Below are 56,022 nucleotides of genomic sequence, written 5' to 3'. Positions count from 1 at the left end.
AGCTGCCGCCCCGCGACGGCGCTGCGCTCGATCCGGAGATGGTCGCGTGCGCGCTGGCCGGGATCGACGACACGACGGTCCTGCTCCACGAGCGTCCGGTGGCCGTCGCGGCGTTGTGGCGGCACGTCCTGTCGTCCACCGCCGGCACCCGTCCGGCGAGCCTGACTCTCGTGCACCCCACCTGGTGGCCATCGGGGCGGGTTGCCCGGATCCGGGAGTGGGCGGCTCTGGTGACAGGCGATGTGCAGACGGTGACGCGGTCGGCACTGCTGGGGCGACACCAGGTGGACGCCGTCGAAGTGGTGATCGAGATCGGTGCCGACATGGTGGCGGTATGCCGCGACACCTCCGCGCCCGAGGTGCTTGACGGACCCGCTGACGTGGCCGCCGTCGTCGCCACGGTGGGAGCCATCGGCACCCCGGTGATCGTCGACGCACCAGTTGGCCAGCCGCATTCGCTGGAGCTGGCGTCGTTGATCCTGAAAGAATTGCGGCGCAACAGCATCAGCGCACGCGTGGTTCGCATCGAAGACACTCTCGCGTCGGCCGCACAACAGCCCCGCGGTCCTGTCATCGTGCCCGCCTCGCGGCTACCGGCATGGGCGGCCGCGGCGACGGTGGCCATCGTGATCGGCGCCGTAGGCGTCATTGCCGCGCGTCCTACCGAGCCGGCCACGGCCGATCGGATGGCCACCCTGGTGGAAGGTCGTGTCGTCGTGCGCGTCCCGCCGGACTGGCAGCTGACCCGGATCACCGCAGGGCCGGGGTCGCGCCGGGTGCAGCTCACCTCCCCGGTGAATCCCGCCGACGCGCTGCACATCACCCAGTCCTACGATCCGGAACAGACCTATGACGCCGTCGCGCGATCGGTGGAGCACGCGATGAGCCGTGAGTCACCCGGAGTTTTCGTCGACTTCGACCCCGACGGCCGCACAGCCGACCGTCGGGTGGTGAGCTACCGCGAAGCCCGCATCGGGCGTGAGGTCCGCTGGTTCGTCGTTCTCGACGGCTCCACCCGGATCAGCATCGGATGCCAGAGCGCTGTCGGCCGACCCGAGACGGTCGACTCAGTCTGCGAGGCAGCGGTGGGCTCGGCGCGTGAGATCGGTGGAACCGAATGACGCCAGTGTGCGTCGAATCCATTGTGAGCACAAACAACTCGACAGGTCACTCCCATGACGACACTCAACACTGACTTCGAGGTGATGCGTGCGGCCGCATCTGCCACCGACGCCCGCCATGAGGAGATCCGCGCCCTGTTGCATGGATTCATCGCCCGGATGGAGTCGGTGCCGCAGTCGGTATGGGGAGGTCTCGCCGCTGCCAGGTTCAGAGAGGTTGTCGCGCAATGGAACACAGAGTCCAACCGGCTGACCGGTGCGCTGGCCGCCATCGCCGAGACCATTCGCCACAACGAGCAGACGCTGCGAGAGGCGGCACATCTGCATGCCGCGCGGATCGCCGACGTCGCCGGGCAACAGTAGAAGGAGCAGCTGCCGTGGACCCCATCCTGTCGTATGACTTCGCCCAGATCGAAGCCACCGTGCTCGCCGACATCCAGCAGACCTCTACGCGCCTGGGTGCTGCCCTCGACGATCTGAGCCGTCAGATCGCGCCGCTGCAGCAGGTGTGGACCCGCGACGCGGCGACGGCCTACCAGTCGGAGCAGGCCCGCTGGCAGCACGCCGTAGCCGCCCTGCACGACATTCTGATTCGGCTGGGCAACGCGGTACGCGACGGTGCCACCGACGTTGCCGAAGCTGACCGGCGCGCCGCCCGGCTGTGGGGTTGATGCCGGGGTGCGAACTCTGTGTGGCCTCGACGGAGGAGAGCCGTCGGGGCCACACAGTCACCCTTGTGCAGGGGTGAGGACAGTCCACAAGTGGCTGATGCGCCCGTCTGAGATCAGGGCAGCATCGAACCCGCTCATCGGTGTCTGGCCGCTCCCGGGATCCACCAGCCGCCAAGCCAGATAACCGAAGCCCTCCAGCGCGTGAACCGGACCGACCGCCTCGAACTGCAGACCGCCCAGACCGTTCTGCAGCCCCACACATTTGGCTTCCAGAGCAGCGAGGCCCGTCGTGGTGCCCTCCGCATCGGTCCACCGAACGTCGGCCGCATAGGTCTGCGCCGCTGCCGCGTGCCGTTTGCCGTCTTCGCGCTCGTTGAACACCGCGAGCAAGTTGTCGTGCATCAGTTTTTCTACTGCAGCAGCCATCTGGCCTTCGCTTCCGTCATCGGTCATTGGTCGTTGGTCGTTGGTCGTTGGTCTCGCCGCAACTGTTGGGTGAGCACACTGCGCGGCGCAGTTTTGTAACATGTCAGATAAAATGGTTCGACGATGACGGTATCAGGTGGAAGCTCCGTCCATAATCCCGGCGACGCCGCGGAAGTTCCCGTCCGGCAGGCCGTTTAGACTATCGACAGGAGTGAACCATGACGTACTCGATCATCGGCACCGGCAATATCGGCCAAGCCTTGGCCCGGCAATTCGCCCGGAGCGGCCTAGATGTCGACATGGCGACGGCCAAGGGAGTCTCGGCGGTCGCGCCCCTGGTGGAGCAGATCGGATCGGTGATCACACCAGTCGATGTCGGCGAAGCGCTGAGCGCTGAGATCGTCGTGCTGGCGGTGCCCTTCGATGCGGTTCGCGGACTCGTGCAGCAGGTTGCCGACTGGCGCGGGCGCATCATCGTCGATGCCACCAACGCGATCGACTACACCACCTTCGGCCCGGCCGATCTGGGCGGTCGGGCATCCGCGGATGTGGTCGAGGGGTGGGCGACCAATGCCCGCGTCGTCAAGGCGTTCGGCAGCACCTGGGCCAAAGTGCTGGCACGAGAACCGGGTGATGGCCGCGGCGGGCGCCGGGTGGTCTTCCTCTCCGGCAACGACCCCGACGCCCGCGGCGAGATTGCGGTGCTGATCGGACGACTGGGCTTCGCGCCGATTGACCTGGGGCGCAACGACGAGGGCGGCCTGCTGCAACAGTTCGGCGGACCGTTGACGACACATAGTTTCATCTCGCAGCCGATCGCCGGTGACAGCCCGGCCGACATGGATCTGGCCGAGGGCAGCTGAGCACGCCCGGCGCGCGCTCAGGTCTTGCGTACCGTTCGGCGCCGCGCCTGCGCCGGCCATGCCCGTAGCGCGACGTCGGCCGCGGCGCGGAGGGTCCCGGCGTCCGCCCCGTCGCGGGCCAGTGAGGACATCCCGCGTAAGACGATGTCGATGAAGTCGGCCAGTGCCTCGACATCGGCATCGTCAGACAGGTCACCGTTGCCGACCGCCTGCACCAATCGGTCGCGGATTGCCTGCCGGCCCAGGAGACGTTCGTCCCGCAGCACGGGGTCGGAGATGACGAAGCAGCCGGGGGGATGCTCGGCGCTCCCGTACTCACGAGCGGCGATGTCGAGGATGCGGGCGAAGACGTCACGGGCGCGGCGCTCGCTGAGTGCCGGCGGGATGACGCGCGATGGGGCGCTGGTGTATTCCGCGACCGCCTCGTCGTACAGCTTCTTTTTGTCTCCGAAGGTGTTGTACAGACTCGGTGCCGAGATGCCCATCACGTCGGTGAGGTGTCGAACCGTCGTGCGCTCGTAGCCCTTCTCCCAGAAGAGGTGCAAGGCCCTGACCAACGCTTGAGATCGATCGAACTCCGGCGGTCGTGCCATCGACCCAGTCTAAGGTTCAGGACTTGCAGCTCCCGATATGGCGTATGGTGACCGCACGCGCCCGGCCGGGACGGCTGCGCGAGGAGTGTGATCGCCGATGGGCACATCCAGAATATCCAGCGGGGGGTCGGCCGCTCGGCCCTCTGCGGTGCTGCGTGCGGTCCACGAACTGTTCGTCACCGGGGAGGTCGACGGCTCCTATCTCGAATCCAGCCTGCGCCCGATCGTCGCCAAGAGTTGGCAGCGAAGCCTCGCCAAAGGAGTCGACCCCGACCTCGCTGCCCGGCCCTCCCCGGTGGGGGAGGAACTGGCCCGCTTGCGCGACTCCCACCCGCTGGCGCCGACCCTGCCGGTGATCCGCCGACTGCTCGTCGAGGACGCCGCTGGATCAGGAGTGGTGGTCGCCGTGACCGCGGCCGACGGGACCTTGTTGTGGGTCGAAGGTGACCGCACCGCCTGCCGCCGGGCAGAGGCGATGAACTTCGTGCCGGGCGCGGACTGGAGTGAACGCGGGGCAGGCACCAACGCGCCCGGGACCGCGCTTGCCCTCGACGCCGAACTTCAGATCCGCGGCTCCGAACACTTTGCCCGGATGGTCCAGCCGTGGAACTGCACCGCGGTCCCGGTGCACGACCCCGACACCGGCGCCCAGATCGGGGCGATCGACCTCACCGGTGGGCCGCGGGTGGCCACACCGCAGGCGCTGGCCCTGGTGCGCGCCACCGTCGTCGCCGTCGAGAACCACCTCGCACTGCTCCGGCTGACCGGCGCCCCGCAGCCGAGCACTCCCAGACCGCCACGCCTGGCCGTGCTCGGATGGGACCGTCCGCGATGGACGGTCACCGACGAGGTCGGCCACCTGCGCTCGACCACTCTCACCGGCCGGCATGCCGACATCCTGGTGCTGCTCAGCCGGCACCCCGAAGGTCTGTCCGCCGATCACCTCGCGATGCTGCTCGACGACAAGGACCTCGATGTGGTGACGGTACGCGCCGAGGTGTCGCGCCTGCGCAAGGTCGTCGGGGCCGACGTCATCGAGTCGCGGCCCTACCGGCTGCTGGTGCCGATCGCCACCGACATCGACGAAGTGCACGACGCCATCGAGGTCGGCGAGGTGAGTGTGGCGCTGGACCGTTACCCCGGACCGCTTCTGCCGCAATCGATGTCGCCCGCCGTCGCGCGGTTGCGCCACGAGCTGACGATGACGCTGCGGGCAGCGGTGCTGGCCTGCGCCGACCCTGCCGTCCTGCGCCGCTGGCTGGACAGCCCCGACGGCCGCGACGACCGGGACGGGTGGCGCGTCCTGCACGACGGTGCCCTGCCCGGTTCGGTGCAACAGTCGCAAGCCCGCGGCCGCCTGGCAGGCCTCGATCTCGACCTGAGCTGACGCGCAGGTTCACGTTGCACGTTGCGTGCAACCGTGCTGCAACCCCGTACTGCCTACGTTGAGTGACGACCGACACATTTCGTCGTCCGAACAGGCAGGAGAGTTCCATGACCGTGTACGCGAGGCCCGGTGCCGAAGGTTCCGTGATGTCCTTCCAGTCGCGCTACGAGAACTTCATCGGCGGGCAGTGGGTGCCGCCGGTGGGTGGGCAGTATTTCGAGAACCGCACGCCCGTAACCGGTGAGGTGTTCTGCGAGGTGGCCCGCTCCACCGACGCCGATATCGAGCTGGCGCTGGACGCCGCGCACGCCGCGGCCCCGGCCTGGGGCAAGACCTCACCCGCCGAGCGGGCGCTGATCCTGAACAAGATCGCCGACCGCATCGAGGCGAACCTGGAGTCGATCGCGCTGGCTGAGTCGTGGGACAACGGCAAGCCGATCCGCGAGACCCTCAACGCCGACATTCCCCTGGCTGTCGACCACTTCCGCTACTACGCCGGTGCCATCCGCGCCCAGGAAGGGTCGCTGTCGCAGATCGACGAGGACACCGTGGCGTATCACTTCCACGAGCCCCTCGGTGTGGTCGGGCAGATCATCCCGTGGAATTTCCCGATCCTGATGGCGGTATGGAAGCTCGCACCAGCGTTGGCTGCCGGTAATGCGGTGGTGCTCAAGCCGGCTGAGCAGACCCCGGCCTCGGTGCTGTATCTGGTGTCGTTGATCGCCGACCTGTTGCCGGCCGGGGTGATCAACGTGGTCAACGGGTTTGGGGTCGAAGCCGGCAAGCCGCTGGCCTCGAGCAACCGGATCGCCAAGATCGCGTTCACCGGGGAGACCACCACGGGCCGGTTGATCATGCAGTACGCCTCCCAGAACCTGATCCCCGTGACCCTCGAACTCGGCGGCAAGAGCCCCAACATCTTCTTCTCCGACGTCCTCGCCGCCAACGACGAGTACCAGGACAAGGCGCTGGAGGGCTTCACCATGTTCGCCCTCAACCAGGGCGAAGTCTGCACCTGCCCGTCACGCAGCCTGATTCAGGCCGATATCTACGACGAGTTCCTGGCGATGGCGGCGATTCGCACCAAGGCGGTGCGCCAGGGCGACCCGCTGGACACCGAAACCATGATCGGGGCGCAGGCCTCCAACGATCAGCTCGAGAAGATCCTGTCCTACATCGAGATCGGCAAAAGCGAAGGCGCCCAGGTGCTTACCGGCGGTGAACGCGCCGAACTCGGCGGCGACCTCAACGGCGGCTACTACGTCCAGCCGACGATCTTCACCGGGCATAACGCCATGCGGATCTTCCAAGAGGAGATCTTCGGACCCGTCGTGGCCGTCACGTCGTTCACCGACTACGACGACGCCATCAACATCGCCAACGACACCCTCTACGGCTTGGGTGCGGGGGTGTGGAGCCGTGACGGCAACACCGCCTACCGCGCCGGACGCGATATCAAAGCCGGCCGGGTGTGGACCAACTGCTACCACCAGTACCCGGCGCACGCCGCCTTCGGCGGCTACAAGCAGTCCGGTATCGGCCGCGAGAACCATCTCATGATGCTCGACCACTACCAGCAGACCAAGAACCTGCTCGTCTCCTACAGCAACAAGGCCCAGGGCTTCTTCTGAAGTCCCACCGAAAACGAACGGACACCATCATGACTCAAACACTCGACAACGACATCACTTCCTCGACCGACACGATGCACGCCGCCGTCGTCACCGAATTCGGCGCCCCGCTGAGCGTCGGCGAGGTCGACCTGCCCACCCCCGGGCCCGGCGAGGTGCTGGTGAAGCTGGAGACCTCCGGCGTCTGCCACACCGATCTGCATGCCGCACATGGCGATTGGCCGGTCAAGCCGCAGCCGCCGTTCATCCCCGGGCACGAGGGGTACGGCACCGTCGTCGCGCTCGGCCCCGGCGTCAGCGACCTCGCCCTGGGCGACAAGGTCGGCAACGCGTGGCTCTGGTCGGCGTGCGGCACCTGCGAGTACTGCCGCACCGGCTGGGAAACGCTGTGTGAGAGCCAGCGCAACGGCGGCTACAGCGTCAACGGCAGCTTCGGCAGCTACATGCTGGTCAACTCGGCCTACGCAGCCCGCATCCCCGACAACGTCGACCCCTTGGAGGTGGCGCCGATCTTGTGCGCCGGGGTCACGGTCTATAAGGGCCTCAAGGTCACCGACACCCGACCGGGCCAGTGGGTGGCGATCTCGGGCATCGGCGGGCTCGGCCACATCGCGGTGCAGTACGCCCGCGCGATGGGGCTGCGGGTGGTGGCGGTCGACATCGACGACGCCAAACTGGCTCTGGCGCAACGACTCGGCGCCGAAGTGGCCGTCAACGCCCGCACCTCCGACGTCGTCGCCGAGGTGCAGAAGGCCACCGGTGGCGTCCACGGAGTGCTCGTCACCGCGGTGCACCCGCAAGCGTTCGGCCAGGCCATCGGGCTGACCCGCCGCGGCGGAACGATCGTGTTCAACGGCCTACCACCCGGTGACTTCCCGGCGCCGATCTTCGACATCGTGCTGAAGGGCTTGACGATTCGCGGCTCCATCGTCGGAACCCGCCAGGACATGGCCGAGGCATTGGACTTCTACGCTCGCGGCCTGATCCACCCGACGGTGGAAGCCGCTCGGCTCGAGGACATCAACGAGGTGTTCGGCCGGATGCAACGCGGGCAGATCGACGGCCGCGTGGTCATCGACTATCGCTGAGTCCCCAGCATCTCGCGAACGGGCCCGATCCCGACGAGACGGATGTCGTCGCGTCGGATCGTGGCCCACTGCCCCGACGTCATGGTGAATTCGACTATGGTGTCGGGGCTTTCGCGCCGGTTCTCCCGTGCGGTGGCAGTCTCGGTGTAGGGCAGTGAGCGCGTCACCCCCAGCGAGGCCGCGTTGTCGTGCCAGGCCCGGGTGCGGGCGGCGTCCGCGTCGAATCCCGCGAAGATCAGATGCAGTGCCGCCTGGCGCATCTCCTTCCCGATGCCCCGACCCTGATGCGACCGCCCCAGCCAGGACCCGGTGAGCAGAGTCCGCTGTTGCGGGAAGTCCTCGGCATGCACCGAACACATCCCCACCACCGACGTGCCGACCAGGACCGCCAGGTCGAGGTTCCACCGCTGCACCGTCGTCTCGGTGCGGTTGCGCCAGTAGTGACGCAGACAATTGCGCTCGAGCTCGGGAGACGGCACGTCGGTCCACGGCTCGCTGAACGGCATCGTCGCCGGATCGTGAATCCCGTTGGCGGCCAAGGCAGCCAGCTCGAGTCCCACCTCGTCACTGATGTAGCGCAGCGTCAGTCTCGGGGTCACCACGTCGAGATCGGCCAGCGGCCAGACAACGTTCGCCATGGCGTCCATCGGACCACACGGGGCGCCGGCTCCGAAACCGATTTACCGCGGGTAGCGCAGCCCGTGCCCGAAGCGGAACAACGGATCGGCGGTGTCGAAGGCGACGTCGGTGCGGCTGGCTTCCACCGCCGAATCCGAGCGGGGCAGGTCGAAGGGCAGCGAGCCCGCCGGCCCCGACTCTTCGAACACCACGTCGAGCAGTGCCTGCTCGCTCACCCCGAAGTTCGCCATGACCGCTCCGGCGGCATCGACGAACGGAGTCAGCACCGCCGGCCGATCCAGGTAGACGTCCAGTACCGTCGGAACCTCGGTGCATACGTCGAGCACCCGCTGGACCTCCTGCGCCCCGAATTCCAGCGAGCCGTGGTGGAACAAGGCGGCCATACCTTCCGAACGCGGCTCGAACGGGGCCTTGATCCGCAGGATCGCCACGTCGGCGTCGGCGGGGGAGTGCACCGACTCGGCGTACCCCGACAGCGAGGACAGCTCAGGTGCGAACACCTTGACGCCGCGGCGCAGCGGCAACAGGCCGGTATTCGTCAACAGGGTCATCGAGTCACGCTGGGCGCGTAGTCCCGCATCGCGAAACTCGCTTCGTCCCACGGTGATCGCTGCGTGTTCCTCGTCGATGAACGGATGGTCGAACAGGCCGAGTTCGAACTTCGTCCGCAGCACCCGTCGCACCGACTCGTCGATCCGGGCTTCGCTGACCCTGCCGGCCGCGATCACCGACAGCAGCACGTCGGTGCAGTCCTCGCCGCCGAACTGGTCGACGCCGGCCTCCAGCACCCGCACCACGCGGTCCGCCGCGCTCAGGTGTTCCACACCCCAGGCGCGGGCGACGCCGAGATCGCCCAGATCCGGGTGATCGGTGATCAAACCCCAATCGGTGCAGACGATTCCGTCGAATCCGGGCTCGTTGCGCAGCACGCCGGTGATGACCGACTTGTTGAAACCGAAGCCCACCTCATCCCAGTCCGTGCCGACCGGCATGCCGTAGTAGGGCATCACCTCCGCGGCGCCGGCGTCGAGCGCGGCCAGGAACGGGCGCAGGTGGTAGTCGGCGTTGTCGCCGGGGTAGACCTGTTCACGTCCCCACGCGAAGTGTGGGTCGTTGCCGTCCTTCTGGGGGCCGCCGCCCGGGAAGTGTTTGATCATCGCGGCCACGGAGTTGTTATCGAGTGAATCACCCTGCAGCCCAAGGACATACGCCACACCAAGTTGTGACGCCAGGTCGGCGTCCTCGCCGAACGTGGTGTTGATCCGTGCCCACCGGGGTTCGGTGGCCAAGTCCAGTTGAGGGTGCAGTGCAACGCGGATACCCGCGGCGAGGTACTCCTGCCGGACGATGTCTGCGAACGCCCGTACCCGCTCAGCCGAGCCGATGGCGGCCAGTCCCAGCGTCTCCGGCCACTGCGAGAACGGGCCCGCCATCATTTGTGTCAACGGGTTGTCCCCGAAGTGATGGCGTGGATCGGTGGACAATGTGACCGGAATGCCGAGTGGGTGCTGCAGCGCGGCGCGTTGAACGCTGTTGTGCCATTGCGCGAACGCGCGTCCGTCGGCCAGTGTGCCCAGGATGTTGAAATGCCGCAGTCCCCGGTCGAGAAGTGAACGCAGCGACCGCGGGCCGAACAGCTGCACACTGTCGTCGACGCCGGCCGGCACCGCCATGGTGTGGAACATCAGCCCCACCTTGTCCGCAAGGGTCAGCCTGGCGAGCAGATCCTCGGTCCGCCGGGACACCGACAGCGTGCTGTCCAGGTACGGGTGAGCGGGATCGGACATCGGCCTTCCTCTCGGTCATCTGCAAGGATGCCAGCTGATGAGCACAGCTAACAGACCGCAGAACTACTTCTCCATCGGCTCGGTGCGTCGGACCGAGGGTGGTATCGCGCTCGATCAGCAGCTCACGCCGACGCTGATGGACCACCGCGGTGCGCTAGGCATGCCCGCCTATGCCGTCACCGCGGAGTCGGCCACCAGCGGTGCCTATTGGTATTCATTCACCGAACCGGTGGCCACCGTCCAGTCCTGGCTGTCGCTGACGGCCGGCGCCGCGGTGCACGTCGGTGACCGGCTTTGCGCTACCGCCACGATGGCCCACTACGACGACAGCTACGGCATTCCCACGGTGACCGTGACCAACGGCGACCAGGTCGTGTGCTCGGGGGTGGGCCGGACGGTCCGGGTCAGCCGCAGCACCCCCGAACTGCGGGCACTGGACCCCGCCGGGAATGTCACCGGAAACGAGACACTGCCCGAGCCACCACCGGTGGACACCACGGTGTCGGCCATCGACCCCGGCTGGGACGGCCGGCGGATCCTTGCCGCGTTGCGCAGCGGCGAAATCGCCCGCGGCCCGGTAGGTGAACTGCTGGCCTTGACTGTCATTGCCGACGAGGAGCCCGTCGTCACCGTCGAGCCGCAGCCGTGGATGGCCAACGTGCTCGGTGCCATCCAGGGCGGCGTGATCGCCTCGATCATCGGCGAGGCCTGTTCGCTGGCCGGGCAGGCTCACACCGGCCCCGGCGATACCTACACCCTGGCTGACCTCAGCGTTTACTACTTCCGTTCACCCCCGGTCGACGGCCGTGAACTCGCCATGGCGACCACCACCGAGCGGGTGGGACGGCGGATGGCCACCGTCAGCGCCACGATGTCCGACCACGGCGGCACCGAGTACGTCCGGGCCACCGCCAACATCGCCTACGACCGGGGCTGACGCGTTTTGACCTGCCCGGATCGCCGCAGGTAAGCTGCCACGTTGGCGTGCGGTACGCCGCGGATCTCCGCGGAGTCAGCCGGGGTCTCGGGTCAGTGTTGGTCGCCGAGATGCGAAGCCCGACCGTCACGTCCGACCGGCACCCGGGTCATACCGGGACCTAACACCGGGGTGCGAACCCCTAACGAGAGGTAGTAGCGCTGTGCCTACGTACACGCCGAAGGCAGGTGACACCACGCGTTCGTGGTACGTCATCGATGCCACCGACGTGGTGCTCGGCCGGCTCGCCGTTGCAGCAGCAACTCTGCTGCGCGGCAAGCACAAGCCGACATTCACGCCCAATGTCGACGGTGGCGATTTCGTCATCGTCATCAACGCCGACAAGATCGCCGTCAGTGGCGACAAGCTCCAGAGCAAGATGGCCTACCGCCACTCGGGTTACCCCGGTGGTCTGCGGGCCCGCACGCTCGGCGACGAGCTCGAGAAGCACGCCGACCGCGTGGTCGAGAAGGCCATCGTCGGCATGCTGCCGCACAACAAGCTGAGCCGCCAGATCCAGAAGAAGCTCAAGGTCTACGCCGGCCCGGATCATCCGCACGCTGCCCAGCAGCCGATTCCGTTCGATATCAAGCAGGTGGAGCAGTGAGCGAAACGACAGACGTGACAACCGACGTCGAGGACACCGAGGTGACTGAGGCTGCCGAGGTCACCGAGGCGCCCGAGGCTCCTGAGGTCACCGAGCAGGCCGCGCCGCGCGAACCCGTCATCATCGACCGCCCGATCCAGACCGTCGGCCGCCGCAAGGAGGCTGTCGTGCGGGTCCGGCTGGTTCCCGGCACCGGCCAGTTCCACCTGGACGGCCGCACCCTGGAGGCGTACTTCCCCAACAAGGTGCACCAGCAGCTGATCAAGGCTCCGCTGGTGACCGTCGACCGGGTCGACGCTTTCGACATCTACGCCCACCTCGACGGCGGCGGCCCCTCGGGTCAGGCCGGTGCGCTTCGCCTCGCGATCGCCCGCGCGCTGATCCTGGTGCAGCCGGAGGACCGCCCGGCCCTGAAGAAGGCCGGCTTCCTCACGCGTGACCCGCGTGCCATCGAGCGCAAGAAGTACGGCCTGAAGAAGGCCCGTAAGGCGCCGCAGTACAGCAAGCGCTGATCTGCCGCGCGTTTCGACGCAAAGCTCGCCGGGTGTGTCCGTTCGGATGCACCCGGCGAGTTTTTTGTGCCCTGTGTCACTTGCGATACCTGCAGCTCAGCGGCGTATCGGCAGCCGATCATTAAGTTTTGGTTTGAGTTCGCCGGCCCGCGGCAAGCCTCTTGGAGGCCGACAGCGTTGTCGGCTGCCCGAGGTGGGAGAAAGAGGACCTTTACGGGGGGTCGATGTCCACCTTCGGGGCTGTGTGTTGAACCTCGCGCAGCTCTTGGATCCCTGCCCACAACGCAGAAGAACAAGGAGCGAACATGAACTCGATCACGAAGACGGCCGCAGGCACCCTCCTGGGCGGATCGCTGCTCGTCGCGGGTGGCCTCAGCCTCGCGCACGCAGCACCGCCGGAGGCCCAGTCGGTCGTCGGTGACGGCAAGCTCAACGTCACCCTCAGCGTCGACGGTCAGCGACTCGGCGTCCTGCAGGAAGTGCCGCTGACGGGTGCGCAGTCCCTGGCCGCGGCCGTATGCCCGGCTGACGACCTGTCGCCGCGCCTGGCCGACCTCGACACCAACCTCGTCCAGACCGTTCCGGTCTGCAACAGCGTCACCGGCGGACTCAGCTACACCTTCAGCCAGAACGGCGGGGCAGCGGAGACCGCGCCGCTCGCGCCGGCCGAGAGCCCCGCGCCGATGACTCCGGCCCCGAGCGCCAGCGCGACGCCGACCACACCGTCGGCAGCCCCGACCCGCTAGGCCTTCGCTACGACCCACCGCCTGCACCTCCCCGGGGGTGCGGGCGGTCGTCGTTGACGGGGCTGCGTCTCGCTCGAATGTCGGTTTGGCGGCGACATGGCGGATAACCTCGTCGGTTGTGGATTGAGGCGGTAATTGTGAGAGGTTGTCCGCATGGGTCGACTGTTCGGGACCGACGGTGTCCGGGGTGTGGCCAACCGGGAACTGACGGCTGAGCTGGCACTGGCCCTGGGGGCGGCCGCGGCACGGCGGCTGGCTGCCACCGCGCGGTCGGGACGGCCGGTCGCGGTGATCGGCCGCGATCCGCGGGCCAGCGGCGAGATGCTCGAGGCCGCGGTGATCGCCGGGGTGACCAGTGAGGGTGTCGACGCGCTGCGGGTGGGTGTGCTGCCCACGCCTGCCGTCGCCTACTTGACGGGTGCCTACGACGCCGACTTCGGCGTGATGATCTCGGCGTCACACAACGCGATGCCCGATAACGGCATCAAGATCTTCGGCCCCGGCGGCCATAAGCTCGACGACGCCACCGAGGACCGCATCGAGGAACTCGTCGCCCAAGGTCCCGGTCTGCGGCCGGTTGGCGCCGGCATCGGCCGCGCGCTTGACGCCGCCGACGCACTCGAGCGCTACCTGAGCCATGTCCGTGCCGCGGCTCCGGTGCGGCTGGACGGTCTGACCGTGGTCGTCGACTGTGCCAATGGCGCCGCCTCGGCGGCCGCACCGCGCGCCTATCAGGCCGCCGGTGCCCGCGTGATCGCGATTCACGCCGAGCCCAACGGGCTCAACATCAACGACGGCTGCGGCTCGACGCACCTCGACCAACTTCAGGCCGCCGTCGTCGCCCACGGCGCCGATCTGGGGCTGGCCCACGACGGCGACGCCGACCGCTGCCTCGCGGTAGACGCCGCCGGCCAGATCGTCGACGGTGACGCCATCATGGTGGTCCTCGCGCTGGCCATGCAGGAATCCGGTGAGCTGGCCTCCAACACGCTGGTGGCCACCGTGATGAGCAACCTAGGCCTGCACCTCGCCATGCGTGAGGCCGGTATCACCGTGCGGACCACCGGCGTCGGCGACCGCTACGTGCTCGAAGAGCTGCGGGCCGGCGAGTACTCGCTGGGCGGCGAGCAGTCCGGCCACATCGTGATGCCGGCGCTGGCCACCACCGGCGACGGCATCGTCACAGGTCTGCGGCTGATGTCGCGGATGGCCCACACCCGCACCTCGCTGGCCGGGCTCGCAGCCCCGATGCAGACGCTGCCCCAGGTCCTGATCAACGTCGAGGTGGCCGACAAGGCCACCGTGGCCGAGGCGCCCGCGGTGCGCAGCGCGGTGCGGGCGGCCGAGGCCGAGCTCGGCGACACCGGACGAATTCTGTTGCGCCCCTCCGGAACCGAGCAGATGGTTCGGGTGATGGTCGAGGCCGCCGACGAGGACACCGCCCGGCAGTTGGCCATCCGGGTGGCCGAGTCGGTCAGCGCCGAGGGCTGATTTCCGCCGAAGCGGAACCGTCGCGGGCAGTCCTGCGTCCAATCCGACATGGGCACAACACGCGTGGACACTGCGGCGGCGCATGCTGCCGCGCAACGGTTCACCGCCGCGGCGCAGCTCCTCGAGACCGCCGCGCGCACCGGTGGCCTGAGTTTCAGCGGTTCCACGGCCGGCCGGGCGCATGCCGCCAGCGGCGAGCGGCTGCATGCCGCGCTCGATGAGGTGAGGGTCCAGCTGGCCCAGTGGTCGCGGGCTGCCGAAGAAGTCGCTGCCGCGCTGCGCGCCGGTGCACAGCAGTACGCCGATGCCGAGCTGCGCGCCGCGGCGGTGCTGCGATGACGTTCGACGTCGTGGGTCGGCTCGATCAGGGCCGCCAGGCGGTGGCCGACACCCAGACCTATGTGACGGCGTGCCATCTGCTGGGATATAGCCACCCCGATTTGACCGCCTATGCCGCACAGGTGCTCGAGTGGTACGGCACCGAGGACGGCCTGGACCTCGACGTGCTCGACTCCGACTGCGCGGCCGTGCGCGCCATGGCTGACACCGCCGAGGACGCGCTCCGTATGCAGCACGACGCTCTGCGTGGTATCGCCGAGGCGTGGAATGGTGACTCCGGCTCCGTCGCAGGGCTTTTCGTCGAACGGCACTGCCAGGCGGGTGCCGCCGTCGCAGGTGCCCTGCGCGCCGCGGCGGATAGCTGCGCTCAGCTGCGTGACACCCTCCTGAGGGTGGTCGACGAGAAGGTGCACACCGCGACCGCGATCGACGATCGGGTGGCGGCGCAGCGCCCGGCATGGCTGGCCGCGGCCCGCACCGTGATGAGCGCGGCACCCGATCGGGCTGAGGCCGCCGACGTCGTCGTCCACCAGATCACCCCCTACGTCGACGCCGACATCCGCACCGAGTGGGTCACCGCGATGCGGTCCGCGACATCGGCGGTGGAGTCGGCCTACGCCGATGCGATCCGCCAGGTGACATTCTGCGGCCCAGTGGTTTTCGCGGTTCCCGGTCAGCTGTTCGTGGCGCCACCGCAGCCCGCGCCGCTCACGGCGGCCCCAGCTGCCGCCCCGCTCAGCATGCCCGCCGCCGCCGTGAGCCCCGTGCCACCAGAAGCCGTGAACGCCCGGCCTGCGACGCCCGCACCCTTGGGCCCTGCGCCATCCGCCCCGGAAACAGCTCTGTCGCAGCAACTTCCACCGCCGCAGGCCGGGGATCCGCTCGGCTCCGGTGCCGCAGCGATGCCGGCTCCCGCGATCCCTTCCGTTCCCGACGTGGGCGGCGGCTTGACGGGGCTCGGCGGCCAGCTCGCCGACGCCATCGGCACTCTGCTGGCCAGTGCATCGCACGTCCCGGCCGATACCGCGGTACCCGATACCGCCGCGGCCGACGATCTCGCCGACGCCGAACCGGAAAGCGCTGAGCCACAGACAGATCCGGCGGGCACGGGCACCGAGGATCAGGAAGGCGACCCACCCGACGACACCGGCGCAACAGGGGAGGCGACCACCACCGAGCCCGTCGAGGAATCCGTCGCCGAGCAGACCGCGCCTGCACCGTTACCACCGGCCGACCCGCAACCACCCGTCATCGAACCCGAGCCAGAGATCGAATCCCTGGACGAGAAGTCGCCGTGTGAGATCGCCGCCGACGAACTGGCGCAGGTCGGCCAGTGACCGAGGCAACGCCGCGGCCCGCAGTGCCCGCCGCGCAGCGGCGGCTGTTGCGGCCTGCTGACGAACAGCGTTCCCTCACAACACCTGTGGTCAGGGCAGCAGCTGCTGCAGCTCCTCGACGTACTTGACGTACTCGGCGCCGTCGGCGGTCACCGGCGTCGCCAACAACGTCGTCACCCCGGCCTCGGCGAACGCGGCGATGCGCTCCTTGACAAAGCCGCGCGGCCCGATCAGCGACACCTGACGCACCAGCTCGTCCGGCACTGCGGCAATCGCTTCGGCCTTGCGCCCGGCCAGGAACAGATCCTGAATGTGGTCTGCCACCTCGCCGTAGCCGTACCGGGTGGCCAGCTTGTGGTAGAAGTTCTGACCGCGCGCACCCATGCCACCGATGTAGAGCGCCAGGTGTGGTTTGGCCCAGCCGAGTCGTTCCTCGACATCGTCGCCGACGGCCAGGGACACCCCGACCATCACATCGAGTTCGCCGAGAGCCTTGTCGCGCTTGGCCTTTCCGGCACGAAGCGACTCACCCCAGACGTCGTCGGCCTTCTCCGGAAGGAAGAAGACCGGCTGCCAGCCCTCGGCGATCTCGGCAGTGAGTTCCACATTCTTGGGTCCGAGCGCGGCGATGGTGATCGGGATGTTCTCCCGCACAGGATGATTGATGAGCTGCAACGGCTTGCCCAGCCCGGTGCCGCGGTCGGCGGGCAGCGGGATCTGGTAGCTCTTGCCCTGATGCTGCACCCGCTCGCGCCGCCACACCTGACGGCAGATCTCGACGACCTCCCGGGTCCGGCCCATGGGGGCGTCGAAGGGAACGCCGTGAAAGCCCTCGACGACCTGGGGCCCGGAGGTGCCGATGCCCAGCCGGAAGCGGCCGTCGGACACGTAGTCCAGGCCGGCGGCCGTCATCGCCAGCAGGGACGGGGTCCGGGTATAGATCGGGACCACGCCGGAGCCCAGCTCGATCCGCGATGTCTTGGCCGCCAGATAGCCGAGCTGGCTGATGGCGTCATACGAGTACGCCTCGGCCACCAGGGCGATATCCACGCCCGCCTGTTCCAACACGACGATGTGCTCGACAGCCTCACGGAAGCCGCCTGAATACTCCAGAAAAACACCGGTGCGCATCACGGAGCTATATCACCAACCAGTTGGTTGGGGGTCGTCGGGTTTTCGCCGACCGGCCACCTACGTCGCGAGAATGCGCAGAATGCGTGCCGCAACTGGCCACTCGTCGCTCCGAACCCGGCTACTTGAGTAGCGCGACGATCCGGTCCTCGGGCTTCAGCGGCTCGGCCTCCGGATCGGGCTTGGCCGTCTTGGGCAGCACCGCCTCGGGGTCGGCGAACTCGCGATAGGTCTTGTCGCCGGTGAGCTGGAAGAGCAGAAAGCCGGTCAACAGCGCCCGGACCGCCTTCTGGGTACCGCGATCGGAACCCGGCACGCCCAGCAGTCGGGCGAACCTGCGCTTCTCGGCCAGCCCGGCGGACGTCGCCTTGTTGACGATGTGGAGCACCGCACCGGGCCACGCCTCGGCCAGATCAAGGGCATCGGTCCGCAGCGACTGCGGGTCGTCCGGCGAGCTGAGGACCAGGCCCGGCACCTTCAAGCTGACGGCAGGCTGTTGGGCAGGCGGTTTGGTGACCGACGGGAACAGGGCGGCCACCGCCTTGGGTGCCGACTTGCCCGCCCCGGCCAGGCCTGCCGCGGCGAACACCGCCGCCGAGCCGCCGAAACCGTGGCCGGCCAGGCCCAGCTTGGTCGGTTGCACGCTGATCTGCCCGGGGCCCAGCCGGACCCCGGTGACGATGTCCAGTGTCGTGCCCAGGTCGAACGCCAGGTTCAGCACGGACGGCGCAGGCCCGCGTTCGGTGTTCGGCGCCGCCGCGACGATGCCCCACGACGCCAGATGCTCCAGCGTTTTGACGTAGTGATCGACGGGTGTGAGCCAATCGTGGCCGAACGCCACAGCGGGCAGATTGAAGCCCGAAGCCGGGGTGTAGACGATGCCCGGAAGACCGGCAAACGCCAGGTCACCGCGCAAAACCTGATGTGGACCGCGGCGGGTCAGCGCCGCGAAGAGCTTGCGTGTCCGGGCCACCCCATGACCGTAGCCCACCGTCTTGGCCTCCGGTGCTGCACTACCCTTGGACCCATGTGCGGAATCGTGGCTTACGTCGGGCATCGCCCGGCCCGCGACGTCGTCGTGGACGCGCTGCGCCGCATGGAGTACCGCGGTTACGACTCCTCCGGCCTGGCTCTGCTCGACGGACACGGCGGGCTGACGGTCCGCCGCCGCGCCGGACGGCTCGCCAACCTCGAGGAGGCGCTGGCCGAAACCGACCCCGTCGCCCTGACCGGCACCGCGGGCGTCGGCCACACCCGGTGGGCCACCCACGGCAGGCCCACCGACCGCAACGCCCACCCGCACCGCGACGCCGCCGGCAAGTTCGCCGTCGTGCACAACGGGATCATCGAGAACTTCGCGACGCTGCGCCACGACCTGGAAGCCGAGGGCGTGGAGTTCGCCAGCGACACCGACACCGAGGTGGCTGTGCACCTGGTGTCCCGGGCCTACCACCAGGGCCCCACCGCCGGCGACTTCGTGGCCTCGGTGCTCTCGGTGCTGCGGCAGCTCGAAGGCCACTTCACCCTGATGTTCGCCAACGCCGACAGCCCCGGCACCATCGTGGCGGCCCGCCGGTCGACGCCGTTGGTGGTCGGTATCGGCCAGGACGAGATGTTCCTGGGCTCCGACGTCGCCGCCTTCATCGAGTACACCCGCGAGGCCGTCGAGCTCGGCCAGGACCAGGCTGTGGTGATCACCGCCGACGGCTACCGCATCACCGACTTCGACGGCTGTGACGACGCCGCGAACGCTCGCGAGTTTCACATCGACTGGGACCTGTCGGCCGCCGAGAAGGGCGGCTACGAGTACTTCATGCTCAAGGAGATCGCCGAGCAGCCGACTGCGGTCGCCGACACCCTGCTCGGGCATTTCGTCGACGGCCGGATCGTGCTCGACGAGCAGCGCCTGAGCGATCAGGAACTCCGCGAGGTCGACAAGGTCTTCATCGTCGCCTGCGGCACCGCATTCCATTCCGGGCTGCTGGCCAAGTACGCGATCGAGCACTGGACCCGGCTGCCCGTCGAGGTCGAACTCGCCAGCGAGTTCCGCTACCGCGACCCGGTGCTCGACCGGGGCACGCTGGTCATCGCGATCTCGCAGTCCGGCGAGACGGCCGACACCCTCGAAGCGGTCCGGCACGCCAAGGCGCAGAAGGCCAAGGTGCTGGCCATCTGCAACACCAACGGCAGCCAGATTCCCCGTGAAGCCGACGCCGTCCTCTACACCCGGGCCGGACCGGAGATCGGGGTGGCGGCCACCAAGACCTTCCTGGCCCAGATCGCCGCCAACTACCTGGTCGGTCTGGCTCTGGCGCAGGCGCGCGGCACCAAGTACCCCGACGAGGTCGAACGCGAGTACCGCGAACTGGAGTCGATGCCCGCCCAGGTGGCCCGGGTGCTCGAACACGTCGACTCGATCACCAAGCTCGGCCACGCCTTCGCGGCGTCACCGGCGGTGCTGTTCCTGGGTCGCCATGTCGGCTACCCGGTGGCGCTCGAAGGTGCGCTCAAGCTCAAGGAGCTGGCGTACATGCATGCCGAGGGCTTTGCCGCCGGCGAGCTCAAGCACGGCCCGATCGCCCTGATCGACGAAGACCTCCCGGTGATCGTGGTCATGCCCTCCCCGAAGAACGCCGCGACCTTGCACGCCAAGCTGCTCAGCAATATCCGCGAAGTGCAGGCCCGTGGTGCCGTCACCATCGTCATCGCCGAGGAAGGCGACGACACGGTACGCCCGTACGCGGATCACATCTTCGAAATCCCGGCTGTGTCAACGCTTTTCCAACCGCTGCTGTCCACGGTCCCGCTGCAGGTGTTCGCCGCCGCGGTGGCGAGGGCCCGCGGCTACGACGTGGACAAGCCGCGCAACCTGGCCAAGTCGGTCACCGTCGAATAGTCGCGGTCTGCAGGTCGCACGCCGTCGACTGTGTACCAGCGGCCGTCCGCCACGTAACCTGGGTTGCGATGCGGTACTACTACACCGCCGAGGCGATTCGCGCCGCTGAGGCGCCTCTGCTGGCAACCCTGCCCGACGGTGTCCTGATGCGCCGTGCCGCCTATGGACTGGCGACCGCGATCGCGCGCGAGCTGAGGAGCCGGACCGGTGGCATCGCGGGCCGGCGGATCTGCGCCGTGGTCGGCTCCGGTGACAACGGCGGCGACGCGCTGTGGGCGGCGACCTTCCTGCGCCGGCGCGGCGCAGCGGCATCGGCGGTCCTCCTCAGCCCGGAGCACACCCATGCCAAGGCGCTGGCGGCATTCCGCGCCGCAGGTGGCCGGGTGGTGGCCGACGTCGCACCCGACACCGCTCTGGTGATCGACGGGGTGGTCGGGATCTCCGGCAAGGGACCGCTGCGCCCGGCTGCGGCCGCCGTCTTCGCCGCGGTCGACGCCGCAGGCATCCCGGTGGTGGCCGTGGACATCCCCAGCGGCGTCGACGTGCACACCGGCGCCGTCACCGGCCCAGCCGTGCGCGCCGCCCTCACGGTCACCTTCGGTGGTCTCAAACCCGTGCATGCCCTTGCCGACTGCGGCCGCGTCGAGCTCGTCGACATCGGGCTGGACCTGCCGCCCACCGATGTCCTCGGCTTCGACGCCGCCGACGTCAAGGCCCGCTGGCCGGTGCCGCAACCGCACGACGACAAGTACAGCCAGGGCGTTACCGGAATCCTGGCGGGCTCGTCGACGTATCCGGGCGCGGCGATCCTGTGCACCGGCGCCGCGGTGGCCGCGACCGCTGGCATGAAACGTTATGCGGGCTCGGCGGCCGCCGAAGTGGTGTCGCACTGGCCGGAGGTCGTCGCCGCGCCGAGCGCCGCCGCGGCGGGCCGAGTGCAGTCCTGGATTGTGGGACCCGGCCTGGGCACCGACGAAACCGCTTTCGAGGCGCTGACTTTCGCGCTCAGCAGCGACCTCCCGGTGATCGTCGACGCCGACGCTCTGACGATGCTGGCTGCCCACCCGCACCTGGTGTCCGAGCGCGAGGCGCCGACGGTGCTGACACCGCATGCCGGCGAATTCGCGCGGCTGGCTTCCGGAGCCGGATGGCCGGCGACATCGGACGCAGCTGAACCCGGTGAGGACCGGATCGGCGCCGCCCGTCGCCTGGCCGACCAGCTGGGCGCCACCGTGCTGTTGAAGGGCAACGTGACGGTCATCGCCGGCCCGGCGGGCAGGAGCGAACCGACCCGGGGGTCAGCGGCGGCGGGCAGGAGCGAAGCAACCGGGGGGTCAGCGGCGTCCGGCAGGGTGTACCTCAATCCCGCGGGCGGGGCGTGGGCGGCGACGGCCGGATCCGGTGATGTGTTGTCCGGCATGATCGGTGCGCTGCTGGCGGCGGGCCTGCCACCGGTGGAAGCGGCCGCCGCGGCGGCGTTCGTCCATGCCCGCGCCGCCAACGCCTCGGCGGCCGACCCCGGCCCCGCGCCCGCACCCACGTCGGCGTCACGCATCCTGGCCCACATTCGTTCAGCTGTTGCAGAACTGTAGAGAGAAGGAACCATGCCGCACGTCAAGTATCGCTCCCCGTCGATCGCACCGGCCTACACGGGACGGTTGTCGACCGACCCGGTCCCGTCGCTGCGGTTGCCGGCCGAGGCGATGGAACCGGCTGCGGCATACCGGTTCATCCACGACGAACTGATGCTCGACGGCAGCTCCCGGCTGAACCTCGCGACGTTCGTGACGACGTGGATGGACCCTGAGGCCGAGAAGCTGATGGCCGAGACGTTCGACAAGAACATGATCGACAAGGACGAGTACCCCGCCACCGCGGCCATCGAATCTCGTTGCATATCAATGGTTGCCGATCTTTTCCATGCCGAGAATCTGCGTGATGACGATGCCGCCAGTTCAGTCGGTGCCTCGACCATCGGGTCGTCGGAAGCGGTGATGCTCGGTGGGCTGGCGTTGAAGTGGAAGTGGAAGGAGCGTGTCGGCGACGCCTGGAAGACGCGCACCCCCAACCTGGTGATGGGCGCCAACGTCCAGGTGGTGTGGGAGAAGTTCTGCCGCTATTTCGAAGTCGAGCCGCGCTACATCCCGATGACCGAGGACTGCTACGTCATCACTCCCGAGCAGGTGCTCGAGTACGTCGACGAGGACACCATCGGCGTGGTGGCGATCCTGGGTACCACCTACACCGGCGAACTGGAGCCGATCGCCGAGATCTGCGCCGCCCTGGATAAGTTGGCCAAGGACACCAAGCTCGACATCCCGGTGCACGTCGACGCGGCCAGTGGCGGGTTCGTCGTGCCGTTCCTGCACCCGGACCTCAAGTGGGACTTCCGGCTTCCGCGGGTGGTCTCCATCAACGTCAGCGGCCACAAGTACGGGCTGACCTATCCCGGGGTGGGATTCGTGGTGTGGCGCAACGCCGATCACCTGCCCGAGGATCTGGTGTTCCGGGTCAACTATCTCGGCGGTGACATGCCGACCTTCACGCTGAACTTCTCCCGGCCGGGCAATCAGGTGGTCGGTCAGTACTACAACTTCCTGCGCCTGGGCCGCGCCGGGTACACCCACGTGATGCAGTGCCTGTCGAGCACCGCGCGCTGGTTGTCGGACCGACTGGAAGAATGCCAGCACTTCACGGTGATCTCCGATGGGTCGGCCATCCCGGTGGTGGCGTTCAAGCTGTCCGGCGACTTCGGCTACACCGAGTTCGACGTGTCGGCCGCGCTGCGGTCCTACGGCTGGCAGGTGCCCGCCTACACCATGCCGCAAGGGGCAGAAGACATTTCAGTGCTCAGGGTGGTGGTGCGAGAAGGGTTCTCCGCCGACTTGGCCCGCTCGCTGTGGGAGGACCTCAACGCCGTGCTGGGACATCTGGACGCGATCAAGCCGGCCGGCCATTTCGACCAGGAGCACTTCGCGCACTAGGCGGGGGACTGCGTCGGGGTATAGGAGTCGCCGAGGTCGTCGGCCTGGCATTCGACCACGGTCTCCGACGGGGCGGTGCGCTCCCACAGCACGGCGCCGACGCAGGCCGTGACGACCCAACCGGTGCCGATCACGCCGCACCACGTCAGAAGCGCCATCGCGATCCCGATCGGCCCGAGTTCGGCCCAGCCGTCGAGCACCATCGGGAAGAAGACCCGCCCGCTCAGCGGGATGATCACGCCGTCGATCACCACGCCGGCCAGTCCGGCCAGCGCCAGGTGGACGAGGCTGCGGCCGCCGTTGCGGACCAGCAGTGCCGGGGTCAGCGACCAGAACAACCACACCGGCCCCTGCGCCAACGCGAACATCAATATCCGTGTCCCGCTGCTGTGGTGGTGGCCGAAGGTGATTCGTTCGCGGCAGACGATCATCGTCAGGTACAACGCGAACCACAGGGCACCGCGCAGCACCCGCTGGGTCAGGCCGAACTGTTCGCGTCGCCAGGCCTTGGCGAAGATGGCGGCCACAGTGACCGCCATCGGAATTCCCCAGATCAGGAAGCCGCCGACGCCGATGAACGTCCAACTCGAGCGCAGTCCTGCGGTGGTACCGAACGCGCCGCGCACCCGGTCGCTCGTCGGATGCACCAGGCCGAGCTCGCGGATCCAGATCGTGCCGGCGCTGGCGCTCTGGGCGAAGTTCTCGATATAGCTGAAGCCGAGGATCATCAGCGGGATCACGGTCGTGAACAGCTGAACCGAGACGAGGATGCCCAGGGTGGAACCGTCGATCTCCCGGAACCTGGCCAGGGTCGCCGCCGCCGGCCGCAACCGCCGGGACGCAGCCAGGCGCCGGTAGCGCTCCTCGAGCCGGGCGCGGACCTCGCTCTGGCGGCCGTCCTCGGTCATCGGACTACGTCCTGGAACACCCCGGCACGATCTCATACTTTCCTGGGAGCGTCATCGTGTGGCGCGCCTAGCGGATCCGCTCGTTGGCGGGATCATAGATCGCCTTCAGCGACACAGTGACCGGGTAGATCTCGCCGCCGACATTGACCGAGTAGTTGCCGGCCCGGATCCAGTCCGCGGTGACCACGGAGTCGTCACCGGCGCGCACGTAGGCCAGCCCGACGCAGGCGCCGGTGGTCGCTCCCCATGCCGCCGAGCTCACCTGGCCGGCGACCGCGCCGTCGCGCAGGATCAGCTCGCCGCCCCACAGCATGGGCTCGGGGGAGTCGACGGCGAAGCTCACCAGCCGCCGCCGCGGCCCGTCGGCTTTGGCCTTCTCCACCGCAGCGCGGCCGAGGAAGTCGACGCCGGTCTTGAGCTTGCAGGCGAACAACAGGCCGGCCTCGACCGGGTTGTCGTTGGGGGTCAGCTCGCGGCCGAAGGCGCGGTAGCCCTTCTCCAGGCGCAGCGACTCGATGGCGTAGTACCCGCCGCGGCCGATACCGAACTGTGCGCCGGCACGCAGCAGATCTTCGTAGACCCCGACCGCGAATTCAGTGGGAACATACAGCTCCCAACCCAATTCGCCGACGTAGGTGATGCGGGTCGCCCGGACGGTGGCGTAGCCCAGCGAGATGATCTGGCTGGTGGCGAACGGGAACGCGGCATCGGAGAGGTCGGCGTCGTTGAGGCTGGCCAGCAGGTCGCGTGAGCGGGGGCCCATCACCCCGAACACCGCCATCGACGACGTGACGTCCACCAGCTCGGCCTGAGCCCCGGCCGGCATGTTCCTGGTGATGTGGTCCTTGTCGCGCTCGGTGGTGGCGGCGCTGCTGACGATCAGGAACTCACTGGCCCCGGTGCGGGTGACCGTCACATCCGACTCGTAGGTGCCCCGTTCGTTCAGCATTCCGGTGTACACCGACTTGCCAACCGGCACAGCGACATCGGCGGTGCACAGCCACTGCAGCGCCTGCTCGGCGCCGGGTCCGGTCAGCAGGTACTTGGAGAACGAGGTCTGGTCGAACACCGTTACTGCCGTGCGGGTGTTGACCTGCTCGGCGGCCGACCACGGCAGCCAGTTCTGCTTGCCCCAGGAGTATTCGATCACCGGTTCCTCGCCTGCGGGGGCGAAAAAGTTGGCCCGTTCCCAGCCCATCCGGCTGCCGAAGTTCGCGTTTGCGCCGACGAGGAGGTGGTGGACGGGGGAGCGCCGGAAGGGCCGCGCCGTGGTGAGTTCCCGGTTGGGCCAGGGGATCTCGTAGTGCACACCGAGCACCTCGGCCACCCTGTCGTGCAGCCAGGCCACGTTCCCGTTGAACGGGGCGAAACGACGGATGTCGACGCCGGTGAGGTCGGTGGTCGCCGACCCGTTGACGATCCATTCGGCCAGCGCGCGGCCCGCACCGCCGGCCGAGGCGATGCCGACCGAGTTGAACCCGGCCCCGACGAAGAAGTTCGCGCACTCCGGCGCCTCGCCGAGGATGAACTGGTTGTCCGGGGTGAAGCTCTCCGGCCCGTTGTACAACTTCTTCAGCCCGGTGTGGTCGAGCGCCGGGATGCGCAGCAGCGCGTTCTCCATCAGGATTTCGAAGTGCTCCCAGTCCTCCTCGAGGAGTTGGAACTCGAAGGGGTACGGGATTTTGTCCGGGGCCACCCAGGGCTTGGCTTCGGGTTCGAAGCCGCCGATCACCAGGCCGCCGACCTCTTCCTTGAAATACGTGTAGCCATCGGGGTCGCGCAGGATCGGCAGGTCGGGGTGCACACCGGCGATAGTCTCGGTGACGACGTAGAAGTGTTCGGCCGAGTGCAGCGGCACGTTCACCCCCGCCATCGCGCCGATGGCCTTGGCCCACTGGCCGGCGCAGTTGACGACGATCTCGGCTTCGATATCGCCGGCGTCGGTCCGCACCCCCGTCACCGCGGTGCCGTCGGTGAGTACGTCGAGCACCCGGACGTGCTCGAAGACCTTGGCGCCGCGCTGGCGGGCGCCTTTGGCCAGCGCCATCGTCAGATCGGTGGGGTTGGCCTTGCCGTCGGCCGGCAGCCAGATCGCACCCACCAGGTCGTCGACCCGCATCACGGGGTAGTGCTCGAAAGCCTCCTCCGGACTGAGCAGTTCGCAGTCCAGGTTGTAGGCGGCCGCGTTGGCCGCGGTGCGGCGAAGCTGCGTCATCCGGTCCTCGGTGCGGGCCACCGTCACCCCGCCGCACTGCTTGTAGCCCGCACTCAGCCCGGTCTCGGCCTCCAGTTCCGCGTACAGCTCGGTGGAGTACTGCACCAGCCGGGTCCCGCTTTCCGAAGCGCGCAGCTGACCGACGAGTCCGGCGGCGTGCCAGGTTGTGCCACAGGACAACTGCCCCTGCTCGATCAGCACCACGTCGGCGCGACCGAGTTTGGTCAGGTGGTAGGCGACGCTGGTCCCGATGACCCCGCCGCCGATGATGACGATCTGGGCGCGGGCGGGCAGCTCTTGCGGCGACATGTCTTCCTCACTTAGTCGGTGGCTTGTGCGTCGTCGAGCAGGCGGGTGAAGTCGGGTCCGCGGAATTCGGCGACAGCCGATTCGTAGCGCTCCATCGCCCACTGCCAGAAGTCGAATTCAATTGCGCTGGAAGCATTCTGGATGCACCCCCACAATGTCCAGCCGTACTTGCCGACGACGCCCTGCAGGCGGGCCCGCGCGGTCTTGTGACGCAGCGGGCGCCCGTAGTACAGGCTGACGAGCTCGGCGAGCTGGTCAGTGGACAGCCCACACTCGGCGGCAAGGTTGCCCAGCTCGAAGCAGGGGTCGTTGTTGCCGGAGTACTCGTAGTCGATCAGCCACACCCGCTCGCCGTTGTCGACGAAGTTGCCCGCCAGCAGGTCGTTGTTACACGGCACGGTGGTCTGATCGGTCGCGTCGAGCACCCGCTGGATCTCGGCGAACGCCGGGGCGTAGTCCAGGTAGTCCGACGGAAGTCGGAAGCCGTTGTCCTGCACCACCTTCAGGTAGGACGGCTGGCGTTCGAACATGTCGAAGCGGCTCCGGAAGCGGGGCCCGGAGTGCAGGCCCCGGACTCCGGTGGCGACACGGTTGAGCACACCGGGTCGCTGCATGTCGGCGTTGGTCAGGGTGACACCGTCCAGGAACCCGACCAGCAGGATCCCGAGGTCGGGGCGGTAGTCGATGACCGGTGCTCCGACGCCCGCCTCGGCCGCAGCCCTGCTGTTGTAGTACTCGTTGTCGCGGTCGATGCCGAGCAGGTTCTTGCTGTTGACGCTGCAGCGCGCGACGTAAGCCCCGGTGGGCGTGGTGATCTTCACGTTGCGGTTGGTCAGGCCGCCGGAGAGTTCCTCGAGCTGACGCGGTTGACCGGTCAGCGCCGGCAGTTGCTCGAGCAGCGCATCCAGTTCCGAGTCGGAGAGGAACGGCATGCTTTAAAAGACTAGACTATTGCAGCATGTCTTCGCACTCGGAACCCCGGCAAGCGCACGAACTGCTTGCACAGTGGGCCGAATCCGCCAACCCTGCCGTCATATTCGATTTCAACGGCACGCTGTCCGACGACGAGCCGATCCTGTTCCAGATCTTCGTCGAACTCTTCGGGGAACACCTCGGGTGGGCATTGAGTCAGGACGACTACGACCGGCATCTGCTGGGCCACAGCGACCGCGAGATCGTCGAGAAGGCGATCGAGATCACCGGCGCGCGAGTCGATGTGGACCCGCTGCTGGAGCTGCGCAAGCGGCGCTACCGCGACCTCGTCGCCCAGCGCAATCCCATCACCGCCGACACGGTGGGCCTGGTGCAGATTCTGGCCCGGCACAGCGTGCCGATGGCTGTCGTCACCGGCGCTCAGCGCGACGACGTCCACGCCGTACTGGCGAGCAGCCCGGTCGGTGAGGTCATCGAGATCGTCGTCGCCGAAGAGGACGTCCGGCGCGGCAAGCCCGATCCCGAAGGATTCCTTTCCGGCGCCGCACTTCTCGGCCACCCACCGGCGGAGGTCTTGGTGTTCGAGGACTCGGTGCCCGGCGTGCGTGGCGCGCTGGCCGCAGGCATGCGGTGTATCGCCGTCAGCGCCGCACCGAGCGAGGCCCTGCGGTCCGTGGCCCCCGCCGTGGTGCCCGCGCTGTCAGCCGACCTCGTCAGCCACGTACTGCCGGCCCTGCACGCTAAGCACAGCTGAGCTGGTCAGGACGCCGGCGAGGTCTCGACCCGGGCCTGGGTGTCGCGGTCGACCCAGGACTTCACCCTGATGCGGGTCCGGTCGGACCGGAAGTAGTCGTGCGAGAACTCCACGGGGACCCCGTCGCGGTCATGTGCGGTGCGGGTGACGAGCAGCAGCGGGTCACCCTCGGCGACGCCGAGCAACTCCGCACGCGCCGCCGTGGCGGTTGCCGCCTCGATGTGTTCGTCGGCCGAGAACAGCGGTATGCCGAACTCGTCGGCCATCAACGCGTACACCGACCCGGTGAGGTCCGCGGACAACAGGCCGGGGAACAGCCCCGCCGGCAGGTAGGTCTCCTCGAGGAGCACCGGTGCCCCGTCGGCCGAGCGGATCCGGATGATCTCGTGCACCCGGGCGCCGCGTGAGAGGCCCAGCGCCTCGCGTACCTCCGGTCTCGGGACGCGGGTGGTGGCGCTGACCACCTGCGCCCCGGCAGCCATGTCCAGCCGGCGCAACTGCTCGGTGAAACCCGGCATGCCGGTGTGGTCGAACTCCAGCCGCGAGGTCTCGACGAAGTTTCCGCCGAACCGGCCCCGGCTGCGCCGGATCAGGCCCTTGGCCTCGATGGCCCCCAGCGCCTGGCGCAGCGTCATGCGACTCACGCCCAGCGCCGCGGCGATGTCGACCTCGGCAGGCAGCTTGTCACCCGGTGCCAGCCGGCCCGAGACGATGAGTTTCTCCAGCCACGCGGCGATGCGGGCATGGGCGGGCTGATCGGAAACGATGCTCAGATCGGGGCGTTTGCCCAGCACCGCGTCGTCCATCGACAGCACCCGCACAGGGCCGACTCTACCGCCGTTGGCGGCCTGAATTGTGTGGTCAACGACCGGATGGGCGGTTATCGGGCCGGTTCTGGGACAATTGTCGGCGGTGACATGGATATGCACACGACTTCGTTGACCCCGTCGACGCCGGCTCAGGTGTCCGGCCCGGCTGCTGAGGCGCTCGTCGATCTGGGGGCGATCGCCGACAACGTGCGGGTTCTGCGCGAGCGCGCGGGATCCGCCGAGGTCATGGCTGTCGTCAAGGCCGACGCCTACGGGCATGGCGCTCCGCAGGTGGCCCGCGCCGCGGTGGCCGCCGGGGCGGCCGAACTCGGTGTCGCCACCATCGACGAGGCCATTGCGCTGCGCAGCGCCGGCATCACCGCACCGGTGTTGTCGTGGTTGCACCCGCCGGGCACCGACTTCGCCCCTGCGCTCAATGCCGACGTGCAGGTCGCGGTCTCCTCCGCACGGCAGGTCGGCGAACTGCTCGCTGCCGTCGAACGCACCGGGCGCACCGCACAGGTCACCATCAAGGTCGACACCGGGCTCAACCGCAACGGTGTCAGCCCCGCGGACTATCCCGGCGTGCTCACCGAACTGCAGCGCGCCATCGCGGCCGACGCGGTGCGGGTGCGCGGCATCATGTCCCATCTGGTGAGCGGCGACGCACCCGAAGATCCCCTCAACGACCTTCAGGCACAACGATTTTCCGACATGCTGGCCCAGGCCCGGGCACAGGGAGTCGACTTCGAGGTGGCGCACCTGTCGAACTCCCCGTCGGCGCTGACCCGCCCCGACCTCGGCTTCGACATGGTTCGGCCGGGTATCGCCGTCTACGGTCTGAGCCCCATCCCGGAACTCGGCGACATGGGACTTCGTCCGGCGATGACGCTGAAATGCACTGTGGCGATGGTGAAGTCGGTGAAGGCCGGCGAAGGGGTGTCCTATGGCCACACCTGGATCGCCGACGAGGACACCAACCTCGCGCTGCTGCCGATCGGATACGCCGACGGGGTCTACCGCACCTTGAGCGGTCGCATCGACGCACTGATCAACGGCCGGTTGCGGCGCAACGTCGGCCGGATCTGCATGGACCAACTCGTGGTCAACCTCGGCCCCGGCCGCCCCGATGTGGCCGAGGGTGACGAGGCCATCCTGTTCGGTTCCGGCGCGGCAGGTGAACCGCGGGCCCAGGACTGGGCCGACCTGCTGGGCACCATCCACTACGAGGTGGTCACCAGTCCACGCGGCCGGGTGGTGCGTACCTACCGGGAGGCCGACGCCGGTGGCCGCTGATTCTGAAGGTACGGCGAAGCCCAAGCGTGCCAAGGGTATCGACGAACGTCTGGCGCGCCGTGCCGAGAAGACCGCCGCGCGGTTGGCCCGCAAAGCCGACAACCCCGGGCTGGGTGCGGGCCGCAAGGCAGGCCTGCTGGCCGGGGTTGCCGGACTGAGCGCGGTCGGCACCGCCGCGGGGGTATCGGCAGCGCGGGCGCTGCGTCAGAAGAAGTTCATCGAAGACGCCTACGAGGGTGAGGATTTCGCCCTTCTCGATGCCGACCGCGGCTGTGTGGTGACCACCCAGGACGGCATTCCCCTCGTGGTGCGCGAAGTCGGTCCGATCACTGCACCGCTGACCGTGGTGTTCGCCCACGGCTTCTGCCTGCGGATGGGGTCATTTCACTTCCAGCGCGCGGCGCTGGCGCAACGGTGGGGCGACCAGGTGCGGATGGTGTTCTACGACCAGCGCGGCCACGGACAGTCCGCTGCGGCACCGGTCGACACCTACACCGTGACGCAGCTTGGGCAGGATCTGGAAACCATTCTGCAGGTGATGGTTCCGCGGGGTCCCGTGGTCCTCGTCGGGCACTCGATGGGGGGTATGACAGTGCTGTCGCACGCCCGGCAGTTCCCCGAGCGATACGGTCAGCGCATTGTCGGGGCGGCGCTGATCTCCTCGGCCGCCGAGGGACTGTCGCGCTCGCCGCTCGGTGAGATCCTGCAGAACCCGGCCTTGGAGGCGGTGCGGTTCGCCGCCCGCTACGTACCTCAGCTCGTGCACCGCACCCGCGGTGCGGCCCGGTCGGTCCTGCGCCCGATCCTGCGGACCGCGTCGTTCGGCGGCGAGTCGATGAGCCCCAGTGTCGTGGCCTTCTCCGAGAGCATGATTCACGACACCCCGATCGCCACCCTGGTGGAGTTCCTGCACGCACTCGAGGTGCACGACGAGAGCGCGGCGCTGCCGGTGCTGGCCCGCATCCCCACCATGATCGCCTGCGGCGACCACGACGTGATGACCCCGGTCAAACACTCCGAGGAGATGGCGGCGGTGTTGCCCGACAGCGAGTTGGTGATCGTCCCCGGCGCCGGCCATCTGGTCCAACTCGAAGACCCGGACATCATCAACGACGCGCTGGTGCGCCTCGTGGAACGCGCGACACCGTCGAAACTGGTCGCGTTCGCCCGCCGGTTGAAGAATCGTGCCCATGGCTGAGACCAGAATCGGCAGCGGCACCGCTGAACTGCCGACCCTCGAGGACACCATCGCGTTGGGTATCGGGCTGGGGGAGAAGCTGCGTGCGGGTGACGTGGTCGTGCTGTCCGGTCCGCTCGGCGCGGGAAAGACCGCCCTGACCAAGGGAATCGCGCTGGGCCTGGACGTCGACGGGCCGGTAACCTCGCCGACATTCGTCCTCGCCCGCGTCCACCGGGCCAAGCAGCACGGCCAACCGGCGATGATTCACGTCGACATCTACCGCCTGCTCGACAACGAGGGCGCCGACCTGCTCGCCGAACTGGACTCGCTGGATCTGGACACCGATCTCGAGGACGCTGTGGTGGTCGTCGAGTGGGGCGAGGGCGTGGCCGAACGGCTCTCCGACAATTACCTCGACATCACCCTGGAACGCCGCGCCGACAGTGAGACCCGTACCGCGACATGGCACTGGAACCACCGATGACTCGCACTATCCTGGCCCTCGACACCGCCACCCCGGCCGTCACCGCCGCTATCGTCTCCCGCGGCGACAGCGGGCGATCCGAGGTCCTCGGGCAGCGGGTCAGCATCGACGCCAGGGCCCACGCTGAGCTGCTGACCCCCAACGTCGTCTCCGCGCTGGCGCAGGCCGGGCTGACGATGGGCGACATCGATGCCGTCGTGGTCGGCTGTGGCCCTGGGCCGTTCACCGGGCTACGGGTCGGGATGGCCACCGCCGCCGCCTACGGCCACGCTCTCGGCGTGCCCGTCTACGGGGTGTGCAGCCTCGATGCCATCGGTGTCCTGACGGCCGGCGAGGTCTTGGTGGTCACCGACGCCCGGCGCCGTGAGCTGTACTGGGCCCGCTACCGCGACGGGGTGCGCGTCGACGGACCGGGTGTGGAGGCGGCCGCCGACGTACCCCTCGCCGGGGCGCAGGCGGTCGCCGGCTCACCCGACCATGTCGGCCTGTTCGATCTGCCCGCACTCGAGTTCACCTACCCGACGGCGGTGGGACTCGTTGCCGCAGTGACGGATTGGAGTGACGAACCGGAACCGCTGGTCCCGCTGTACCTGCGCCGGCCGGACGCCAAGACACTCGCCGAACGCGGGGTGTTGCGGTGAACGTCGTCTACGGTCCCTTGCAGAAGACCGACGCCGCCCGCTGCGCCGAACTGGAGATGCAACTGTTCGACGGCGACGACCCGTGGCCGGAGTTCTCGTTCGTCCGTGAACTGGCCGCCGCGCATAACCGCTACGTCGCCGCGCGGGTGGACGACAAGCTCGTCGGCTATGCGGGGATCTCCCGGCTCGGCCGCACCCCGCCCTTCGAATTCGAGATCCACACCATCGGTGTCGACCCGGCCTATCAGGGCAAGGGAATCGGACGGCGGATGATGACCGAACTGCTCGACACTGTCGGCCCCGGCTCGGTGGTCTTCCTTGAAGTCCGCACCGACAACGAGCCGGCGATCGCGCTGTACACCAGCCTGGGCTTCAAGAAGATGGGCGTGCGCAAGCGGTACTACCAGGCCAGCGGGGCCGACGCCTACACGATGCGACGGGACGGGACGCACGATGACAACTAACCCTGAGTCGCTGCGCTCCTGCCCGCCGGCGACAAATCCCCCCGAGTCGCTGCGCTCCTGCCCGCCGGCGACCACCATCCTCGCCATCGAAAGCTCTTGTGACGAAACGGGAGTCGGCATCGCACGCTTGCACGCCGACGGCACCGTGGCACTGCTGGCCGACGAGGTGGCCTCCAGCGTCGACGAGCATGCCCGCTATGGCGGCGTGGTGCCCGAGATCGCCTCCCGGGCTCACCTGGAAGCGCTCGGACCGACCATGCGCCGCGCGTTGGCGACCGCCGAGATCGACAAACCCGACATCGTCGCGGCCACCATCGGACCCGGCCTGGCCGGGGCACTCTTGGTCGGGGTGGCTGCCGCGAAGGCCTACGCCGCGGCATGGGGGGTGCCGTTCTATGCCGTCAACCACCTCGGCGGCCACCTGGCCGCCGACGTCTACGACCACGGCCCGCTGCCCGAAAGCGTGGGACTGCTGGTGTCCGGCGGACACACCCACCTGCTGCACGTGCGCTCGCTGGGCGAGCCGATCGTCGAACTCGGCAGCACTGTCGACGACGCGGCGGGGGAGGCCTACGACAAGGTGGCCCGGCTGCTCGGGCTGGGATACCCCGGCGGCAAGATCCTCGACGACCTGGCCCGCACCGGCGATCCGCAGGCGATTGTGTTTCCGCGCGGCATGACCGGCCCGCGGGACGAGCGGTTCGCGTTCAGCTTCTCTGGCCTCAAGACCGCGGTGGCGCGCTATGTGGAGAGCCACCCCGACTACAACGCCGCCGATGTGGCCGCGGGCTTCCAGGAGGCCGTCGCCGACGTGCTCACGGCCAAGTCGGTGCGTGCCGCCACCGAGCTGGGGGTGTCCACCCTGCTGATCGCCGGCGGTGTCGCGGCCAACTCCCGGCTGCGTGAGCTCGCTGAAGAGCGTTGTGCTGCAGCCGGATTGACGTTACGCATCCCGCGTCCGCGGTTGTGTACCGACAATGGGGCGATGATCGCCTCCTTCGCCGCCCACCTGATCGCCGCGGGCGCCTCGCCGTCCCCGCTTGACGTGCCCAGCGACCCCGGCCTGCCGGTGATCGCGGGGCAGGTGGCATGAGCGCGGCCGACAAGCTGGAGATCGCCGAACTGCTGTACCGCTACGCCGAACTCATCGACGCCGGTGACTTCGACGGCGTCGGGCAGTTGTTGAGCCGCGCCACCTTCGGCGGTGCCAAGACACCGACGGTGTCCGGTGCGGAGAACATCGCCGGCTTGTTCGCGATGACCACCCGCCGCTTCCCCGATGGGGGCACGCCCAAGACTCGGCACCTCGTCCTCAACGCTCTCATCGACCTCGACGGCCACAGTGCTGCTGCCCGGTCGACCTTCCTGGTCGTCCAGGCCACCGACGCCGTGGCGTTCCAGCCGATCGTCGCCGGCCGCTACTACGACCGCTTCGCCCGCGACGGCGACGGCTGGTACTTCACCGAGCGCAAGGCCGATGTCGAGATGGTGGGCGACGTCTCCGATCACCTGCTCATCGATCCCCGCGCGTTCGACAAGCCGGGCGAAGGATGAGCCCGGTGAGGAGAAGCGCAATCCGGCCGCGCGCGTTCGACAAGCCGGGCGAAGGATGAGCCCGGTGAGGAGAAGCGCAATCCGGCCCCGCGCGTTCGACTAGTGATGCACTACGACCTGCGGCTGCGGCCGGCGCAACCGGCCACCCCCGCGCCCGACGCGTTCACGATCCACCGCAGTGAGGTCCCGCCCAGCCCCGGCCGCGACGGGCTGTCGCTGGCCTACGTGCACGAAGGCGTGGGCGGCTACCCGCTTCTGCTGCTGCACGGCTATCCCGAGACCAAGCGCATCTGGTGGCGCAACATCGCCGCCCTGGCCGACGCCGGTTACGAGGTCATCGCGCCGGATCTGCGCGGCTATGGCGATTCCGATCTGTCGGCCGACGACGTCTACGACTTCGCCGCCTACAGCCGCGACGTCTACCACCTGGTGCACGACGTGCTCGGTCACGGGCGCTGCGGTGTGGTCGGCGGCGATGTCGGCGGTGTCGTCGCAATCGACCTGATCCACCGCTTCGACGGGTTCGTCGACAAGTTGGTGTTCTTCGATTCGGTGCCACCGCTGGTCTTCGAGGACTACATCGCCGCGGGCATCGACCCGGCGGCCGTCCTGCGTGACGGGCCGACCGGCGACTACCGCCGGCTTCAGGGGCAGACACCCGACGTGCTGGCCGCCGAACTCGACACCGCCGACAAGCGCCGCCGCTATGTCTCCGGCATGTACGGCCATCGATTGTGGGCTTCGCCGGGCACGTTCGACGACACCGACGTCGACTTCATGACCGAGCCGTTCGCCACCGAGGAGCGGCTGCGGGCGGGCTGGGCGGTCTACCAGATGGCCTATGGCCGGGCGGTCAGCGAGGCGCCCATCATGGACCGCAAGGTCGACGTGCCGACCCTGTTGCTCTACGGGATGGACGATCAGGTCGTCGGCCCCGAGTTCGTGCACACCTGCGAGGTGGCCTTCACCGACCGGACCGGACCCGTCGTGCTGCCCGGGGCCGGGCACTTCCTGCAGTGGGAGCGGGCCGACCTGTTCAATGCCCTGGTAATCGCGTTTTTCGGGGACGTCCGGGTGGCCTACGAGCGGTCCGGGCGGCCTGCGGGCTAAGCCGTGGGCGAATCTGCGCCGGGCCACCCTTGAGTGCTAGCACTCTCATGTATAGAGTGCTAGGTGGCACGCGGCCAACCCCCTGCGCCGGCTCCCGCGACGACGGCGCGAAGGCTTGGACGTATGCCGAACACCTGGTTAAACCGACAGGTCCGGGGAAAAGCCCCGGGCCCGCACCCCTAACAGTGGAGGGCTCCATCGTGGCGAGCGTGAACATCAAGCCACTCGAGGACAAGATCCTCGTACAGGCCAACGAGGCCGAGACGACCACAGCGTCGGGTCTGGTCATTCCGGATACCGCCAAGGAGAAGCCGCAGGAAGGCACCGTCGTCGCCGTCGGCCCCGGCCGGTGGGACGAGGATGGCGAGAAGCGGATCCCGCTCGACGTCGCCGAGGGCGACACCGTCATCTACAGCAAGTACGGCGGCACCGAGATCAAGTACAACGGCGAGGAGTACCTGATCCTGTCGGCACGCGACGTGCTGGCGGTCGTCAACAAGTAGCACCCGTGTACCGCCCCGGCGATCCCCGCACTCGCGGGTGATTTCCGGGGCGGCATGCGTCAACAGGGCAGGAAGAACATATGAGCAAACTGATTCAGTTCGACGAAACCGCGCGCCGCGCAATGGAAGCCGGTGTCGACAAGCTTGCCGATGCCGTGAAGGTGACGCTGGGTCCGCGTGGCCGCCACGTGGTGCTCGCCAAGGCCTTCGGTGGTCCGACCGTCACCAACGACGGTGTGACCATCGCCCGGGAGATCGAGTTGGAGGATCCCTTCGAGAACCTGGGGGCTCAGCTGGTCAAGTCGGTGGCCACCAAGACCAACGACGTCGCCGGCGACGGCACCACCACTGCGACCGTTCTGGCGCAGGCCATCATCAAGCACGGACTGCGCAATGTCGCTGCCGGTGCGAACCCCATCGCGCTGGGATCGGGCATCGGCCGTGCGGCCGACGCCGTGTCCGAGGCGCTGCTGGCCGCGGCCACCCCGGTGGCCGGCAAGACCGGCATCGCCCAGATCGCCACGGTGTCCTCGCGTGACGAAGAGGTCGGCGAACTGGTCGGCGAGGCGATGACCAAGGTCGGCCTCGACGGCGTCGTCAGCGTCGAGGAGTCCTCGACCCTGAACACCGAGCTGGAGATCACCGACGGTGTCGGCTTTGACAAGGGCTTCATCTCGGCCTACTTCGTCACCGACTTCGACTCGCAGGAAGCCGTCCTCGAGGACGCGCTGGTGCTGCTGCACCGCGACAAGATCAGCTCGCTGCCCGATCTGCTGCCCCTTCTGGAGAAGGTGGCCCAGGACGGCAAGCCGCTGCTGATCGTGGCCGAAGACGTCGAAGGGGAGGCGCTGTCGACACTGGTCGTCAACGCCATCCGCAAGACGCTGCGGGCCGTCGCGGTCAAGGCGCCGTTCTTCGGTGACCGCCGCAAGGCGTTCCTCGAGGACCTGGCCATCGTCACCGGTGCGCAGGTGGTCAACCCCGACGTGGGTCTGCTGCTGCGCGAGGCCGGCCTCGAGGTGCTGGGTTCGGCACGACGTGTGGTCGTCAGCAAGGACGCGACGGTGATCGTCGACGGTGGCGGCACGCAGGAAGCCATCGCCGACCGGGTCAAGCAGCTCAAGAGCGAGATCGAGGCCTCGGAGTCCGACTGGGACCGCGAGAAGCTGCAGGAGCGGCTGGCCAAGCTGGCCGGCGGTGTCGCAGTGATCAAGGTCGGTGCGGCCACCGAGACCGCGCTCAAGGAGCGCAAGCATCGCGTCGAGGATGCTGTGTCGGCGGCCAAGGCCGCGGTCGAGGAGGGCATCGTTGCCGGCGGCGGTTCCGCACTGGTGCAGGCGCGCAAGGCGCTCGAGCCGCTGCGGGCGTCGGTGTCCGGTGACGAGGCCCTCGGTGTCGAGGTGTTCGCCTCGGCGCTGTCGGCCCCGCTGTTCTGGATCGCCACCAACGCCGGTTACGACGGTGCCGTCGTGGTCAACACGGTCAGCGAACTGCCTGCCGGGCACGGCTTCAACGCCGCGACGCTGACCTATGGCGACCTGATCGCCGACGGTGTGATCGATCCGGTCAAGGTGACCCGCTCTGCGGTGGTCAACGCCGCATCTGTGGCGCGCATGCTGCTCACCACCGAGACTGCGATCGTGGAGAAGCCGGCAGAGGCTGCCGACGACGGCCACGGCCATCACGGTCACGCCCACTAGATAGTCGCTACGAAACACCCCCGGTCCTGTTGGGCCGGGGGTGTTTTCGTTGTTCGGGGAGGCCGCTGCCGGGTTGCGTCGCGATCGTCGATGGTGCGGTTTCGTTCGCGACTCGCCGCTGACCGCGTATCGCGCTGCACACCCGACAAGGGTCGGCGCCCGCATGGCTGCTCAGCTAATTTTCGGACTTTTGGTCTGATATCGGCAGGAGTCCAATATCTTCATATTGTCCAGTCAGCCCTGTGTATGAAGTTGGAGCCGTCGTGAGTCGAGTAGTTGGCGTGGTAGTCGCATCCGCATTCGCTGCAATCGCCATCGGTGTCGCAGCACCTGCGAGTGCAGAACCGAGCAGGCCATTCAAGAACTGCACGGCAGCCAAGGCGGCAGGGTACTGCGACATCACCACCGACAGCCCCCTGTACACCCCGAGCCAGGACCGCGACAGCGACGGCTACGCCTGCGAGTGCTGACCCCCGGCGTGCACTAGCCCCCACAGTCAGCATTCCTCGCTGGCCAAGGTCGTCACGGCTCACTCGTGGCGAAAGTAAGCTGCTCGTCGTGGCGAAGGTGCTGGGCGGTAACGCGGGTCGCTGGTTGGCGGCCGGGCTGTCCGTCGTCATCTCCGGCGCGATGTTCTACGCCCAGAGCCACGAGACCTCGCACCGGACTGCCGCGCCCGCCGCATCGCCGACGTCGACAGCGCCGCCCGCACCGAACGTGGCCAGCCCGACCGAGGCCGAACTGCTCGCCGCCAGCGCCCCGGTGGCCGACGCGGCGAGTTTCCAGTTCGCGCTGCCGCCCGGCGACGTGGACGAGAAGGGGATGCAGATCCACACCATCTGGGTAGCCCGCGCGATCAGCGTGATGTTCCTGGAAATCAAGACCATGTACGGCTACCGCCAGGATCCGCTGAAGTGGCATCCCAACGGGCTGGCCGTCGACGTGATGATCCCGAACTACCACACCAAAGAGGGCATCGATCTGGGCAACCAGATCGCCGGCTACGCCCTGGCCAACGCCAAGCGGTGGGGAGTGCTGCACGTCATCTGGCGACAGGGCTTCTACCCGGGCATCGGTGCGCCCAGCTGGACAGCAGACTACGGCAACGAGACCGCCAACCACTACGACCACGTCCACATCGCCACCGACGGTGGCGGGTATCCGACCGGCCGGGAGACCTACTACCTCGGATCCATGCAGACCGCTCCGGCCTGATGGCGCCGCACCGCGCTAGCCTCGCTGGATGAGCCGGATGCCTCGAAAGCTGCGCACCACACGATGGCTCGTCGCCGGCGGCATCACCTATGGGGTGGTCCGGCTGGAGAAACGGCGGAAGCCGTGACCGGCGAACCACTGGTGCGACACGACCAAGACGAACGCGGCGTCGTCACCCTGACACTGAACCGGCCACAGTCCTTCAACGCCCTGTCCGAAGCGATGCTCACCGCCCTCGGCGCCGCGCTGGACACTCTCGCCGGTGACGATGCTGTCCGTGCCGTCGTCCTCGGCGCCGCCGGTAAGGCCTTCTGCGCCGGGCACGATCTGAAGGAGATGCGTGCCGAGCCGTCGCTGGACTACTACGAGCAGCTCTTCGCCCAGTGCACCGCGGTCATGCTGTCGATCCAGCGGCTGCCCGTCCCGGTGATCGCCCGGGTGCACGGTCTGGCGACGGCGGCAGGCTGCCAGCTGGTCGCGATGTGTGACCTCGCGGTGGCCAGCCGGGACGCCCGCTTCGCCGTCAGTGGTATCAACGTCGGACTGTTCTGCTCGACGCCCGGAGTCGCCTTGTCCCGCAACGTGCCCCGCAAGGCGGCCTTCGAGATGCTGGTCACCGGCGACTTCGTCGGCGCCGAGGAGGCCCGGGAACTCGGCCTGGTCAACCGGGTCGCCGATCCCGACGCGCTCGACGCGGAGATCGAGACCCTGCTGGCACGTATCGTGGCCAAGCCGCGCGCCGCCCTGGCAGTCGGCAAGGCCCTGTTCTACCGCCAGATCGAATCAGGTATCGAGGCCGCCTACGACGACGCGGGTGCGACGATGGCCGCCAACATGATGGACCCGTGCGCACTCGAGGGTGTCCAGGCCTTCATCGACAAGCGTCCACCGGTATGGCCGGAAACTATTGCGCCACAGTAAATCCGGCATCAAGCGGCCATGAAGTGCCGGTGATGAACCCAGCTGCGTCGGACACCAGCCACGCCACCGCCTCGGCGATCTGCTCCGGCTGCAGCAGCGCGATCGGCAGCGCGTTCTGCTGACTGGCCAGCCAGGCGTCTCCGGCCGCGGCAAGGGCGATGGACGCGTCGTTGATGATCATGTCGGTCGCCACACCGGTGGGGTGGATCGTGTTGACCCGGATCGAATGCGGCGCAAGCTGAACGGCCCAGCCCTGCATCAATGCCACCAGGGCGCGTTTGGACGCACCGTACGCCTGGATCCCTGGCCGGTCCGATCCCGACGCCTTGATGCCCTGCGTGGAGCTGACCAACACGATGGAACCCCCGCGCCCGCCGGCGATCATGGCCGGCATGGCCGCGTCCACGGTGTTCCAGGTGCCGATGAGATTTGTCTCGACGATCTCGCGGAACGTCTGAGCTCGCCTGTCGCTGCCGGTGACCCGGATGATTCCCGCGTTGGCGATAACGATGTCGATCGAGCCGAGGTCGGTGACAGCGTCGGCCACCACCGACTCGAGCGCCGCGGGATCTCGGATGTCGACCTGGCGGGCCAAAACCCGGCGGCCCTGTGCCTCGACCAGAGCCGTTGTGGCCATGAGGTCTTCGACAGTCGAACCGGGGTAGTCGGTGGCCTCGAACTCGGTGCAGGCATCGATCGCGACGATGTCGGCGCCGGCGGTGGCCAGCCTGATGGCATGCGCGCGGCCCATCCCGCGGGCGGCCCCGGAGATGAACGCGACCTTGCCGGTGAGCTCCCCAGCGGCGTCGGACATTCCTGTCCTACTGTCCGGCGGGGAAGTTCACGTTCTTGGTGACCGCTTCCCATTCGTCGATCGATGCCGACAGCGCCGCGATCTTGTCGCGCACTGCTTTGAGGACGTCGCGGCCGAGCAGCAGCCGCAGCGGCGGCTCGTCCAGGGTCGACAGCAGCAGTACCGCTTCGGCGACCTTGCGGGGGTCGCCGGGAAGATGGTTGGCGAACTCCTTGATCAAAGTCTTTCGGCTGCCGACGTTTTCCTCGTAGTCACCGATCGGTGAGTCCGACTCCCACATCGAGCGTGCGGCCCAGTCGGTGCGGAACGCTCCTGGTTCGATGGCGCTCACCTTGATGCCGAACGGTTTGACCTCCTGGGCCAGGGCTTCAGTCAGCGCTTCGAGGGCGAACTTGGTCGACGAATAGTAGGCGTTGGGCGGGTTGGCCACCAGGCCGGTCATCGACGAGATGTTGACGATATATCCGGACTTGTTGGCGCGCATCCCCGGCAGTACGGCCTTGATGGTGTCGACGACGCCGAAGTAGTTGGTGTCGAACAACTTACGAACCTGCTCGTCCTCGCCCTCCTCGACAGCGGACAGGTATCCGTTGCCGGCGTTGTTGACCAGGACGTCGATGCCACCGAAGGCATCGTGAGCGGCCTGAACCGCGGCGGCGATCTGCTCCTTGTCGGTCACGTCGAGTGCCACCGCTACCGCCCGCTCGCCGAACTCGTCGACCAGGTCGCTGACGGTCTCGGTGCGGCGCGCGGTCACTACGACGCAGTGCCCCGATTCCAGTGCCGCGCGGGCGATCTCACGCCCGATTCCGGTGGAGCAGCCCGTGATCAACCAGCGGCCCATATCAGTTCGTCCCTTCTGGCAGCCGGCGCAGATACGCTGCCCGGCGTTCGGCGAGCTCGGTCGCGCGTTCCTGCTCGGACACCCGGCGCAGCCCCGGCACCTGGGCTTCGAGGTCGTCGAGCTTGACGACCCGGCCGCGGGCACCCAGATCCTCGGTGGGCCCGTCGGGCCCGAACTCGGCCATGCGCAGCGTCAGAATCCCTTCGCGCAGACCGTCGGAGTCGATCCAGTTGGCGACCCCGGGATCGGTGGGGGAGATGACGTAGGTGTACGTGCCGTCGTCGTTGGCGACGGACTGGGACTTGTTGAGGCTGCCGGTGCGGTCGACGATGTCGAGCGTCGTGCCCCAGATGTTGCTCAGCGGAACGGTGAAGTATTCGGCCCCGCCGTCGCCGACGTCGACGACGAACGCCTCACCGGGAGCCAGATCGAAGCGGCCCATCACGTAGACCTGGTTTCGCATCGCGCCGACCTTGTCGGCCGACCAGGCGAGGTTGAAGTTGTTGGGCGGCATCTTGTAGACACCGTGGCTGAGCTTGCCGGTGAAGTTGGCGAAATAGGCCATCATGTCGGCCGTTGCCTCGGCCTGCTCGTCGAGCGTGCGCGGCGGGGTGGTCGGCGGGTCGCCCAGCCGCTGCACCGTCAGGTGGTTCGGGTCATCGCGGTCCCAGTTCAGCAGCACGTCGCGAATGTAGAACTCGTGGGCGTCGCCGGTGGTTTGAACATGATTGGGGCGATCACCGGCGGGGTCGGAGTCGACGGTGATGACGAACGACCCGTCGGAGTCGACCGCCATGGTGCGGCCGTTGAGGACGGCGACGGTACCCATGTTGGCATCCCAGAGTGTGAAGTAGTTCTCGGTCATCCGATGCTCGCCGACCCGCCCCCGGATTTCGTAGCGTTCGTCGCCGGAGATCGGGATGACGCGGTACACGCTGTCGGGATTGTCAATGCCCCAACGTGATCCGGGAATGGCGCGCCCGCCTACCGGGTGGCCCAGACGGGTGATACAGGTGACCTTGGGCCGCAGTTTGTCTTGGTTGGACGACCACACCGCCGCGGAGAACATGACTTCGGCGAAGGCGGCGTCGAACACCGCGCGCATGGCGTCGGACGCCTTGGCGCGGCCCAGCCAGGTTTCGGCGACCTTGCTGTAGGCCGCGCGGACCGTGGGGTGCTCCATGAGTTCGAGCGCCGCCAGTTCCTGTTCGTGTTGTGAGGCCGTGGCGACCGGGTGATCTGTGTCAGCGAACATCATTTCTCCTCGAACTGTCTGCAGCGGAACGAAAGCGGGAGTTGTAGGTCGTGAATCGCTCGTCGATCTGGGCCTCGCTGAGGCCGAAATCGGCTGCGGCATAAGGTGGTCGCGCCGGATCGCGCGGCCGTTCGACGAGCCAGCGACGCATCGCCGCCTCGGCCGACGGAGTCAATGGCACGTCGATCGCGTCGTATACGCGCGCTACCTGGCCGATGGGATCGGCCACGGCGTCGGCGAATTCGATGTCGGTGCAGACTGCCGGCTCGTCGGACCAGGACGACCGCACCGCCATCGCACGGTCGTTCGTCCAGCCCATCCTGTCCAGCCACTGCGCGCCGACACGGCTGCGGTCGACGTGGTCGGAGTGCATTGCGTGCAGGGTGGCGTTCAGGCTCGCACCCGAGGCGATGGTGGCCCGGGGATCGCGGTGCATGTGCACGATGTGCAGGTCGGGAAACTGTGCCCGCAGCACGTCGAGGTAGCCCAGGTGGGCGGGGGACTTGAGCACCCAGCGTTGCGCGGTCCGACCACATTGCCGCTTCTGCCACTGCAGGAATTGCAGCATCCGATGGAGGTAGGCGTAGGCGGGGGTGAAGTCCTGGGTATCGATCCACGCCCGGTACCGCGGCACGTGCGCCCCGGATTCGGGAACGTGCGACCGGAACGCGTCGGAGAGGAAGACGATCTCCTCTTCGGGCTCGCGGGCATGCATCGGATGGATGGCGAACAGTTCGGGTGTCATCTCACGCGAGATCGCCTCCCGCTTTTCGCTGATCGCGACGCGCGGGTCCTCCTGAGCTGACCACTGGTGGTCCAGTTTGGGCGCGACCTCCACCACTTCCCAGCCGTAGGCGCAGTGGAACTGGTCGTCGCATGCCAGCAGCCGTTGCAGCAGAGTTGTTCCGCTGCGCATCATGCCGACCACGACGATCGGCGCGACGATGCGCTCGTCCAGGATCTCCGGGTGGCGCCGAATCCATTCCTGGGCGCGCAACCGCATCCGCAGGCTGTGCACGAGGCTCGAGCGCAGGATGTGGACCCCGATGTCGTTGAGTTCGGCTGCGGCATAGCTTTCGGCGAGCACCGTCAGCGGTTCGCGGAAGCTCAGCGAGCCCCAGTCCTGCAGGCGCTCCTTCTCCTGGGCCTGGGCCGTCAGCCCGCTGACTTCGAAGGGTGTCGTCACGGGGGTTTCAGAACTTGAGGTGGTGGCTGGTATCGCCGACCTGGTCGACGAACATGACGCGCGTGTCGAACCACCAGGTGCCGTCGAGGCGCTGGAAGGTGTCCCGGTAGTGGCCGGTGACGATGATCTGCAGCGGCAACTCCGGGGTCGCCTGGGTGACGCAGTAGTACGCCTTGCCGTCTGCCCGGCCGGCCGCTTCGTCGACGTAGATCTGAACGTTGCTCGTGAAGTGGCGGGTCTTGGGGGTGCCGTCGTCGTAGAGGCGGGTGGCCATCTCGTACATCCCGCGCACACCGGCCACCCCTTCGAAGGTCGCCTCGGGGGGCGCGTCCTCCATGGCGGTGATCCGCCCGTGGGTGAACAGCTGGGCGACTCCGTCGAGATCGCCGGCGTCGAGTCGCTCGGCGTAGGTGTAGATCAGGTTCTCGATCTCCCGGGCGCTATCGCTCATGCTATTAGCCCCACTTCATTGTAAAGTTTGTCAATGTGACCAGGATTACTCGATATTTCTCGTAGGTAATCAGCTGGAAGCTGCCGTGTCAACCACTCGCTAGCTATTCTCGCGGCGTGACTTCACACTGGTCGGCCAGCCGACTCGGCAACCTCAGCGGAAAACGGATCATCGTGACGGGGGCGACCAACGGCGTCGGCCTGGGCACGGCTCGTGCCCTGGTGCGGGCGGGCGCCCAAGTGGTGATGGCGGTCCGCAATGTCGAACTGGGCGCGCAACGCGCTGCCGAGATCGGCGGTCACACCCAAGTCGTCAAACTCGACCTCGCCGACCAGGCGTCGGTGCGGGCCTTCCCCGACCTGCTGGACGGTGACGTCGACATCCTGGTGAACAACGCCGGCATCGTCACCCAGGCTCGAAGCGAGACGGTCGACGGCTTCGAGAGCATGCTCGGTACGAACTTCCTCGGTCCGTTCGCGCTGACCAATCTGCTCTTCGGGCGGGTGCGCTCACAGATCATCAACGTCGGATCCGACGGCCACAAGCAGGGGACCATCGACTTCGCCGACCCACACCTGCGGTCGAGCAAGTGGTCGTCGTTCCCGGCCTATGCCCGCTCGAAGCTCGCGGTCATGCTGTGGGGACTCGAACTCGACCGCCGACTGCGCGCTGCCGGGTCACCCGTCATCAGTCATCTCACCCATCCGGGCTGGGTCGCATCCAATCTGACGAATCTGTCGGACAAGCGAGTGATGGCGGTGTTCCACTCCATCGCGCAGTCGGCCGCCAACCGGCTGGGCAACGACATCGACGCCGGCGCCGCGACGACGCTGTACTGCATCGCCGAGCCGATTCCGCCGGGCAGTTACGTGGGCATCGACAGCAGGCTCGGACTCAAGGGCGGTCCTACCCTCAGTGGACGCTCCGCGGTCGCCAGTGATTACGACATCGCCCGGCGGCTGTGGGAGTTCGCCGAAACGGAAACGGGGACAACGCTTCCCGTGTGACGCCAAGAGGCCCACCCCGAACCGGGATGGGCCTCTCGCGATGTTTGCTGCGCTCAGGCGGTGCGGCGGATACCGCGCTTGAGCAAGAGTTCGCGCTCGGACTCGCTCAGGCCGCCCCAAATGCCGTAGGGCTCACCGACTGCCAGTGCGTGTGAACGGCAGTGGGCGATCACCGGGCAACGCCGGCACATTTCTTTGGCGCGCATCTCGCGCTGTGCGCGTGCGCGGCCACGCTCGCCGTCGGGGTGGAAGAACATCGAAGAGTCGACGCCCCGGCAAAGGCCTTGCATCTGCCAATCCCAGATGTCGGCGTTCGGGCCGGGTAGCTGCTGCGGCTGTGGCATTGGAAAACCCCTCTCCCCGCGCATCTTTCGAACGCGTGAGTTGTGGAACCGATCCGAGCCTGTCGCCGATGACTACTCGTGCCCACAAAATTAGGGGTGGCTTGCAAACGGAGTCAATAGTCCCGCCATGTGCTCAATCACATAACTGCAGCTTGAGAATTTACATCACGTTCATCATTGCGACCCACCGTCACCGGCCGAAGTGCTAACTCGCCGAGGTCCGGTGTGACACTTTCGTGATTTACCCAGGATGGCCCGCTTGCGATTTCCTAGCGCTCAATAGGTAGTTGACATGCGCGTAACACTGCGACCACAAACTGTTAACTGACGGGTTTGTTGGTCGTGTTGATAACGTCGGCCCCCAGATGACTTCCACCACGTTAACCGCTGCAGCGTTCGGCGGCGATCCGGAATGCTGGCCGCTTCCCGCCGCGCAGTCGCCCGAAGAGTTGTGGCTGCGCGCCGTCGCGGCGGGCGGTCAAGGGCACTACAGCAGCGCCCGGGCCGACCTGGACGCGCTGCGTCGCCTGCGACCTGCGGGTCCGCTCGCCTCGCTGGCGCTGAGCACCCACGCCTCGTTTCTGCGGCAACTCGGAGGACACCGCCTCGCCCGCGGGTGGGACGGACGCGCGCTCGCGGTGGCGCTCGCCGCGGGCGACTCCCCGAAGACAACCGAAGCCGAAGTCGACGCCCTGGTCGGTCTGGCGGCCGACGCGCTCGGTGGTGGCCGGCTCGCCGCCTCGGCGACCCTCCTCGAGCGCGCCACCGCCGTCGTCGACCGCGCCGACGCGCCACCGCCGCGGCTGGCGATCCGGCTGGCGTGGGTACGCGCCGAACTGGCGATGGCCGCCGGCCGCGGGAGCGATGCCGTGGCGTACGCCGAGCGCAGTGTCGAACTTGCCGGCGCGGCGGCGCCGGCACTGCGCAGGCACCGCGTCAAAAGCGACGTGGTGCTCGCCGCGGCGCTGTGCAGTGCGGGCTTGCCGGACCGCTCCCGTGTAGTCGCCGACGGGGCGCTGGACGACACACTGACCCATGGGCTGGTGCCCCTGCGGTGGGCGCTGGCATGCCTGCTTCTTGATCTCGAAAGCACAACGCTTACGTCACAGGAAGTCTCGGCGATCCGCGACGACAGCGCTGCAGCTATCACGCGGCGCGGTGGGCAGTGGTGCGCCGGCTAACGCCCGATCGCCAGCCTTGGCCGATATTGTCTAGCTCAATGGCTGCCAGGTAGCGCCCGCTTCGTAACGTTGGAGATATCGCCGTCGATGACAATTCCAGGAGAACGTCTCGACGCCGCCGTTGCTGAGGCAGTGGCCGGTAGTCGGGATGCGCTCCGGGAAGTAGTAGAGACCATCCGCCCCATCGTGGTCCGTTACATCCGGGCTCGCCTGGGGACCACGGAGCGGGTTGGCCTCTCAGCCGATGACGTCGCACAGGAGGTTTGCTTGGCCGCCATTCAGGCGTTGCCGCGCTACCAGGATCAGGGTCGCCCCTTCCTGGCCTTCGTGTACGGCATCGCTGCCCACAAGGTCGCCGACGCTCACCGCGCCGCGGCCCGTAACCGGTCCGAACCCACTGAAGTGGTTCCGGAGCGGTACTCGCTGGAGGCGGGTCCCGAGCAGATGGCTCTTCAGGCCGACACCTCGGAGCGGATGAACAAGCTGCTGCAGGTGCTGCCCGAGAAACAGCGCGAGATCCTGATCCTGCGCATCGTGGTCGGGCTGTCGGCGGAGGAGACCGCCGACGCCGTCGGCAGCACTCCTGGGGCAGTGCGGGTGGCCCAGCATCGGGCCCTGGCCAAGCTCAAGTCCGAGATCACCGCGGCCGGGGGTGGCGACTATGCCTGACTTCGGCCGTAGCTCTCGCAACGACGATCCGTCGCTGGACGCCATCGTGCGCAGCGACCAGTTCATCGACGCCCTGGCCACCGGCAACTCGGTGGCCCCGCAGGACCGTGCCGACGCCATGCTGGCCTCCCTGCTCGGTGAATGGCGCGACGAGATGCGCTGGCCGCCGGCCACCGGTCTCATCACCGAACGCGACGCCGTCACGGCGCTGAACGCCGGACTTGTGGAGAAGCGCAAGCAACGCAGCCCCGGCACCGGACGAAGCAGGCGTGGCCTGAGCATCGTCGGTGCGGCAGCAGCCGGTGTGCTGGCCATCGGTGGCTTCGGCGCCGTCGTCTACGGCGCCGGCCCTGGCGATGCGCTCTACGGCCTGCACACGATGCTGTTCGGCGAGCCCACGAATGTCCGCGAGGACCAGGTCGCCCTCGCCTCTGCCGCCGAGCAGCTCAAGCAGGTTCAGCAGCTGGTCGACCAGGGCGACTGGCCCGCGGCTCAGGCCAAGTTGGTCGAGGTCAACAACCAGGTGGCCGGGGTCGCAGACGCGCCGGAGAAGCAGCAGGTGCTCGAGCAGTGGAACGAGCTGGCGGCCAAGGTCGTCAAGCAGGACCCGCAGGCGACGGTGCCGCCGGGCATCACCTTCACGGTGCCGCCGTCGGCGACGGAGCTGGTGCCCGCGGTCGTGACCCCGTCGCAGGGGCCTGAAGTGCCGCCGACCAGCGTGCCGACGCTGCCGTCGATCACGATCTCGACGACGCCGGGGGATCCCGGCGCGGTCGGAAGTGCGGCCCCGAGCCCGTCGGAGACACCGTCGAGCACCCAGCCGACCTCGCAGGTGCAGCAGACCGCACCTACGACGACCACCAGCATCCCCACCACAACCGTCCCGCCGACCACGACCACGTCGTCGGCACCCACCACGTCAACCGCTACGTCTAGCGCGCCCAGCACGTCGTCGGCGCCCTCGACCACGTCGTCGGCACCCACGACGACCCCGGCTACTACGGCGACGAGCACGACTGCCGCGACCACGACGGCCGCTCCGACCACGACGGCCGCGCCGACCACGACGACGACCGGTGCGGCCGCGGCCGCGCAGTCACCGGCGGCTGCGACCACCACGACCGCGCTGGTTCAGCAGTCGGCGGCCACCACGGGGCCGGAGGCGCCGGCACCCACTATCGCCTCGGCTCCGAGCGTGATCGCGACCGCGCCGTCAACGGCTGCTCAGGCGCCCAGGACGCAGCCGCAAATCGTGATTACCACCACTGTGGTGCCCATGCCGCTGCTCCCGGCACTCGGCGGCGGCGGGGCCGCACAAAGCGGTGCGGGCTGATCTAGATCAGCGGAAGCCGTCGTAGTCCGAGGTCGCCTCGTTCAGCGACGCGTCGGCATATCCACGGCAGTAGTCCCACGTGACGTAAGCGTCCGGTTCGGGATCGTAGGCCGGCTCGTGCGGGCGGACGGTGCCGTCGACCAGAAGCTGAAGAAGGTTGGCGCGCAACATATCCCAGTCGTGATAGTGGTCCTGCTGGCATTCGTCACAGCACACCACCAGGCCGCGGACGCCCTTGTGGGCGAGCAGCGCCTCATAGACCGCGAGATCGGCCAGGTCGGCCTCGACCGCGGCGCGCTCCTGGGGATCGAGCGGCTGACCGGGTTCCAGCGCGTCGAGTGCCGCAGACGGATCGCACGGGTCATCGGCGAACGGATCTGGCGGCAGGCCTGGTGGAAGGTGGTCGCGCACGCCTCCACACTAGCCAGCGCGGCGGGTATCGCGCCAGGGAACGCCACCCCGAGCCGATAGGATGGTGCTCTCATTCCGCCAGCTGATGGGGGCCCCACCGATGTCCATTGCCGAAGGCAGCACCGGCCGCATCGACGGCCTCAGCGCGCGTCTGGAGCGCCTTGTCTACGATCCCGTCTTCACCGGGGGTGACGATCCGCACAAGGTCGCGATGCTGGGGCTGACGTTCGACGACGTGCTACTGCTGCCCGCGGCCTCCGACGTGGTGCCCGCCAATGCCGACACCTCCAGCCAGCTGACCAAGAAGATCCGCCTGCGGGTGCCGCTGGTCAGCTCGGCCATGGACACCGTCACCGAGGCCCGGATGGCCATCGCGATGGCGCGCCAGGGCGGTATGGGCGTGCTGCACCGCAATCTGTCGATCACCGAGCAGGCCGGCCAGGTCGAGATGGTCAAGCGCTCCGAGGCGGGGATGGTCACCGATCCGGTCACCTGCTCGCCGAACGACACCTTGGCCGAGGTCGACGCGCTGTGCGCCAGGTTCCGCATCTCCGGCCTTCCGGTCGTCGACGAGAACGGCTCCCTGGTGGGCATCATCACCAACCGCGATATGCGCTTCGAAGTCGACATGGACAAGCCGGTCTCCGAGGTCATGACGAAGTCGCCATTGATCACCGCTCAGGAAGGTGTCAGTGCCGACGCCGCACTGGGCCTGTTGCGGCGCAACAAGATCGAGAAACTGCCGATCGTCGACGGCCACGGCAGGCTTACCGGGCTGATCACCGTCAAGGACTTCGTCAAGACCGAACAGCACCCGCTGGCCACCAAGGACAGTGACGGCCGGCTGCTGGTCGGTGCTGCCGTCGGCGTGGGCGACGACGCGTGGGACCGCGCCATGGCGCTGGCCGACGCCGGCGTCGACGTGCTCGTGGTCGACACCGCGCACGCCCACAACCGGCTGGTGCTCGAGATGGTCGGCAAGGTCAAGGCCGAAGTCGGCGACCGCGTCGAGGTCATCGGCGGCAACGTCGCGACCCGCAGCGCGGCAGCCGCGCTGGTCGCCGCCGGCGCCGACGCCGTCAAGGTCGGGGTGGGCCCCGGATCCATCTGCACCACCCGCGTCGTCGCCGGCGTCGGGGCACCCCAGCTCACGGCGGTGCTGGAAGCCACCGCGGCCTGCGCGCCGCACGGTGTGCCGGTGATCGCCGACGGTGGCCTGCAGTACTCCGGTGACATCGCGAAGGCACTGGCCGCGGGCGCTTCGGCGGCGATGCTCGGCTCGCTGCTGGCCGGCACCTCCGAAGCCCCCGGCGATCTGATCTTCGTCAACGGAAAGCAGTTCAAGAGCTACCGCGGCATGGGGTCACTGGGTGCCATGCAGGGCCGTGGCGCCGCGAAGTCCTATTCGAAGGACCGCTACTTCCAGGACGACGTGCTCTCGGAGGACAAGCTGGTGCCCGAGGGCATCGAGGGGCGGGTTCCGTTCCGCGGCCCGCTGGCCACCGTGATCCACCAGCTGACCGGCGGCCTGCGCGCCGCGATGGGCTACACCGGCGCGGCGACCATCGAGGCGCTGCAGCAGGCGCAGTTCGTCCGGATCACCGCGGCAGGCCTCAAGGAGAGCCATCCGCACGACATCCAGATGACCGTTGAAGCCCCCAACTACTACACCCGCTAGGGGTCGCAGTGCGTGACATGGTGGAAATCGGCATGGGCAGAAACGCCCGCCGCACATACGAACTCGACGACATCAACATCGTGCCGTCGCGTCGCACCCGCTCCTCCCAGGACGTGTCGACGGCGTGGCAGCTCGACGCCTACCGCTTCGAGATCCCGGTCGTCTCGCACCCGACCGACGCGCTGGTCTCCCCGGAGTTCGCTATCGAACTGGGGCGTCTCGGCGGCCTGGGGGTGCTCAACGGCGAGGGGCTGATCGGCAGGCACGCCGACGTCGAGTCCAAGGTCGCCCAGGTGATCGAGGCGGCTCAGAAGGAGCCTGAGCCGTCGACGTCGATCCGCCTGCTGCAGCAGCTGCACGCCGCACCGCTGGATCCTGAGCTGCTCGGTGCAGCAGTCGCCCGCATCCGCGAGGCCGGCGTGACCACCGCGGTGCGGGTGAGCCCGCAGAACGCCCAGCTCCTCACTCCGACGCTGGTGGCCGCGGGCATCGACCTGCTGGTCATCCAGGGCACGATCATCTCCGCTGAAAGGGTCGCCCAGGATCACGGAGTCGGTGAGCCCCTCAACCTCAAGACGTTCATCTCCGAACTCGACATCCCCGTGGTCGCCGGCGGTGTGCTCGACCACCGCACCGCGCTGCACCTGATGCGCACCGGCGCGGCCGGCGTCATCGTCGGTTACGGGTCCACCTCCGGGGTGACCACCAGCGACGAGGTGTTGGGTATCAGCGTGCCGATGGCTACCGCGATCGCCGACGCCGCCGCGGCCCGCCGCGAATACCTCGACGAGACCGGCGGGCGCTACGTGCACGTCCTGGCCGACGGCGACATCCACACCTCAGGTGACCTGGCCAAGGCGATCGCCTGCGGTGCTGACGCGGTGGTGCTCGGAACGCCGCTGTCGGCGTCGGCCGAGGCACTGGGCGACGGCTGGTTCTGGCCCTCGGCTGCCGCCCACCCGTCGCTGCCGCGTGGTGCACTGTTGCAGGTCGCGGTGGGTGAGCGGCCGTCCCTGGACCGGGTGCTCAACGGGCCCTCCGACGATCCGTTCGGCGCCCTGAATCTCGTCGGCGGGCTGCGCCGGTCGATGGCCAAGGCGGGCTACTGCGATCTCAAGGAATTCCAGAAGGTCGGTCTGACCGTCGGCAGCTGAGGTTCCCTCGGCCGTGATGCGCCAACCCGCGGTTGATGATGCTACTGGTGAGTAGGATTGCGGCATGGAACCGGATTTCGACGTCCTCATCATCGGTTCGGGCTTCGGCGGCAGCGTCAGCGCCCTGCGGCTCACGGAGAAGGGCTACTCAGTCGGCGTGCTCGAGGCCGGCCGCCGATTCGCAGACCATGAGTTCGCCAAGACCTCGTGGAGGTTGCGTGAGTTTCTGTGGGCGCCGCGCCTGGGCTGCTACGGCATCCAGCGCATCCACCTGCTGCGCAATGTGATGATCCTGGCAGGTGCAGGCGTGGGCGGCGGATCGCTGAACTACGCCAACACCCTCTACGTGCCGCCGGACCCGTTCTTCAACGACCCGCAGTGGAAGAACATCACCGACTGGCGCGGCGAGCTGATGCCGCACTACGACCAGGCCCAGCGCATGCTCGGCGTGGTCAAGAACCCGACGTTCACCGACGCCGACCGCATCATGAAGGAAGTGGCCGACGAGATGGGTGTCGGCGACACGTTCACCCCCACCCCGGTCGGCGTGTTCTTCGGGCCGAACGGCGAGAAGACACCCGGCAAGATCGTGCCTGACCCGTACTTCGGCGGCGTCGGACCGGCCCGTACCGGGTGCATCGAGTGCGGCGAATGCATGACGGGATGCCGACACGGCGCCAAGAACACCCTGGTCAAGAATTACCTCGGACTCGCCGAAAAGGCTGGGGCACAGGTCTTTCCGATGACCACGGTCACGGGCTTCGAGCAGCGCCCCGACGGCATCTGGGAGATCCGCACCGTGCGCACCGGCCGGTGGGCCCGCCGGAGCGCCCGGACGTTCACCGCCCGCCAGCTCATCCTGGCCGCCGGCACGTGGGGCACCCAGAACCTGCTGTTCAAAATGCGCGACACCGGCAAGCTGCCCAAGCTGTCGGACAAGCTCGGTGTGCTCACCCGCACCAACTCCGAATCCATCGTCGGCGCCGGCCGCCTCGAGGCGCGCCCTGATCTGGATCTGACTCACGGCGTGGCCATCACGTCCTCGATCCATCCCAGCCCCGACACCCACGTAGAACCCTGCCGCTACGGCAAGGGCTCCAACGCGATGGGTCTGCTGCAAACCCTGATGACCGACGGCCCCGGCCCGCAGGGCAGCGATGTGCCGCGCTGGAAGCAGCTGTTCATCAATGCCGGGGAAGACCCGCGCGCCATGCTGCGCATGCTGTCCCCGCGGCGCTGGAGCGAGCGCACCATGATCTCGCTGGTGATGCAGCACCTGGACAACTCGATCACCACCTACACCAAGCGCGGCGTGCTGGGCCTGCGCCGGATTACCAGCAAGCAGGGCCACGGTGAGCCGAACCCGACGTGGATTCCGGTCGGCAACCAGGTCACCCGGCGGATCGCGGAGAAGATCGACGGTGTGGCAGGCGGGACATGGGGAGAGCTGTTCAACATCCCGCTCACCGCGCACTTCCTCGGCGGTGCGGCGATCGGCGAGAGCCCCGACCGCGGCGTCATCGACCCCTATCAGCGGGTGTACGGCTATCCCACCCTGCATGTGATGGACGGTGCGGCCATCTCGGCCAACCTCGGCGTCAACCCGTCACTGTCGATCACCGCACAGGCTGAACGCGCGACGTCGTTGTGGCCCAACTCAGGTGAGGACGACCTGCGGCCCACGCAGGGGCAGTCATACCGGCGGCTGGAGCCGATCGCGCCGAAGAACCCGGTCGTCCCCGTCGACGCACCGGGCGGGCTGCGTCATCTGCCGATCACACCGGTCAACTCTGCGGGCTGAGATATGCCCGCAGGTGCTCGACGACACCGCGGCGAAAGTCCTTCATAGCCGGGTGTTTTGCTGCCAGGCCGTCCGCGCCGTGGTACATGCCGGGAACGGCGACGAGTTCACATGCGACACCGGCGGCCGTCAAACGCTGCGCGTAATCGACTGATTCGTCGTAGAACAGGTCGAGATCGCCGATACCCACCCAGGCCGGGGCCAGACCCGACAGGTCCTCGCGGCGGGCCGGTGCGGCGTACGCCGGTGCGTCGGACATCCGCGGCGGCCGACCCAGATAAGCGGTCCAGCCGAACCGGTTGGACTCCGGTGTCCAGAGGAATCGGCCGCGTCCGCCGTTGTCGCGCAGGACGGTGCGGTCGTCGAGCATCGGGTAGACGAGCACCTGGGCACGCAGGACGATGCCCTCGTCGTACGCCCGCTGGGCGACCGCGGCCGACAGACCACCACCGGCACTCGATCCGGCGACGGCAATGCGGTCCGGGTCGATGCCGAGTTCGTCGGCGTTGTCGCGCATCCAGTTCAGTGCGGCCATACAGTCGTCGAGCGCAGCCGGGAACGGGTGCTCGGGGGCCAGGCGGTAGTCCGGCGAGACGGCGACGGCATCCAGTTCGCGGACGAGGTGCCCGCTACCCATGGCCTCGGTCTTGGGCGAGCCGATGATCATGCCGCCACCGTGGATGTAGAGGATCCCCGGCTTGCGCTGGCCCGGTGCGCTAGGCGTGAACACCAACGCGGGCACCCGCCCGTCGATCAGGCGTTCCGTCGTGGTGACCCCGGGCCCCGGCCGGGTGCTGAATCCGTAGAGACGCCTGCTCAGGGGCAACCCGCGGGCGGTGACATCCATCGTCAACAGCGGCAGCAGCGGATTGCGCAAGTCCGCGGGGACCGCGGCCAGCGCGTCTCTGGTGGCCCAGTACCTGCGTGCCGCCACTGCGATTGCGCCGACAGCCAGTCCGGCCAGCACCTTCTTCATGGCCGAAGGCTACCTTCGGCCGACCGGAGGGCTGAGCACGAACCTCGCCACTAGACTGAGCCGGTGACAGCTGAATCTCCCCGCCCTGTGCTGGTGGTCGACTTCGGTGCCCAGTACGCCCAGCTGATCGCCCGCCGCGTCCGCGAGGCCCGGGTGTTCTCCGAGGTCATCCCGCACACCACGACCGTCGAGGAGATCAAGGCCAGGGACCCGCAGGCGATCGTGCTGTCCGGTGGACCGGCCAGCGTGTACGCCGAGGGCGCACCGCAACTCGATCCCGCCGTGTTCGACCTCGAGGTGCCGGTGTTCGGCATCTGTTACGGCTTCCAGGCCATGGCCCAGGCGCTGGGCGGCACCGTCGCCCACACCGGTACCAGCGAGTACGGCCGCACTGAGATGGAAGTCGTTGGCGGGGAACTACATTCGGGCCTGCCCGGCAAGCAGCCGGTGTGGATGAGTCACGGCGACGCGGTGACCTCCGCACCTGAGGGCTTCGAGGTGGTCGCGGTCAGCGCCGGCGCGCCCGTCGCGGCCTTCGAGGACCGCGCCCGGCGACTGGCCGGTGTGCAGTACCACCCCGAGGTCATGCACAGCCCGCACGGCCAGCAGGTGCTCAGCCGGTTCCTGCACGACTTCGCCGGTATCGGCGCGGTGTGGACGCCGGCCAACATCGCCGAGACGCTCATCGAGCAGATCC

Annotated in this window: 57 protein-coding genes (2 of these 57 cut by a window edge); 39 read left to right on the top strand and 18 right to left on the bottom strand. The window is 68.1% G+C overall.

The genetic code is table 11. The features are described from left to right. The 3 genes in view from HBE64_RS19385 to HBE64_RS19375 are tightly spaced (at most 54 nt apart) and all read left to right on the top strand, a layout consistent with a single transcriptional unit that may run on beyond the window. Nucleotides 1-1,121: the 3' portion of a type VII secretion-associated protein gene (locus tag HBE64_RS19385; protein ID WP_167105811.1), read on the top strand. 37 nt of this gene lie to the left of the window's left edge; 1,121 of the gene's 1,158 nt are visible here — the last part of the coding sequence; its start codon lies off the left edge, out of view; its stop codon occupies nt 1,119-1,121. Between the two features lie 54 nt (nt 1,122-1,175). Continuing rightward, nucleotides 1,176-1,484 (top strand): WXG100 family type VII secretion target, encoded by a 309-nt coding sequence (locus tag HBE64_RS19380; protein WP_167105809.1) that lies wholly within the window; start codon nt 1,176-1,178, stop codon nt 1,482-1,484. Between the two features lie 14 nt (nt 1,485-1,498). Further along, nucleotides 1,499-1,792: a WXG100 family type VII secretion target gene (locus HBE64_RS19375; protein WP_167105806.1), complete on the top strand. Its 294-nt coding sequence runs from the start codon at nt 1,499-1,501 to the stop codon at nt 1,790-1,792. Nucleotides 1,793-1,849: 57 nt separating this feature from the next. On the opposite strand, the gene HBE64_RS19370 is transcribed toward HBE64_RS19375, so the two are convergent. Continuing rightward, complete coding sequence (locus tag HBE64_RS19370) at nt 1,850-2,245, bottom strand: nuclear transport factor 2 family protein (RefSeq protein WP_243841384.1); 396 nt, start codon at nt 2,243-2,245, stop codon at nt 1,850-1,852. 191 nt (nt 2,246-2,436) lie between these two features. Between HBE64_RS19370 and HBE64_RS19365 the strand changes: the two genes are divergently transcribed. Beyond that, on the top strand, nt 2,437-3,081 hold the full coding sequence (locus HBE64_RS19365; protein WP_167105803.1) for an NADPH-dependent F420 reductase: 645 nt from the start codon (nt 2,437-2,439) through the stop codon (nt 3,079-3,081). Between the two features lie 17 nt (nt 3,082-3,098). Here HBE64_RS19365 and HBE64_RS19360 read toward each other — a convergent pair whose 3' ends face one another. Further along, nucleotides 3,099-3,674 (bottom strand): TetR/AcrR family transcriptional regulator, encoded by a 576-nt coding sequence (locus HBE64_RS19360; RefSeq protein WP_167105800.1) that lies wholly within the window; start codon nt 3,672-3,674, stop codon nt 3,099-3,101. A gap of 97 nt (nt 3,675-3,771) precedes the next feature. Between HBE64_RS19360 and HBE64_RS19355 the strand changes: the two genes are divergently transcribed. The 3 genes from HBE64_RS19355 (at nt 3,772) to adhP (ending at nt 7,780) form a co-directional block, all read left to right on the top strand. After that, nucleotides 3,772-5,061: a helix-turn-helix domain-containing protein gene (locus tag HBE64_RS19355; protein WP_167105797.1), complete on the top strand. Its 1,290-nt coding sequence runs from the start codon at nt 3,772-3,774 to the stop codon at nt 5,059-5,061. Nucleotides 5,062-5,168: 107 nt separating this feature from the next. Further along, complete coding sequence (gene adh / locus HBE64_RS19350; RefSeq protein ID WP_167105794.1) at nt 5,169-6,692, top strand: aldehyde dehydrogenase; 1,524 nt, start codon at nt 5,169-5,171, stop codon at nt 6,690-6,692. Nucleotides 6,693-6,721: 29 nt separating this feature from the next. Beyond that, complete coding sequence (gene adhP / locus HBE64_RS19345) at nt 6,722-7,780, top strand: alcohol dehydrogenase AdhP (RefSeq protein ID WP_167105791.1); 1,059 nt, start codon at nt 6,722-6,724, stop codon at nt 7,778-7,780. Here the strand turns inward: adhP and HBE64_RS19340 are convergent. After that, nucleotides 7,771-8,418, bottom strand: a complete 648-nt coding sequence (locus tag HBE64_RS19340) for a GNAT family N-acetyltransferase (RefSeq protein WP_167105788.1) — start codon at nt 8,416-8,418, stop codon at nt 7,771-7,773. The two genes, adhP and HBE64_RS19340, sit on opposite strands and share 10 nt — an antisense overlap. 42 nt (nt 8,419-8,460) lie before the next feature. Next, entirely contained in the window at nt 8,461-10,206 is a 1,746-nt protein-coding gene (locus HBE64_RS19335; protein ID WP_167105785.1) for a glycoside hydrolase family 3 protein, read from the bottom strand. A gap of 37 nt (nt 10,207-10,243) precedes the next feature. Between HBE64_RS19335 and HBE64_RS19330 the strand changes: the two genes are divergently transcribed. The 7 genes from HBE64_RS19330 (at nt 10,244) to HBE64_RS19300 (ending at nt 16,214) form a co-directional block, all read left to right on the top strand. Beyond that, complete coding sequence (locus tag HBE64_RS19330; protein WP_167105782.1) at nt 10,244-11,143, top strand: PaaI family thioesterase; 900 nt, start codon at nt 10,244-10,246, stop codon at nt 11,141-11,143. A gap of 202 nt (nt 11,144-11,345) precedes the next feature. Continuing rightward, a complete protein-coding gene (gene rplM, locus HBE64_RS19325; RefSeq protein ID WP_167105779.1) occupies nt 11,346-11,789 on the top strand; it encodes a 50S ribosomal protein L13 in 444 nt (147 codons plus the stop codon). A 41-nt stretch (nt 11,790-11,830) separates the two neighbouring features. Continuing rightward, a complete protein-coding gene (rpsI, locus tag HBE64_RS19320) occupies nt 11,831-12,301 on the top strand; it encodes a 30S ribosomal protein S9 (RefSeq protein WP_167109448.1) in 471 nt (156 codons plus the stop codon). Nucleotides 12,302-12,606: 305 nt separating this feature from the next. Beyond that, nucleotides 12,607-13,047 carry a hypothetical protein gene (locus tag HBE64_RS19315; protein ID WP_167105777.1) on the top strand — a complete coding sequence of 147 codons (441 nt, stop codon included), beginning with the start codon at nt 12,607-12,609 and terminating at the stop codon, nt 13,045-13,047. A 153-nt stretch (nt 13,048-13,200) separates the two neighbouring features. Continuing rightward, nucleotides 13,201-14,538, top strand: a complete 1,338-nt coding sequence (gene glmM / locus HBE64_RS19310) for a phosphoglucosamine mutase (RefSeq protein ID WP_167105774.1) — start codon at nt 13,201-13,203, stop codon at nt 14,536-14,538. Nucleotides 14,539-14,586: 48 nt separating this feature from the next. After that, nucleotides 14,587-14,877 carry a type VII secretion target gene (locus HBE64_RS19305; RefSeq protein WP_167105771.1) on the top strand — a complete coding sequence of 97 codons (291 nt, stop codon included), beginning with the start codon at nt 14,587-14,589 and terminating at the stop codon, nt 14,875-14,877. Further along, nucleotides 14,874-16,214 (top strand): hypothetical protein, encoded by a 1,341-nt coding sequence (locus HBE64_RS19300; protein WP_167105768.1) that lies wholly within the window; start codon nt 14,874-14,876, stop codon nt 16,212-16,214. Before HBE64_RS19305 ends, HBE64_RS19300 begins: the two co-directional genes overlap by 4 nt. A gap of 90 nt (nt 16,215-16,304) precedes the next feature. Here HBE64_RS19300 and HBE64_RS19295 read toward each other — a convergent pair whose 3' ends face one another. After that, nucleotides 16,305-17,345 (bottom strand): LLM class F420-dependent oxidoreductase, encoded by a 1,041-nt coding sequence (locus HBE64_RS19295; protein ID WP_167105765.1) that lies wholly within the window; start codon nt 17,343-17,345, stop codon nt 16,305-16,307. A 121-nt stretch (nt 17,346-17,466) separates the two neighbouring features. Further along, entirely contained in the window at nt 17,467-18,318 is an 852-nt protein-coding gene (locus HBE64_RS19290; protein ID WP_208300508.1) for a dienelactone hydrolase family protein, read from the bottom strand. A 54-nt stretch (nt 18,319-18,372) separates the two neighbouring features. On the opposite strand from HBE64_RS19290, the gene glmS reads away from it, so the two are divergent. The 3 genes from glmS to HBE64_RS19275 all read left to right on the top strand — a co-directional run bounded on the left by glmS (nt 18,373) and on the right by HBE64_RS19275 (nt 23,225). After that, the gene (glmS, locus tag HBE64_RS19285; RefSeq protein ID WP_167105759.1) at nt 18,373-20,241 is read left to right on the top strand and encodes a glutamine--fructose-6-phosphate transaminase (isomerizing); all 1,869 of its coding nucleotides are present in this window, start codon (nt 18,373-18,375) and stop codon (nt 20,239-20,241) included. Between the two features lie 68 nt (nt 20,242-20,309). Continuing rightward, complete coding sequence (locus HBE64_RS19280) at nt 20,310-21,833, top strand: NAD(P)H-hydrate epimerase (RefSeq protein ID WP_167105756.1); 1,524 nt, start codon at nt 20,310-20,312, stop codon at nt 21,831-21,833. A 12-nt stretch (nt 21,834-21,845) separates the two neighbouring features. Further along, nucleotides 21,846-23,225, top strand: coding sequence for a glutamate decarboxylase (locus HBE64_RS19275; protein WP_167105753.1), 1,380 nt, complete (start codon nt 21,846-21,848; stop codon nt 23,223-23,225). Here the strand turns inward: HBE64_RS19275 and HBE64_RS19270 are convergent. The 3 genes from HBE64_RS19270 to HBE64_RS19260 all read right to left on the bottom strand — a co-directional run bounded on the left by HBE64_RS19270 (nt 23,222) and on the right by HBE64_RS19260 (nt 27,589). Further along, complete coding sequence (locus tag HBE64_RS19270) at nt 23,222-24,133, bottom strand: hypothetical protein (protein WP_167105751.1); 912 nt, start codon at nt 24,131-24,133, stop codon at nt 23,222-23,224. The two genes, HBE64_RS19275 and HBE64_RS19270, sit on opposite strands and share 4 nt — an antisense overlap. Before the next feature lie 67 nt (nt 24,134-24,200). Beyond that, complete coding sequence (locus HBE64_RS19265) at nt 24,201-26,657, bottom strand: FAD-dependent oxidoreductase (RefSeq protein WP_167105748.1); 2,457 nt, start codon at nt 26,655-26,657, stop codon at nt 24,201-24,203. Between the two features lie 11 nt (nt 26,658-26,668). Then, entirely contained in the window at nt 26,669-27,589 is a 921-nt protein-coding gene (locus HBE64_RS19260) for a choline/ethanolamine kinase family protein (RefSeq protein WP_167105745.1), read from the bottom strand. Nucleotides 27,590-27,615: 26 nt separating this feature from the next. Between HBE64_RS19260 and HBE64_RS19255 the strand changes: the two genes are divergently transcribed. Further along, nucleotides 27,616-28,344 carry an HAD family phosphatase gene (locus HBE64_RS19255; RefSeq protein ID WP_167105742.1) on the top strand — a complete coding sequence of 243 codons (729 nt, stop codon included), beginning with the start codon at nt 27,616-27,618 and terminating at the stop codon, nt 28,342-28,344. Nucleotides 28,345-28,349: 5 nt separating this feature from the next. Here the strand turns inward: HBE64_RS19255 and HBE64_RS19250 are convergent, their stop codons facing one another. Continuing rightward, nucleotides 28,350-29,165, bottom strand: a complete 816-nt coding sequence (locus HBE64_RS19250; protein WP_167105739.1) for a GntR family transcriptional regulator — start codon at nt 29,163-29,165, stop codon at nt 28,350-28,352. Between the two features lie 96 nt (nt 29,166-29,261). On the opposite strand from HBE64_RS19250, the gene alr reads away from it, so the two are divergent. From alr to HBE64_RS19185, 13 genes are all read left to right on the top strand, one after another. Beyond that, nucleotides 29,262-30,449 carry an alanine racemase gene (gene alr, locus HBE64_RS19245; protein ID WP_167105736.1) on the top strand — a complete coding sequence of 396 codons (1,188 nt, stop codon included), beginning with the start codon at nt 29,262-29,264 and terminating at the stop codon, nt 30,447-30,449. Between the two features lie 109 nt (nt 30,450-30,558). Then, entirely contained in the window at nt 30,559-31,647 is a 1,089-nt protein-coding gene (locus HBE64_RS19240) for an alpha/beta fold hydrolase (protein ID WP_167109446.1), read from the top strand. Next, nucleotides 31,640-32,113 carry a tRNA (adenosine(37)-N6)-threonylcarbamoyltransferase complex ATPase subunit type 1 TsaE gene (tsaE, locus tag HBE64_RS19235; protein WP_167105733.1) on the top strand — a complete coding sequence of 158 codons (474 nt, stop codon included), beginning with the start codon at nt 31,640-31,642 and terminating at the stop codon, nt 32,111-32,113. The genes HBE64_RS19240 and tsaE overlap by 8 nt, the downstream gene beginning before the upstream one ends. Further along, complete coding sequence (tsaB, locus tag HBE64_RS19230) at nt 32,110-32,754, top strand: tRNA (adenosine(37)-N6)-threonylcarbamoyltransferase complex dimerization subunit type 1 TsaB (RefSeq protein ID WP_167105730.1); 645 nt, start codon at nt 32,110-32,112, stop codon at nt 32,752-32,754. Before tsaE ends, tsaB begins: the two co-directional genes overlap by 4 nt. Before the next feature lie 56 nt (nt 32,755-32,810). Continuing rightward, on the top strand, nt 32,811-33,218 hold the full coding sequence (rimI, locus tag HBE64_RS19225; RefSeq protein ID WP_167109444.1) for a ribosomal protein S18-alanine N-acetyltransferase: 408 nt from the start codon (nt 32,811-32,813) through the stop codon (nt 33,216-33,218). After that, nucleotides 33,208-34,311: a tRNA (adenosine(37)-N6)-threonylcarbamoyltransferase complex transferase subunit TsaD gene (gene tsaD, locus HBE64_RS19220; RefSeq protein ID WP_243841383.1), complete on the top strand. Its 1,104-nt coding sequence runs from the start codon at nt 33,208-33,210 to the stop codon at nt 34,309-34,311. Before rimI ends, tsaD begins: the two co-directional genes overlap by 11 nt. After that, nucleotides 34,308-34,772 (top strand): nuclear transport factor 2 family protein, encoded by a 465-nt coding sequence (locus HBE64_RS19215; RefSeq protein WP_167105727.1) that lies wholly within the window; start codon nt 34,308-34,310, stop codon nt 34,770-34,772. The genes tsaD and HBE64_RS19215 overlap by 4 nt, the downstream gene beginning before the upstream one ends. A 105-nt stretch (nt 34,773-34,877) precedes the next feature. Then, the gene (locus tag HBE64_RS19210) at nt 34,878-35,882 is read left to right on the top strand and encodes an alpha/beta fold hydrolase (RefSeq protein WP_167105724.1); all 1,005 of its coding nucleotides are present in this window, start codon (nt 34,878-34,880) and stop codon (nt 35,880-35,882) included. Between the two features lie 200 nt (nt 35,883-36,082). Next, nucleotides 36,083-36,385 carry a co-chaperone GroES gene (groES, locus tag HBE64_RS19205; RefSeq protein ID WP_003887755.1) on the top strand — a complete coding sequence of 101 codons (303 nt, stop codon included), beginning with the start codon at nt 36,083-36,085 and terminating at the stop codon, nt 36,383-36,385. Between the two features lie 80 nt (nt 36,386-36,465). Beyond that, a complete protein-coding gene (gene groL / locus HBE64_RS19200; protein ID WP_167105721.1) occupies nt 36,466-38,085 on the top strand; it encodes a chaperonin GroEL in 1,620 nt (539 codons plus the stop codon). Between the two features lie 242 nt (nt 38,086-38,327). Continuing rightward, nucleotides 38,328-38,555: an excalibur calcium-binding domain-containing protein gene (locus HBE64_RS19195; protein ID WP_371744013.1), complete on the top strand. Its 228-nt coding sequence runs from the start codon at nt 38,328-38,330 to the stop codon at nt 38,553-38,555. A gap of 31 nt (nt 38,556-38,586) precedes the next feature. After that, nucleotides 38,587-39,300: a glycoside hydrolase gene (locus HBE64_RS19190; protein ID WP_371744203.1), complete on the top strand. Its 714-nt coding sequence runs from the start codon at nt 38,587-38,589 to the stop codon at nt 39,298-39,300. Nucleotides 39,301-39,423: 123 nt separating this feature from the next. Then, nucleotides 39,424-40,221 carry an enoyl-CoA hydratase gene (locus tag HBE64_RS19185; protein ID WP_243841382.1) on the top strand — a complete coding sequence of 266 codons (798 nt, stop codon included), beginning with the start codon at nt 39,424-39,426 and terminating at the stop codon, nt 40,219-40,221. Here HBE64_RS19185 and HBE64_RS19180 read toward each other — a convergent pair. From HBE64_RS19180 to HBE64_RS19160, 5 genes are read right to left on the bottom strand one after another with little or no spacing between them, the layout of a single operon-like run. Further along, the gene (locus HBE64_RS19180) at nt 40,205-41,035 is read right to left on the bottom strand and encodes a mycofactocin-coupled SDR family oxidoreductase (protein WP_167105715.1); all 831 of its coding nucleotides are present in this window, start codon (nt 41,033-41,035) and stop codon (nt 40,205-40,207) included. The two genes, HBE64_RS19185 and HBE64_RS19180, sit on opposite strands and share 17 nt — an antisense overlap. A gap of 7 nt (nt 41,036-41,042) precedes the next feature. Continuing rightward, a complete protein-coding gene (locus tag HBE64_RS19175; protein ID WP_167105712.1) occupies nt 41,043-41,879 on the bottom strand; it encodes an oxidoreductase in 837 nt (278 codons plus the stop codon). A 1-nt stretch (nt 41,880) separates the two neighbouring features. Beyond that, nucleotides 41,881-43,134 carry a DUF1214 domain-containing protein gene (locus HBE64_RS19170; RefSeq protein ID WP_167105709.1) on the bottom strand — a complete coding sequence of 418 codons (1,254 nt, stop codon included), beginning with the start codon at nt 43,132-43,134 and terminating at the stop codon, nt 41,881-41,883. Next, entirely contained in the window at nt 43,124-44,320 is a 1,197-nt protein-coding gene (locus HBE64_RS19165; RefSeq protein ID WP_167105706.1) for a sulfotransferase, read from the bottom strand. Before HBE64_RS19165 ends, HBE64_RS19170 begins: the two co-directional genes overlap by 11 nt. Nucleotides 44,321-44,327: 7 nt before the next feature. After that, the gene (locus HBE64_RS19160; protein ID WP_167105703.1) at nt 44,328-44,771 is read right to left on the bottom strand and encodes a nuclear transport factor 2 family protein; all 444 of its coding nucleotides are present in this window, start codon (nt 44,769-44,771) and stop codon (nt 44,328-44,330) included. A 116-nt stretch (nt 44,772-44,887) separates the two neighbouring features. Here HBE64_RS19160 and HBE64_RS19155 point away from each other — a divergent pair, with 116 nt between their 5' ends. Beyond that, complete coding sequence (locus HBE64_RS19155) at nt 44,888-45,778, top strand: SDR family NAD(P)-dependent oxidoreductase (protein ID WP_167105700.1); 891 nt, start codon at nt 44,888-44,890, stop codon at nt 45,776-45,778. Nucleotides 45,779-45,831: 53 nt separating this feature from the next. Here the strand turns inward: HBE64_RS19155 and HBE64_RS19150 are convergent, their stop codons facing one another. Further along, a complete protein-coding gene (locus HBE64_RS19150; protein WP_163807102.1) occupies nt 45,832-46,122 on the bottom strand; it encodes a WhiB family transcriptional regulator in 291 nt (96 codons plus the stop codon). 365 nt (nt 46,123-46,487) lie between these two features. Here HBE64_RS19150 and HBE64_RS19145 point away from each other — a divergent pair, with 365 nt between their 5' ends. The 3 genes from HBE64_RS19145 (at nt 46,488) to HBE64_RS19135 (ending at nt 49,305) form a co-directional block, all read left to right on the top strand. Continuing rightward, complete coding sequence (locus HBE64_RS19145) at nt 46,488-47,303, top strand: hypothetical protein (RefSeq protein ID WP_167105697.1); 816 nt, start codon at nt 46,488-46,490, stop codon at nt 47,301-47,303. Nucleotides 47,304-47,390: 87 nt separating this feature from the next. Beyond that, the gene (locus HBE64_RS19140; protein WP_167105694.1) at nt 47,391-47,972 is read left to right on the top strand and encodes a sigma-70 family RNA polymerase sigma factor; all 582 of its coding nucleotides are present in this window, start codon (nt 47,391-47,393) and stop codon (nt 47,970-47,972) included. Next, nucleotides 47,965-49,305, top strand: a complete 1,341-nt coding sequence (locus tag HBE64_RS19135; protein WP_167105691.1) for an anti-sigma-D factor RsdA — start codon at nt 47,965-47,967, stop codon at nt 49,303-49,305. The genes HBE64_RS19140 and HBE64_RS19135 overlap by 8 nt, the downstream gene beginning before the upstream one ends. A gap of 6 nt (nt 49,306-49,311) precedes the next feature. Here the strand turns inward: HBE64_RS19135 and HBE64_RS19130 are convergent, their stop codons facing one another. After that, entirely contained in the window at nt 49,312-49,716 is a 405-nt protein-coding gene (locus HBE64_RS19130) for a DUF5319 domain-containing protein (RefSeq protein WP_167105688.1), read from the bottom strand. A gap of 100 nt (nt 49,717-49,816) precedes the next feature. On the opposite strand from HBE64_RS19130, the gene guaB reads away from it, so the two are divergent. The 3 genes from guaB (at nt 49,817) to HBE64_RS19115 (ending at nt 54,349) form a co-directional block, all read left to right on the top strand. After that, entirely contained in the window at nt 49,817-51,394 is a 1,578-nt protein-coding gene (guaB, locus tag HBE64_RS19125; RefSeq protein ID WP_305792212.1) for an IMP dehydrogenase, read from the top strand. 17 nt (nt 51,395-51,411) lie between these two features. Then, nucleotides 51,412-52,548, top strand: coding sequence for a GuaB3 family IMP dehydrogenase-related protein (locus tag HBE64_RS19120; protein WP_167109434.1), 1,137 nt, complete (start codon nt 51,412-51,414; stop codon nt 52,546-52,548). Between the two features lie 64 nt (nt 52,549-52,612). Beyond that, entirely contained in the window at nt 52,613-54,349 is a 1,737-nt protein-coding gene (locus HBE64_RS19115) for a GMC oxidoreductase (RefSeq protein ID WP_167105686.1), read from the top strand. Here HBE64_RS19115 and HBE64_RS19110 read toward each other — a convergent pair. Beyond that, complete coding sequence (locus HBE64_RS19110) at nt 54,333-55,325, bottom strand: alpha/beta hydrolase (RefSeq protein ID WP_167105683.1); 993 nt, start codon at nt 55,323-55,325, stop codon at nt 54,333-54,335. The two genes, HBE64_RS19115 and HBE64_RS19110, sit on opposite strands and share 17 nt — an antisense overlap. 63 nt (nt 55,326-55,388) lie before the next feature. On the opposite strand from HBE64_RS19110, the gene guaA reads away from it, so the two are divergent. Then, on the top strand, nt 55,389-56,022 hold the 5' end (the start) of the coding sequence (gene guaA, locus HBE64_RS19105) for a glutamine-hydrolyzing GMP synthase (protein ID WP_167105680.1). 935 nt of this gene lie beyond the right edge of the window; only the first 634 of its 1,569 coding nucleotides appear in the window; it begins with the start codon at nt 55,389-55,391; the stop codon falls past the right edge of the window.

It is taken from the genome of Mycobacterium sp. DL592 (genome assembly GCF_011694515.1).
GTDB lineage: Bacteria > Actinomycetota > Actinomycetes > Mycobacteriales > Mycobacteriaceae > Mycobacterium.
Note: the sequence above shows the minus strand (reverse complement) of the source record. Positions and strands in the feature narration are given on the sequence as shown.

Bases quoted from the DNA above. Each gene is read 5' to 3' on its own strand.
- HBE64_RS19380 (WP_167105809.1), top strand. From the start codon at position 1,176: ATGACGACACTCAACACTGACTTCGAGGTGATGCGTGCGGCCGCATCT.
- HBE64_RS19370 (WP_243841384.1), bottom strand. From the start codon at position 2,245: ATGACCGATGACGGAAGCGAAGGCCAGATGGCTGCTGCAGTAGAAAAA.
- HBE64_RS19365 (WP_167105803.1), top strand. From the start codon at position 2,437: ATGACGTACTCGATCATCGGCACCGGCAATATCGGCCAAGCCTTGGCC.
- HBE64_RS19360 (WP_167105800.1), bottom strand. From the start codon at position 3,674: ATGGCACGACCGCCGGAGTTCGATCGATCTCAAGCGTTGGTCAGGGCC.
- HBE64_RS19355 (WP_167105797.1), top strand. From the start codon at position 3,772: ATGGGCACATCCAGAATATCCAGCGGGGGGTCGGCCGCTCGGCCCTCT.
- adh (WP_167105794.1), top strand. From the start codon at position 5,169: ATGACCGTGTACGCGAGGCCCGGTGCCGAAGGTTCCGTGATGTCCTTC.
- adhP (WP_167105791.1), top strand. From the start codon at position 6,722: ATGACTCAAACACTCGACAACGACATCACTTCCTCGACCGACACGATG.
- HBE64_RS19340 (WP_167105788.1), bottom strand. From the start codon at position 8,418: ATGGCGAACGTTGTCTGGCCGCTGGCCGATCTCGACGTGGTGACCCCG.
- HBE64_RS19335 (WP_167105785.1), bottom strand. From the start codon at position 10,206: ATGTCCGATCCCGCTCACCCGTACCTGGACAGCACGCTGTCGGTGTCC.
- HBE64_RS19330 (WP_167105782.1), top strand. From the start codon at position 10,244: ATGAGCACAGCTAACAGACCGCAGAACTACTTCTCCATCGGCTCGGTG.
- HBE64_RS19315 (WP_167105777.1), top strand. From the start codon at position 12,607: ATGAACTCGATCACGAAGACGGCCGCAGGCACCCTCCTGGGCGGATCG.
- glmM (WP_167105774.1), top strand. From the start codon at position 13,201: ATGGGTCGACTGTTCGGGACCGACGGTGTCCGGGGTGTGGCCAACCGG.
- HBE64_RS19305 (WP_167105771.1), top strand. From the start codon at position 14,587: ATGGGCACAACACGCGTGGACACTGCGGCGGCGCATGCTGCCGCGCAA.
- HBE64_RS19300 (WP_167105768.1), top strand. From the start codon at position 14,874: ATGACGTTCGACGTCGTGGGTCGGCTCGATCAGGGCCGCCAGGCGGTG.
- HBE64_RS19295 (WP_167105765.1), bottom strand. From the start codon at position 17,345: ATGCGCACCGGTGTTTTTCTGGAGTATTCAGGCGGCTTCCGTGAGGCT.
- glmS (WP_167105759.1), top strand. From the start codon at position 18,373: ATGTGCGGAATCGTGGCTTACGTCGGGCATCGCCCGGCCCGCGACGTC.
- HBE64_RS19280 (WP_167105756.1), top strand. From the start codon at position 20,310: ATGCGGTACTACTACACCGCCGAGGCGATTCGCGCCGCTGAGGCGCCT.
- HBE64_RS19275 (WP_167105753.1), top strand. From the start codon at position 21,846: ATGCCGCACGTCAAGTATCGCTCCCCGTCGATCGCACCGGCCTACACG.
- HBE64_RS19270 (WP_167105751.1), bottom strand. From the start codon at position 24,133: ATGACCGAGGACGGCCGCCAGAGCGAGGTCCGCGCCCGGCTCGAGGAG.
- HBE64_RS19265 (WP_167105748.1), bottom strand. From the start codon at position 26,657: ATGTCGCCGCAAGAGCTGCCCGCCCGCGCCCAGATCGTCATCATCGGC.
- HBE64_RS19260 (WP_167105745.1), bottom strand. From the start codon at position 27,589: ATGCCGTTCCTCTCCGACTCGGAACTGGATGCGCTGCTCGAGCAACTG.
- HBE64_RS19255 (WP_167105742.1), top strand. From the start codon at position 27,616: ATGTCTTCGCACTCGGAACCCCGGCAAGCGCACGAACTGCTTGCACAG.
- alr (WP_167105736.1), top strand. From the start codon at position 29,262: ATGGATATGCACACGACTTCGTTGACCCCGTCGACGCCGGCTCAGGTG.
- tsaE (WP_167105733.1), top strand. From the start codon at position 31,640: ATGGCTGAGACCAGAATCGGCAGCGGCACCGCTGAACTGCCGACCCTC.
- tsaB (WP_167105730.1), top strand. From the start codon at position 32,110: ATGACTCGCACTATCCTGGCCCTCGACACCGCCACCCCGGCCGTCACC.
- rimI (WP_167109444.1), top strand. From the start codon at position 32,811: ATGCAACTGTTCGACGGCGACGACCCGTGGCCGGAGTTCTCGTTCGTC.
- tsaD (WP_243841383.1), top strand. From the start codon at position 33,208: ATGACAACTAACCCTGAGTCGCTGCGCTCCTGCCCGCCGGCGACAAAT.
- HBE64_RS19215 (WP_167105727.1), top strand. From the start codon at position 34,308: ATGAGCGCGGCCGACAAGCTGGAGATCGCCGAACTGCTGTACCGCTAC.
- HBE64_RS19210 (WP_167105724.1), top strand. From the start codon at position 34,878: ATGCACTACGACCTGCGGCTGCGGCCGGCGCAACCGGCCACCCCCGCG.
- groL (WP_167105721.1), top strand. From the start codon at position 36,466: ATGAGCAAACTGATTCAGTTCGACGAAACCGCGCGCCGCGCAATGGAA.
- HBE64_RS19180 (WP_167105715.1), bottom strand. From the start codon at position 41,035: ATGTCCGACGCCGCTGGGGAGCTCACCGGCAAGGTCGCGTTCATCTCC.
- HBE64_RS19175 (WP_167105712.1), bottom strand. From the start codon at position 41,879: ATGGGCCGCTGGTTGATCACGGGCTGCTCCACCGGAATCGGGCGTGAG.
- HBE64_RS19170 (WP_167105709.1), bottom strand. From the start codon at position 43,134: ATGTTCGCTGACACAGATCACCCGGTCGCCACGGCCTCACAACACGAA.
- HBE64_RS19160 (WP_167105703.1), bottom strand. From the start codon at position 44,771: ATGAGCGATAGCGCCCGGGAGATCGAGAACCTGATCTACACCTACGCC.
- HBE64_RS19150 (WP_163807102.1), bottom strand. From the start codon at position 46,122: ATGCCACAGCCGCAGCAGCTACCCGGCCCGAACGCCGACATCTGGGAT.
- HBE64_RS19145 (WP_167105697.1), top strand. From the start codon at position 46,488: ATGACTTCCACCACGTTAACCGCTGCAGCGTTCGGCGGCGATCCGGAA.
- HBE64_RS19140 (WP_167105694.1), top strand. From the start codon at position 47,391: ATGACAATTCCAGGAGAACGTCTCGACGCCGCCGTTGCTGAGGCAGTG.
- HBE64_RS19135 (WP_167105691.1), top strand. From the start codon at position 47,965: ATGCCTGACTTCGGCCGTAGCTCTCGCAACGACGATCCGTCGCTGGAC.
- guaB (WP_305792212.1), top strand. From the start codon at position 49,817: ATGTCCATTGCCGAAGGCAGCACCGGCCGCATCGACGGCCTCAGCGCG.
- HBE64_RS19120 (WP_167109434.1), top strand. From the start codon at position 51,412: ATGGTGGAAATCGGCATGGGCAGAAACGCCCGCCGCACATACGAACTC.
- HBE64_RS19115 (WP_167105686.1), top strand. From the start codon at position 52,613: ATGGAACCGGATTTCGACGTCCTCATCATCGGTTCGGGCTTCGGCGGC.
- HBE64_RS19110 (WP_167105683.1), bottom strand. From the start codon at position 55,325: ATGAAGAAGGTGCTGGCCGGACTGGCTGTCGGCGCAATCGCAGTGGCG.